The organism is Pseudomethylobacillus aquaticus (assembly GCF_003730115.1).
GTDB classification, from domain to species: domain Bacteria; phylum Pseudomonadota; class Gammaproteobacteria; order Burkholderiales; family Methylophilaceae; genus Pseudomethylobacillus; species Pseudomethylobacillus aquaticus.
In genome coordinates this window covers 57,672-115,342 of record NZ_RJVP01000006.1, presented here as the reverse complement: position 1 = coordinate 115,342, position 57,671 = coordinate 57,672, and the positions used below count along the sequence as shown (strand labels likewise).

The 57,671-nt window shown below is 58.1% G+C and carries 51 protein-coding genes (1 of these 51 only partly in view); 25 read left to right on the top strand and 26 right to left on the bottom strand.

Annotation, left to right across the window (positions count from 1 at the left end):
* The 3 genes in view from pabB to ED236_RS10845 are tightly spaced (each overlapping or abutting the next) and all read left to right on the top strand, a layout consistent with a single transcriptional unit that may run on beyond the window.
* Positions 1-1,116, top strand: partial view of an aminodeoxychorismate synthase component I gene (gene pabB, locus ED236_RS10855; RefSeq protein WP_193726099.1) — the 3' portion only. It extends 336 nt beyond the left edge of the window; only the last 1,116 of its 1,452 coding nucleotides appear in the window; the start codon falls outside the window, past its left edge; it ends in the stop codon at positions 1,114-1,116.
* Positions 1,107-1,772 (top strand): amino acid kinase family protein, encoded by a 666-nt coding sequence (locus ED236_RS10850; protein ID WP_123237997.1) that lies wholly within the window; start codon positions 1,107-1,109, stop codon positions 1,770-1,772. The genes pabB and ED236_RS10850 overlap by 10 nt, the downstream gene beginning before the upstream one ends.
* Positions 1,769-2,137 carry a 4a-hydroxytetrahydrobiopterin dehydratase gene (locus ED236_RS10845; protein ID WP_123237996.1) on the top strand — a complete coding sequence of 123 codons (369 nt, stop codon included), beginning with the start codon at positions 1,769-1,771 and terminating at the stop codon, positions 2,135-2,137. Before ED236_RS10850 ends, ED236_RS10845 begins: the two co-directional genes overlap by 4 nt.
* A gap of 100 nt (positions 2,138-2,237) precedes the next feature.
* Here the strand turns inward: ED236_RS10845 and ED236_RS10840 are convergent, their stop codons facing one another.
* Positions 2,238-2,609, bottom strand: coding sequence for an Mth938-like domain-containing protein (locus ED236_RS10840; RefSeq protein WP_123237995.1), 372 nt, complete (start codon positions 2,607-2,609; stop codon positions 2,238-2,240).
* A gap of 97 nt (positions 2,610-2,706) precedes the next feature.
* Here ED236_RS10840 and ED236_RS10835 point away from each other — a divergent pair, with 97 nt between their 5' ends.
* From ED236_RS10835 to ED236_RS10755, 17 genes are all read left to right on the top strand, one after another.
* Positions 2,707-3,939 carry a pyridoxal phosphate-dependent aminotransferase gene (locus tag ED236_RS10835; RefSeq protein WP_123238035.1) on the top strand — a complete coding sequence of 411 codons (1,233 nt, stop codon included), beginning with the start codon at positions 2,707-2,709 and terminating at the stop codon, positions 3,937-3,939.
* 130 nt (positions 3,940-4,069) lie between these two features.
* Positions 4,070-5,383, top strand: a complete 1,314-nt coding sequence (locus tag ED236_RS10830) for a homoserine dehydrogenase (protein WP_123237994.1) — start codon at positions 4,070-4,072, stop codon at positions 5,381-5,383.
* A gap of 125 nt (positions 5,384-5,508) precedes the next feature.
* Complete coding sequence (locus ED236_RS10825) at positions 5,509-5,796, top strand: GIY-YIG nuclease family protein (RefSeq protein WP_123237993.1); 288 nt, start codon at positions 5,509-5,511, stop codon at positions 5,794-5,796.
* Between the two features lie 37 nt (positions 5,797-5,833).
* Positions 5,834-7,261 (top strand): threonine synthase, encoded by a 1,428-nt coding sequence (gene thrC, locus ED236_RS10820; RefSeq protein ID WP_123237992.1) that lies wholly within the window; start codon positions 5,834-5,836, stop codon positions 7,259-7,261.
* Between the two features lie 50 nt (positions 7,262-7,311).
* The gene (locus ED236_RS10815; protein ID WP_123237991.1) at positions 7,312-8,106 is read left to right on the top strand and encodes a thymidylate synthase; all 795 of its coding nucleotides are present in this window, start codon (positions 7,312-7,314) and stop codon (positions 8,104-8,106) included.
* Between the two features lie 500 nt (positions 8,107-8,606).
* Positions 8,607-10,868, top strand: coding sequence for a pilus assembly protein N-terminal domain-containing protein (locus ED236_RS10810; RefSeq protein ID WP_162299617.1), 2,262 nt, complete (start codon positions 8,607-8,609; stop codon positions 10,866-10,868).
* On the top strand, positions 10,855-11,499 hold the full coding sequence (locus tag ED236_RS10805; RefSeq protein ID WP_123237989.1) for a tetratricopeptide repeat protein: 645 nt from the start codon (positions 10,855-10,857) through the stop codon (positions 11,497-11,499). Before ED236_RS10810 ends, ED236_RS10805 begins: the two co-directional genes overlap by 14 nt.
* Positions 11,500-11,501: 2 nt before the next feature.
* Entirely contained in the window at positions 11,502-12,701 is a 1,200-nt protein-coding gene (locus ED236_RS10800) for a CpaE/TadZ family protein (RefSeq protein ID WP_123237988.1), read from the top strand.
* Positions 12,701-14,095 carry a TadA family conjugal transfer-associated ATPase gene (locus ED236_RS10795; protein WP_123237987.1) on the top strand — a complete coding sequence of 465 codons (1,395 nt, stop codon included), beginning with the start codon at positions 12,701-12,703 and terminating at the stop codon, positions 14,093-14,095. The genes ED236_RS10800 and ED236_RS10795 overlap by 1 nt, the downstream gene beginning before the upstream one ends.
* A 2-nt stretch (positions 14,096-14,097) precedes the next feature.
* Positions 14,098-15,042 (top strand): type II secretion system F family protein, encoded by a 945-nt coding sequence (locus ED236_RS10790; RefSeq protein WP_123237986.1) that lies wholly within the window; start codon positions 14,098-14,100, stop codon positions 15,040-15,042.
* 3 nt (positions 15,043-15,045) lie between these two features.
* Entirely contained in the window at positions 15,046-15,894 is an 849-nt protein-coding gene (locus ED236_RS10785) for a type II secretion system F family protein (protein ID WP_123237985.1), read from the top strand.
* Between the two features lie 3 nt (positions 15,895-15,897).
* Positions 15,898-16,257 (top strand): DUF192 domain-containing protein, encoded by a 360-nt coding sequence (locus ED236_RS10780; RefSeq protein WP_123237984.1) that lies wholly within the window; start codon positions 15,898-15,900, stop codon positions 16,255-16,257.
* Entirely contained in the window at positions 16,254-17,102 is an 849-nt protein-coding gene (locus ED236_RS10775) for an ABC transporter ATP-binding protein (protein ID WP_123237983.1), read from the top strand. The genes ED236_RS10780 and ED236_RS10775 overlap by 4 nt, the downstream gene beginning before the upstream one ends.
* A complete protein-coding gene (locus ED236_RS10770) occupies positions 17,099-18,238 on the top strand; it encodes an ABC transporter permease (protein WP_123237982.1) in 1,140 nt (379 codons plus the stop codon). Before ED236_RS10775 ends, ED236_RS10770 begins: the two co-directional genes overlap by 4 nt.
* On the top strand, positions 18,235-19,668 hold the full coding sequence (locus ED236_RS10765) for an alpha/beta fold hydrolase (protein WP_162299616.1): 1,434 nt from the start codon (positions 18,235-18,237) through the stop codon (positions 19,666-19,668). The genes ED236_RS10770 and ED236_RS10765 overlap by 4 nt, the downstream gene beginning before the upstream one ends.
* A complete protein-coding gene (locus ED236_RS10760) occupies positions 19,665-20,468 on the top strand; it encodes an ABC transporter ATP-binding protein (protein ID WP_205125679.1) in 804 nt (267 codons plus the stop codon). The genes ED236_RS10765 and ED236_RS10760 overlap by 4 nt, the downstream gene beginning before the upstream one ends.
* Positions 20,468-21,628 (top strand): ABC transporter permease, encoded by a 1,161-nt coding sequence (locus ED236_RS10755; RefSeq protein WP_123237980.1) that lies wholly within the window; start codon positions 20,468-20,470, stop codon positions 21,626-21,628. Before ED236_RS10760 ends, ED236_RS10755 begins: the two co-directional genes overlap by 1 nt.
* A 159-nt stretch (positions 21,629-21,787) precedes the next feature.
* Here the strand turns inward: ED236_RS10755 and ED236_RS10750 are convergent, their stop codons facing one another.
* From ED236_RS10750 to ED236_RS10690, 13 genes are all read right to left on the bottom strand, one after another.
* A complete protein-coding gene (locus ED236_RS10750; RefSeq protein WP_123237979.1) occupies positions 21,788-22,756 on the bottom strand; it encodes an SAF domain-containing protein in 969 nt (322 codons plus the stop codon).
* Between the two features lie 3 nt (positions 22,757-22,759).
* Complete coding sequence (locus ED236_RS10745) at positions 22,760-24,142, bottom strand: TadE/TadG family type IV pilus assembly protein (protein WP_123237978.1); 1,383 nt, start codon at positions 24,140-24,142, stop codon at positions 22,760-22,762.
* Between the two features lie 10 nt (positions 24,143-24,152).
* A complete protein-coding gene (locus tag ED236_RS10740; RefSeq protein WP_123237977.1) occupies positions 24,153-24,848 on the bottom strand; it encodes a glycosyltransferase family protein in 696 nt (231 codons plus the stop codon).
* A 181-nt stretch (positions 24,849-25,029) separates the two neighbouring features.
* The gene (gene rffA / locus ED236_RS10735) at positions 25,030-26,211 is read right to left on the bottom strand and encodes a dTDP-4-amino-4,6-dideoxygalactose transaminase (protein ID WP_123237976.1); all 1,182 of its coding nucleotides are present in this window, start codon (positions 26,209-26,211) and stop codon (positions 25,030-25,032) included.
* A complete protein-coding gene (locus ED236_RS10730) occupies positions 26,208-26,819 on the bottom strand; it encodes a class I SAM-dependent methyltransferase (RefSeq protein WP_123237975.1) in 612 nt (203 codons plus the stop codon). The genes rffA and ED236_RS10730 overlap by 4 nt, the downstream gene beginning before the upstream one ends.
* A gap of 12 nt (positions 26,820-26,831) precedes the next feature.
* Entirely contained in the window at positions 26,832-27,701 is an 870-nt protein-coding gene (locus ED236_RS10725; RefSeq protein ID WP_205125678.1) for a class I SAM-dependent methyltransferase, read from the bottom strand.
* A 74-nt stretch (positions 27,702-27,775) separates the two neighbouring features.
* Positions 27,776-28,144: a DMT family transporter gene (locus ED236_RS10720; protein ID WP_123237974.1), complete on the bottom strand. Its 369-nt coding sequence runs from the start codon at positions 28,142-28,144 to the stop codon at positions 27,776-27,778.
* A gap of 1 nt (position 28,145) precedes the next feature.
* The gene (locus tag ED236_RS10715) at positions 28,146-28,814 is read right to left on the bottom strand and encodes a GNAT family N-acetyltransferase (protein WP_123237973.1); all 669 of its coding nucleotides are present in this window, start codon (positions 28,812-28,814) and stop codon (positions 28,146-28,148) included.
* Positions 28,798-29,778: a glycosyltransferase family 2 protein gene (locus ED236_RS10710; RefSeq protein ID WP_123237972.1), complete on the bottom strand. Its 981-nt coding sequence runs from the start codon at positions 29,776-29,778 to the stop codon at positions 28,798-28,800. The genes ED236_RS10715 and ED236_RS10710 overlap by 17 nt, the downstream gene beginning before the upstream one ends.
* Positions 29,762-31,327 (bottom strand): hypothetical protein, encoded by a 1,566-nt coding sequence (locus ED236_RS10705; RefSeq protein ID WP_148042291.1) that lies wholly within the window; start codon positions 31,325-31,327, stop codon positions 29,762-29,764. The genes ED236_RS10710 and ED236_RS10705 overlap by 17 nt, the downstream gene beginning before the upstream one ends.
* Positions 31,328-31,337: 10 nt before the next feature.
* The gene (locus ED236_RS10700; RefSeq protein WP_148042290.1) at positions 31,338-35,810 is read right to left on the bottom strand and encodes a tetratricopeptide repeat protein; all 4,473 of its coding nucleotides are present in this window, start codon (positions 35,808-35,810) and stop codon (positions 31,338-31,340) included.
* A 10-nt stretch (positions 35,811-35,820) separates the two neighbouring features.
* Complete coding sequence (locus ED236_RS10695; protein ID WP_162299614.1) at positions 35,821-36,414, bottom strand: A24 family peptidase; 594 nt, start codon at positions 36,412-36,414, stop codon at positions 35,821-35,823.
* Positions 36,415-36,514: 100 nt separating this feature from the next.
* On the bottom strand, positions 36,515-36,853 hold the full coding sequence (locus ED236_RS10690; RefSeq protein WP_123237968.1) for a Flp family type IVb pilin: 339 nt from the start codon (positions 36,851-36,853) through the stop codon (positions 36,515-36,517).
* A 614-nt stretch (positions 36,854-37,467) separates the two neighbouring features.
* Here ED236_RS10690 and ED236_RS10685 point away from each other — a divergent pair.
* Positions 37,468-38,004, top strand: coding sequence for a PepSY domain-containing protein (locus tag ED236_RS10685; RefSeq protein WP_240032130.1), 537 nt, complete (start codon positions 37,468-37,470; stop codon positions 38,002-38,004).
* A 541-nt stretch (positions 38,005-38,545) separates the two neighbouring features.
* Positions 38,546-40,750, top strand: coding sequence for a TonB-dependent receptor family protein (locus ED236_RS10680; protein ID WP_123237967.1), 2,205 nt, complete (start codon positions 38,546-38,548; stop codon positions 40,748-40,750).
* 102 nt (positions 40,751-40,852) lie between these two features.
* On the opposite strand, the gene ED236_RS10675 is transcribed toward ED236_RS10680, so the two are convergent.
* The 7 genes from ED236_RS10675 to ED236_RS10645 form a co-directional block, all read right to left on the bottom strand.
* Positions 40,853-41,812 carry a calcium-binding protein gene (locus ED236_RS10675; RefSeq protein WP_123237966.1) on the bottom strand — a complete coding sequence of 320 codons (960 nt, stop codon included), beginning with the start codon at positions 41,810-41,812 and terminating at the stop codon, positions 40,853-40,855.
* Between the two features lie 143 nt (positions 41,813-41,955).
* Positions 41,956-42,516 carry a glycine zipper 2TM domain-containing protein gene (locus ED236_RS10670; RefSeq protein ID WP_162299613.1) on the bottom strand — a complete coding sequence of 187 codons (561 nt, stop codon included), beginning with the start codon at positions 42,514-42,516 and terminating at the stop codon, positions 41,956-41,958.
* A 26-nt stretch (positions 42,517-42,542) separates the two neighbouring features.
* Positions 42,543-42,938 carry a hypothetical protein gene (locus ED236_RS10665; RefSeq protein ID WP_148042288.1) on the bottom strand — a complete coding sequence of 132 codons (396 nt, stop codon included), beginning with the start codon at positions 42,936-42,938 and terminating at the stop codon, positions 42,543-42,545.
* Positions 42,939-42,943: 5 nt separating this feature from the next.
* Positions 42,944-43,489 carry a BON domain-containing protein gene (locus tag ED236_RS10660; RefSeq protein WP_123237963.1) on the bottom strand — a complete coding sequence of 182 codons (546 nt, stop codon included), beginning with the start codon at positions 43,487-43,489 and terminating at the stop codon, positions 42,944-42,946.
* 223 nt (positions 43,490-43,712) lie between these two features.
* Positions 43,713-45,086: a sigma 54-interacting transcriptional regulator gene (locus ED236_RS10655; protein ID WP_123237962.1), complete on the bottom strand. Its 1,374-nt coding sequence runs from the start codon at positions 45,084-45,086 to the stop codon at positions 43,713-43,715.
* 13 nt (positions 45,087-45,099) lie between these two features.
* Positions 45,100-45,570, bottom strand: a complete 471-nt coding sequence (locus ED236_RS10650; protein WP_148042287.1) for a hypothetical protein — start codon at positions 45,568-45,570, stop codon at positions 45,100-45,102.
* Positions 45,567-47,009: a HAMP domain-containing sensor histidine kinase gene (locus ED236_RS10645; protein WP_123237960.1), complete on the bottom strand. Its 1,443-nt coding sequence runs from the start codon at positions 47,007-47,009 to the stop codon at positions 45,567-45,569. Before ED236_RS10645 ends, ED236_RS10650 begins: the two co-directional genes overlap by 4 nt.
* Positions 47,010-47,056: 47 nt before the next feature.
* Here ED236_RS10645 and ED236_RS10640 point away from each other — a divergent pair, with 47 nt between their 5' ends.
* Positions 47,057-47,539 carry a dihydrofolate reductase gene (locus ED236_RS10640; RefSeq protein WP_123237959.1) on the top strand — a complete coding sequence of 161 codons (483 nt, stop codon included), beginning with the start codon at positions 47,057-47,059 and terminating at the stop codon, positions 47,537-47,539.
* 82 nt (positions 47,540-47,621) lie between these two features.
* Here the strand turns inward: ED236_RS10640 and ED236_RS10635 are convergent, their stop codons facing one another.
* The 4 genes from ED236_RS10635 to gnd form a co-directional block, all read right to left on the bottom strand.
* Entirely contained in the window at positions 47,622-49,862 is a 2,241-nt protein-coding gene (locus tag ED236_RS10635) for an arginine/lysine/ornithine decarboxylase (protein ID WP_123237958.1), read from the bottom strand.
* Between the two features lie 166 nt (positions 49,863-50,028).
* Complete coding sequence (dcd, locus tag ED236_RS10630) at positions 50,029-50,604, bottom strand: dCTP deaminase (protein WP_123237957.1); 576 nt, start codon at positions 50,602-50,604, stop codon at positions 50,029-50,031.
* Between the two features lie 104 nt (positions 50,605-50,708).
* Complete coding sequence (gene zwf, locus ED236_RS10625) at positions 50,709-52,190, bottom strand: glucose-6-phosphate dehydrogenase (protein WP_123237956.1); 1,482 nt, start codon at positions 52,188-52,190, stop codon at positions 50,709-50,711.
* A 91-nt stretch (positions 52,191-52,281) separates the two neighbouring features.
* A complete protein-coding gene (gene gnd / locus ED236_RS10620) occupies positions 52,282-53,202 on the bottom strand; it encodes a phosphogluconate dehydrogenase (NAD(+)-dependent, decarboxylating) (protein WP_123237955.1) in 921 nt (306 codons plus the stop codon).
* A gap of 121 nt (positions 53,203-53,323) precedes the next feature.
* On the opposite strand from gnd, the gene pgl reads away from it, so the two are divergent.
* The gene (gene pgl / locus ED236_RS10615) at positions 53,324-54,034 is read left to right on the top strand and encodes a 6-phosphogluconolactonase (protein ID WP_123237954.1); all 711 of its coding nucleotides are present in this window, start codon (positions 53,324-53,326) and stop codon (positions 54,032-54,034) included.
* A 272-nt stretch (positions 54,035-54,306) separates the two neighbouring features.
* Here the strand turns inward: pgl and apbC are convergent, their stop codons facing one another.
* Entirely contained in the window at positions 54,307-55,395 is a 1,089-nt protein-coding gene (gene apbC / locus ED236_RS10610; RefSeq protein ID WP_123237953.1) for an iron-sulfur cluster carrier protein ApbC, read from the bottom strand.
* Between the two features lie 176 nt (positions 55,396-55,571).
* Between apbC and metG the strand changes: the two genes are divergently transcribed.
* Positions 55,572-57,638: a methionine--tRNA ligase gene (gene metG, locus ED236_RS10605; RefSeq protein WP_123237952.1), complete on the top strand. Its 2,067-nt coding sequence runs from the start codon at positions 55,572-55,574 to the stop codon at positions 57,636-57,638.
* The last annotated feature ends 33 nt before the right edge of the window (positions 57,639-57,671 follow it).

Here is a 57,671-nt window from a genome sequence, read left to right as displayed (position 1 = left end):
CAACTGCCAGAACTGGCCGTGGATGGGGAACACATCCCGCAGATGATGGTGGGCGTTTACGACTGGGCGCTGGTGGTGGATCACCGGCTCAAGCAGTGCTGGCTGGTCTCGCATCAGCTCCATCCCGCTACAGCGCAGCGCTGGCCAGCTTTGTGTGCCATGTTCGAAGCGGCCGCTGCCCAGCCAGCACCGCCGCCAGCACCGTTCCAGCTCACCACGCCGGTGCAGTCCAACCTGGATGCAGCTGCCTATGCAGTGGCTTTCGAACGTATCCAGCGTTACATCCATGACGGTGATTGTTATCAGGTCAATCTGGCGCAGCGTTTCAGTGCGCAGGCGCAAGGTGATCCCTGGGCGGCCTATCTGCATCTACGTCAGATCAGCCCGGCGCCGTTCATGGCGTATATGCACCTGCCGGGCTTACAGGTGTTGTCTGCGTCTCCCGAGCGTTTCCTGCAGGTGCGCGGCCGCCATGTGGAGACACGCCCCATCAAGGGTACCCGCCCACGCGCTGCCGACCATTTGCAGGACCAGCGCAACGCCGACGAGCTGTCGGCCAGCCTCAAGGACCGTGCCGAGAACGTCATGATCGTGGATCTGCTGCGTAACGACATCGGCAAGACCTGCGCGCTGGGCTCGGTGCGCGCCGAGCGTCTGTTCGCGCTGGAAAGCTTTGCCAATGTGCATCATCTGGTCAGCACGGTGACCGGTACCTTGTCCGAGGGGATGACGGCACTGGAGCTGTTACGTGGCTGTTTTCCGGGCGGCTCCATTACCGGGGCGCCCAAGCTGCGCTCCATGGAGATCATCGAAGAACTGGAGCCGCACCGGCGCGGCCTGTACTGCGGGGCCATCGCTTACATCGGCTTCGATGGCAATATGGACAGCAATATCGCCATCCGCACTGCCGTGTATTCGCATGGCGAGATACGCTTCTGGGCGGGCGGCGGCATCGTCGCCGACTCCGAGATGCAGCGTGAATACAGCGAAACCTGGGATAAAGCGGCGGCCATGTTGCAATTGATGCGTCATTTCAGCCCTGATCCCGATATGCCCGGTAAAGATCACCTGCAGGCTGCTTATCCCGTCGGCCAGGACGCTAGCCCATGTGGGTGATCAAGCTGGGCGGCAGCTTGCTCGCAAGCGCTGAGGGCAGGCAGGCTTTGCGTGCCTGGTTGGCGCTGATCGTGGAGCAGGCCGATGGTCAGGTGATCATCGTGCCAGGTGGCGGCCTGTTCGCTGATGCCGTGCGCACTGCCCAGCAACAGAGTGGCTGTGACGATGTCACGGCGCATCGCCTGGCCTTGCTGGCCATGGACCAGTACGGCATGTTGCTGGCTGGCCTGGCACCGGGGCTGGTGACGGCACAGAGTGAGTTGGAGATCGCTGAACGCAGTTGGCAGCACCGGCCCATGGTGTGGCTGCCCAGCCGCATGTTGCTGGCAGACCGGCACATCGCCGCCAGCTGGGATGTCACCTCGGACAGTCTGGCGGCCTGGCTGGCCGCCAAGCTCGGCGCCAGCCATTTGTTACTGGTGAAATCGGTGCGTCCTGCAGGCGCACGCATGTGCGTCGAGGCGCTGGTCAGCAGCGGGCTGGTGGATGCCAGCTTTGCCGACTATATCCAGCAACCGGCTTCTGCGTCTTTCTTTTCCACCTGGCTGCTGGGGCCGCAGGATCATCTGCTGTTCAGTAGCGGGTTCGTCGCAGCGCATCTGCAACAGGGTGCACTAGCAGTCGAAGCATCCACCAACGTACCGGAGGCGATATGAGTGAACGTGTTTACAGTGAGCAGGAAGTCAACCAGTACCTGGCCGCCAGTCTGCCGCACTGGGCGCTGGAGAACGGCTGGATACGCCGCAAGTACAAGACCAGTGGCTGGAAAGCCACCTTGATGGTGGTGAACACGGTGGGGCATCTGGCCGAAGCGGCCTGGCATCACCCGGACCTCACCGTCAGTTACGCCTTTGTCATCGTCAAGCTATGCACGCACAGCGCCAAAGGCATCACCGACAAGGATTTCGAGCTGGCGGCCAAGATCGAGACCGTGATCCAGTGGCAGCCGGGAACTGAGGGTGGGGCGCTGGAAGGCACGCCGAACGAGGATGCGCGCTTCAAATACATCAAGTACGACTGAAACCGGCTTGAATGCCGGGCTGGTGTCGTGGCATCTGGCTGACTCGGTGCTTGTTTGAGCGGGTGTCTGGCTGTGCAGATGCCTAACCGAGCAGATGTGCCTAGCTGAGTAATAGCGCTGCGATGACGTCGCGGCCTTCGGCCATGAGGATGTTGTAGGTGCGGCAGGCCGCTGGTGTGGCCATGCATTCCACGCTGATACCGGCGGCAGTGAGACTCTGCGTCAGTTTGGGGTGGATGAAGCGGTGCTGTGCGCCTGTGCCCAGCAATACCAGTTCCGGCTTGAGTGCCGCGATACGTTCAAAGTCGGCTGCGCTGAGGCTGTTGAAGTCCCTGGTCTGCCAGTCTTCATGCACTTGCACGGGCTGTACCAGCAGGCTGTGCGTAAACCGGATGCGGTTGACTTCGATCCAGTCAGCGCCATAGCCGGTGATGAGTTGCTGGCCTGCGGCCTGAGTCAGATGTAGTTTCATTGCGATAGGCCGGCAGACCGGCATTCATTGCTTGAGAGGGCGATGAAATGTAAGATAACACACTTTTTTGCAGGCTTACGCTGCCGCGATCGTGACCATGGAACCCATACGCAAATCCTCCAAACTCAGTAACGTGTGCTACGACATTCGTGGTCCGGTACTGGCGCGCGCGCGACAGATGGAGGAAGAAGGCCAGCGCATCATCAAGCTGAACATCGGCAACCCGGCGCCGTTCGGTTTTGCTGCGCCCGAGGAGATCCTGCAGGACGTGATCCGCAATATGGATCAGGCCTCCGGCTATACCGATTCCAAAGGGTTGTTCGCCGCGCGCAAAGCCATCATGCACTACACGCAGCAGAAGAACATCGCTGATGTGACCATCGATGACATCATCATCGGCAACGGCGTGTCCGAGCTGATCGTGATGGCCATGCAGGCGCTGCTCAACAATGGCGACCAGATCCTGGTGCCCATGCCTGATTATCCGCTGTGGACCGCCGCCGTGACCCTGGCGGGTGGCACGCCGCGTCACTATGTGTGTGACGAGCAGTCCGGCTGGCTGCCTGACCTCAAGGACATCGAAGCCAAGATCACCGCCAATACACGCGGCATCGTCATCATCAACCCGAACAACCCGACCGGCGCGCTGTATCCGCGCGAGACGCTGGAAGGCATCATCGAGATCGCCCGTCACCACAAGCTGGTGGTGTTCGCTGACGAGATCTATGACAAGGTGCTGTACGACGGCAACACCCATACCTCCATCGCCTCGCTGGCCGATGACGTGCTGTTCGTGACCTTCAATGGCTTGTCCAAGAACTACCGCACCTGCGGCTACCGTGCGGGCTGGCTGGTGGTGTCGGGCGAGAAGAAACACGCCACTGACTACATCGAAGGCCTCAACATGCTGGCCTCGATGCGTTTGTGCGCCAACGTGCCGGGGCAGTTGGCCATCCAGACCGCGCTGGGTGGCTATCAAAGCATCAACGATCTGGTGGCACCTTCTGGCCGTCTGTGCAAGCAACGTGACCTGGCTTACAAGCTGCTCACCGAGATCCCGGGTGTGAGCTGTACCAAACCGGCCGCAGCGATGTACCTGTTCCCCAAGCTGGACCCTGCCATCTATCCTATCCGGGACGATCAGCAATTTATCCTGGATCTGTTGCTGGAGGAGAAGGTGTTGCTGGTGCAGGGCACGGGCTTCAACTGGAAGACGCCGGATCATTTCCGTGTGGTGTTCCTGCCCAATGTGGATGACCTCACCGAGGCCATAGGCCGTATCGCCAGATTCCTCGAAAACTATCGAAAACGACATGGAGCAAAGGCGTGAAACGTGAATAATGCTGTGAAAGGTGAAACATGAAAAGTGAAACGTAGACCCGCACATCTGGGTTTTACATTTCACTTTTCATGTTTCACTTTTCACGGATTTTCTTCACATTTCACGTTTCACAGCATTTATGAAGCAAATCAATGTAGGCCTGTTAGGCATAGGCACCGTCGGTGGTGGCACATTCAATGTGCTGATGCGCAATCAGCAGGAGATCGCGGGTCGTGCCGGCCACCCCATCGTCATCACCAGGGTGGCGGACCGCAATCTGGAGCTGGCGCGTCAGGTGACAGCAGGTCAGGTGACATTGACGGACGATGCGTTCAGCGTGGTCAACGACCCGGACATCGACGTGGTGGTGGAGTTGATCGGTGGCTACGGCATCGCCAAGGAGCTGGTGCTGACGGCGATCCGTAACGGCAAGCATGTGGTCACCGCCAACAAGGCGCTGATCGCCCTGCATGGCAACGAGATCTTCGCTGCGGCACGCGAGCAGGGTGTGATCGTGGCATTCGAAGCCGCTGTTGCAGGCGGCATCCCCATCATCAAGGCCTTGCGTGAAGGCCTGGCGGCCAACCGTATCGAGTGGATCGCGGGCATCATCAACGGCACCACCAACTTCATCCTGACCGAGATGCGCGAAAAAGGCCTGGCTTTTGCCGATGTGCTGGGTGAGGCCCAGCGGCTGGGTTATGCGGAAGCTGACCCGACCTTCGACGTGGAAGGCATCGATGCGGCGCACAAACTGATGATCCTGGCGGCCATCGGCTTTGGCATGCCGATGAAATTCGATCAGGCCTACACCGAAGGCATCACCAGGCTGGAAAGCAAGGACATCCGTTATGCCGAGGAGCTGGGCTATCGCGTCAAGCTGCTGGGCATCACCAAACGCTGCGAAGCCGGTGTGGAACTGCGCGTGCACCCCACCCTGATCCCGGAGAAGCGTCTGGTCGCCAACGTCAACGGTGCCATGAACGCCGTGCTGGTCAAGGGTGACGCCGTCGGCCCCACCCTGTATTACGGTGCCGGTGCCGGTGCCGAACCTACCGCCAGCGCCGTCATCGCCGACCTCGTGGATGTGGCGCGCATGATGACGACCGAGGTGGCAGCGCGTGTGCCTTACCTCGGCTTCCAGTCCGGCCAGATCGTGGATTTGGCTGTCCTGTCCATCAGCGAGATCAGCAGCGCCTACTACCTGCGTCTGCGCGTCTCCGACAAGCCGGGCGTGCTGGCCGAAGTGACGCGCATCCTGGGGGATCGTGCCATCTCCATCGATGCCATGATGCAGAAAGAGCCGGCCGAGGGCGAAGATCAGGCAGACATCGTCATCCTGACCCACACCACGGTCGAAAAGAACATGGACATGGCGATTGCGGCCATCGAAGCCTTGTCTGCCATCGAGGGCAAGGTGACACGTATCCGCATGGAAGAACTGGGTCGCTAAGCGCTACGTTCTCATCCGGCTGGTCGTTTGCAAACCCCTAAGTCGTGCGGATGACCCGTTTGGGGCATGGAGGATAAACCTCAGGCGTCATTCCGGCGCAAGCCGGAATCCATCACCATGACGGCATGAAACAACCATGCGTCTATATACTCGCAAGCAAGTTGAATGGCACACTCTACGTTGGTGTGACTTCGGATCTGATGCGGCGCATATGGGCACACAAACACGATTTAATTGACGGTTTCAGCAAGAAATATGCAGTACACGATCTGGTATGGTATGAGCAGCACCAAGAAATGCGGACTGCCATCCAGCGTGAGAAGCACATCAAGTCCTGGAAGCGTGCCTGGAAAATCGAGCTTATCGAGCAGCTCAATCCAGCATGGTCCGACCTATATAACGACCTGCTATGAATGGATTCCAGCTTGCGCTGGAATGACGGCTTAAAGTATGAAATATATCAGCACACGTGGTAATTCACCGGCACTGAGTTTCACCGAGATCCTGCTCGGCGGCCTGGCCCCGGATGGCGGCTTGTATCTGCCTGAGCACTATCCGCAGTTCAGCGATGCTGATCTGAACGCCATGCGCGCCATGTCCTACGCTGACCTGGCGTACACCATCCTGTCGCGCCTGATCGACGATATCCCGGCTGGCGACCTGCGTGCCATCGTCGACAAGACCTACACCGCCGAGGTATATCGTCATGTACGTGCCGGTCAGAACGCCGACGACATCACGCCTGTGCTCAAGCTGGAGGAGGATTTCTACCTGCTGTCGCTCTCCAATGGCCCTACGCTGGCATTCAAGGACATGGCGATGCAGTTGCTCGGCAACCTGTTCGAATACGTGCTGGCCAAAAAAGGCCAGACCACCAATATCCTTGGTGCCACCTCGGGCGACACCGGTTCGGCGGCGGAATATGCCATGCGCGGCAAGCAGGGTATCCGGGTGTTCATGTTGTCACCACATCAGAAGATGAGCCGTTTCCAGACCGCGCAGATGTTCTCGCTGCAGGATGCCAATATCCACAACATCGCCGTCAAAGGCGTGTTCGATGACGCACAGGACATGGTCAAGGCGGTCTCCAATGACCATCATTTCAAGGCCAGACACAAGATCGGTGCCGTCAATTCGATCAACTGGGCGCGCGTCGCCGCGCAGATCGTCTATTACTTCAAGGGCTATTTCGCAGTCACGCATGACAACCGCCAGCAGGTCAGTTTTGCCGTGCCCTCCGGTAACTTCGGTAATGTGTGCGCCGGTCATGTGGCCCGCATGATGGGGCTGCCCGTCGCCAAGCTGGTGGTGGCCACCAACGAGAACGATGTGCTGGATGAATTCTTCCGCACCGGCGTGTACCGCCCGCGTGGCTCTGCCAACACCTACCATACCTCCAGTCCGTCCATGGACATCAGCAAGGCTTCCAACTTCGAGCGCTTCGTGTTCGACCTGCTGGACCGTGACGGCGCCAAGCTGCGTAGTCTATGGGCCAGTGTGGATGCTGGTGGCGCCTTCGATCTCAATCAGGACGGTCATTTTGCCAAGGTACCGGCGTTTGGCTTCGTGTCCGGCTCCAGCAATCACGCGCAGCGCATGACCACCATCCGTCAGGTGCATGCAGATTATGGCGTCACCATCGACACGCATACCGCAGACGGAGTGAAGGTCGCACAGCAATACCGCGAACCCGGTGTGCCCATGGTGGTGCTGGAAACAGCGCTGGCGGCCAAGTTCGAGGACGCCATCGTGGAAGCATTGGGCAGCGCGCCTGAGCGTCCGGCCGATCTGGTCGGGCTGGAGTCACTGCCACAACGCTTCGTGGTGATGGAGCCGGATGTGGATGGCATCAAGCAATTCATCAGCGAGCATATTTAAACTAGCTATTTAAACTTTAGACGGCATCGCTAAACGGGATAATCAACACCATGCAAACCTATCTCGATCTGGTGCGCCATGTGCTGGCGCATGGCCATAAGAAGGAAGACCGTACCGGCACGGGTACCCTGTCGGTGTTCGGCTACCAGATGCGCTATGACCTGGCGCAGGGTTTTCCGCTGCTCACCACCAAGAAAGTGCACCTCAAATCCATCATCCATGAGCTGTTGTGGTTCCTGCAAGGCAGCACCAACATCGCTTACCTGAAGCAGCATGGCGTGCGTATCTGGGATGAGTGGGCGGACGAGCAGGGCAATCTGGGCCCGGTGTATGGCTATCAATGGCGCAACTGGCCCAAGCCAGACGGCACGCACATCGACCAGATCAGCCAGGTGGTGCAGCAGATCAAGCGCAACCCGGATTCACGGCGCCTCATCGTATCGGCCTGGAACGTGGCCGATGTGGATCAGATGAAGCTACCGCCTTGTCATGCCTTCTTCCAGTTCTACGTGGCGGATGGCAAGTTATCCTGCCAGCTCTACCAGCGTAGCGCGGATATCTTCCTGGGCGTGCCATTCAACATCGCCTCCTACGCCTTGCTGACCATGATGATCGCGCAGGTGTGCGGCCTCAAGCTGGGTGATTTTGTGCACACGCTGGGCGATGCCCACATCTACCTGAATCACCTGGAGCAGGTCAACGAGCAACTGACACGCACCCCCCGCGCATTGCCGGTCATGCACATCAACCCCGCAGTCACCAGCATCTTCGATTTCAAGTTCGAGGATTTCACGCTGGAACAGTACGACCCATACCCCGCCATCAAGGGCGCTGTCGCCGTTTGATACTTTTGGGGTGTGGTGGTTGTAATTAACCATATTTGTTGCTGACAGCCAGGGCTCATTCGGCCGTCACTTCGTCTGCATGTCCATACAGGCTTGATTTTTAATCGATAACGGCTGAATCCGTCTGTTTGGTACGCAGCTTGCTAGCCACATAGGCAGAAGACCCGATCGTCTCCCATGCTATCAACGTTCTCCCCAGATCAAGGCGGCTCCAGCTGCCTTTCTGATAGCCAGGAAACCATCGGGTTTTCACTTATGGTTGTTTATAACCACCATTTTGGTTTTTAACAGCCACTTCATGCGACGGCTAGCCCGGTCCTCAGTTTCCCAGCAAGCTTAATTCACTGATTAACATAGTGAAAAAATCCCCCATTCGGGTAGTAACCACCTAGCACGACTTTTGCAGTTGTCAGGCCCTAACTCAGAGGTTAATAAAAATGACGGGGATTGGGCGGAGTATTCTTGGATTATCACGTGTTGGACTGGTCGTACTGGTGTTGATGTTGATCGGCGTTCCTGCCACCGCCATGTCGGCAGGAACGGACGGCGGCCGTATCGAGATCACGCGCGGTCACAACAAGCTGCTGGAGATCGAAGAGGGTATTGCCACGGTCGCGATAGGCAGTCCCGGTATCGCTACTTCCCTGGTGGTACGTCCCAACACCCTGATGCTGAACGGAGTGGGGGTAGGCACAACCTCGCTCACTTTGTTTACTACCAGCGGCAAGGTGCGTCATTACATGCTCACCGTGGGCCCGGATCTGGTTTCCCTGCGCATGCATCTGCAGCGCCTGGACCCGCGCATCACCGTGGCGACAGACCCTAACGGGGACGCCATCGTGCTGGGCGGCACAGCACGTTCAGTGGAGTTGGTCGATCTCGCCGTGGAGGCGGCCACCAAGTTCGTTGGTTCGATCACGATTGCCACCAGCAAAACCAGCAATACGCCCCAACCGATTGCCGGTGCTGGTACGGCAGCTTCGCCTACGCCTACGCCAGTGGTAACAGAAACCGTGGCATCACCGGCTGAGCTAAAAGTGGTGAATCTGATCCTGGTGCAAGACAGCCTGCTTAGCATGGACCAGCGCCTGGAGCGCCTGCTGAAAGAGATCGATACCCGTATCGAAGTGGAGAAGCTGAACAGTGCCTTTTTGTTGAAAGGCAAGGTGAGGAATCCCAGCGCGCTGGCGCGCGCGATTGCCGTGGCGGACCGCTTTGTGAATGGCGGTGCTGACCCCGATGTTTCGGTCATCACTGACAAAGGCGGCGTGCTGACGGGTAATACCGATGAGGTGCAACGTCAGGCACTGGGCCCCGCCAATCTCTTGAATAACCGTGCGCAGGGCGGAAATGCGCCGGGCTCTGCCCCGGTGGTTCGTGATAACTCCGAGCCACGTACCTTCGGTCGCGGTGGTGCTGGTGGACAAGGTGCCAATGGCGGCCAGCAAGGCTTTCGTCAGCCATTCAATCTGTCGTTGCCGCTGATGCAGGAGAACGGCAACATCGCGCGTAACATCGGCCGTGGTGATGTCGTCACCGCGGCAAACGGCAAGGTGGTCAGTCTGCTGAAAGTGGACGCACTGGCGCGCGTGGAAGTGCAGATGCGCATCGTGACGGTGGACAGGGGCAAGACCCGTGACCTGGGCATAGACTGGAGTCTCAATGGCGGACGCGTCCAGCTCAATACCGGTGCAGCTGCGGCCAACAACGAAGTGATCCAGTCCTTGGCAGCCAGCTCAGCCACAGGCTCCATCAGTTCCTTGTCGATCACCTCCTTCCTGCGTGCTGCAGAAGACCTGGGCGCGGCAGAGACCTTGTATGAGCCGCTGGTGTCTGCGGTCAGTGGCGAAACGGCCAGCTTCCTGCTGGGTGGGACGGTGCCACTCTATACCGAAGAGTTCGAGGCCGTTGGTGGTGTGATCGGTGGTATCGGTACCCGTACCCGCACGCTGGAATATGCCGAATTCGGCCTGCGTTATTTTGTGCGCCCCACCGTGCTGGAAGACGGGCGCATCTCCACTGTGCTGGATCAATCCATCTCTGCGCCGGATTACAACATCGCAGGCGGTACCTTCAGGGACAGTCTGGGTAACCCCATCCCGGCATTCACGCGCCGCGCAGTCAGCACGCTGACCGAATCCAAAGATGGCGAGACCTGGGCCATTGCCGGGCTGGTGGATCAGCGCGATGTACGTAACCTGTCCAAGGTACCGTTCCTGTCCACCATCCCCATCATCGGCCGTCTGTTTCAGCGTCAGGTGGATGACAGGTCACGTTCTGAACTGTTCATCATGGTCACGGCGCGCACGGTGCAATCCAACGAGGTGCAGGATGAAGCGGTGCCGGTCATCGCGCCTGAGCTTAAGCCCGTGGAGATACTGCCGATACGGCGTGATGCGTTCGACATCAACGAGGACGAGACCGAGCCCAGAGATGAGCCGGGTGATGAATACAGCGATGAGCCCAGGCAAGAGCCCAGAGTAGCGCCAGCCCCAGCGGCGATCCCGCGTATACAAGCTCCGCCTGAGTATCCGCGCTCACCTGCACGGCCCGTGCCGGTAACGCCAGTACCTGCAAACCCCAGGCCCATCGAGCTGAATGCCATCGAACCCCGGCCAGAGCCAGACAGGCCATTCAAACAGATCGCCCCTGACAATCTGGCCATGCTGCTGGCAGCGGCATCCACACAGGATTCCAGCCGACCGATGATGAAGACAACACCAAATTCAAGGCTGAAAGGCAAGTATTATGGCCATCCGTAAAAAACTGGTGTTGTTGATCGTCGCGGTATCGGTCCCCGTGTTCTTCCTGGCTACCTTCATGCAGAACTGGGGTGCCAGTGTGGCCGAAAAGAATCTGCAGGATGCCTCTACACAAGTGCGTATCGTCAAAAAACAATATGCCAGCGCGCAAGCCCATTGCCCCGCCATCATCAGGAAACTGCAGACCGGTCTGCCGGAATTGCAGCAGAAGAAATCCACGCCCAGTGTGATGCGTTCTTACTGGCTGATGGCCGATTGCCAAACGGCGATGCGTCGCCACAGCGATGCCGCCAACAGCTATGCGCAGCTGGTCATGCTGGAGCCACAGGCGGCTCGTTGGCACGGGCAGCGGGCCGAGTCCTTGCTGAATGCCGGCCGTCTCAGCGAAGCGGCTCGTGCCAGCCGTTTGTCAGTGCAGCTCAAGCCGGATGATTTCCGCTGGCGCCTGCAGGAAGCCCGCATCCTCAGCAAAATCGGTCGCTTTGACGCTGCTGTACATGCTTATGAAGTGGCGCTGAAGCTGGCCCCGCTGGAGCAGGTCAATGGTGTGGCAGATGAGTTCAATCAGCTGCAAAAAATGCTCGGTAATGCGGAGTACGATCTGCATGCACAGCAGTACGGCAGGATCTGATCATGCGCATCCTGATCATCAGTTCACAAAGTGATTTCCGTCAGCAGATGCAGGCGGCCTGTCTACGCTACACCAAAACGCTGGTCAGTCTGCGTACTGCAGAGTCTGTCGGGCAGGGGCTGGAGCTTGCGCATCAGTTCGAAGCGCAGGTGGTCTATATCGACCTCACCCGCAATATCGAGGCGGGTATCCTGGCCATCCAGCAGCTGAGTGGCGTGCCCAACCGCATGGTGGTGGTCAGCATAGACAAGCTGACCACCGAGTTCGTCACCCGCACCATCCGTGCTGGCGCGCGCGAAGTGCTGGTGCAGCCGGTCCAGGACGAGGATGTGCACCAGATCCTGGACAAGTTCGCCGCCATCAACAGCAATACGGTGGACGTGCAGCCGGCCAGAAACGGCAAGGTGGTGATCTGCTTCTCCAGCAAAGGCGGGGTAGGCAAGACCACCATGGCCTGCAACCTCGCGGTGATGCTGCAACAGCGTTTCGGCGGCAACCGCGTGGCACTCATCGATGCCAACACGCAAGCCCCCAACATCGCCCCCATGCTGGACTTGCGACCTACACGCTGGTTGCGCGATGCGGTGATGGAGTACCGCCGTCTCGATAACGAGATGCTGAATGAGTTGATGACAGTACACGAGGCTTCCGGCCTGCATGTGCTGGCACACAGTACCGATAATCCGCTGGGGCTGGATTTCTCCGAGGATCAGCTTTCCAAGATCCTGCTGGTGTCCAAAGGCAGTTATGACTGGACCGTGGTGGACACCTTCCCGCTGCTGTCCACGCTCAATCTTTCCATGATGGATCTGTCTGACCAGATCCTGCTGGTCACCGAGCCGGTGGTGCCCTCCTTGCGCAGCGCGCGCTACAACCTGGAGATGCTGCAAAAAGCCGGCTACGGCAAAGACCGTATCAAGGTCATCCTCAATCGCTTCAGTAATTTCCGGGGCAATGTATCACCGGAACTGGTGGCCGAGACACTGAACTGGCCGGTGAGCCATGTGGTGCCGTATGACGTGCATTCCACCATTGCGGCCAATAGCGGCCAGGCGCTGGTGAATATGTTCCCGGACAGCAATGTCACCTCTGCCGTGAGCCGCATGGTCGATGGTGTGACCGGCGTGCCTACGCCGCCCCCGCCACCAGAGGGCGTCGTCGAGAAGGCCTTGCGCCAATTCCGTAACTGGCTGGATCTTTGATGCAGGAAGATAACCCGGATTTCCGCTCCAGCCTGCGTTCGCAGGAGACGGCGCACCGCAATCTGCTGACCGAGCGCGTCATCGCGCTGAACCAATCCCTGGCGGTGGGCTCCGGCCTGGCCGCCAACCAGCAGGAAACGCAGCAATCTTCCGCCTCCACTTACGCGCAGATCCGCCACCGGCTGCATCGTGGCCTGCTGGAACTGCTGAACCCGCAGGCCGTGGGGGCGGCTTCCCTGCAGCAGATCCAGGCCGCAGTGGAAGAATATGTACTCAAAGCGCTGGAAGAAGAATCGCTGCCGCTTTCCCGGCCTGAGCGTAACCGTCTGGTGGAAGACCTCATGTACGAGGTGCTGGGGCTGGGGCCATTGTCACCGCTCATGACCGACGCCACGGTATCGGACATCCTGGTCAACGGCCCGCATCAGGTCTATGTGGAACGGCACGGTTTGCTGGAACCCACCGAGATCCACTTTCACGACAACGACCACTTGATGCTGACCATAGAACGCATCCTGTCGCGCGTGGGGCGGCGTGTGGACGAATCCTCGCCCATGGCCGATGCGCGTCTGGCGGATGGCAGCCGTGTGAACGTGATCATCCCGCCCCTGGCCGTCAAAGGCCCGACCATGTCGATCCGGCGCTTCATGCGCAACATCCTGGACATGCGCGAGCTGGTCGGCAGCGGGGCCATGACCGCCGAAGCGGCCGAGTTCCTCAAAGCCGCCGTATACGGGCAACTGAACATCATCATCTCGGGCGGTACCGGCTCGGGCAAGACTACCATGCTCAACTGCCTGTCGCAGCATGTGGGCGAGGGCGAGCGCGTGGTCACCATTGAAGATACGGCCGAACTGCAGCTTAACCACAAGCATCTGGTGCAGCTGGAAGCGCGGCCTTCCAATACCGAGGGGCGTGGTGCGGTCTCCATCCGTGATCTGGTGCGCAACAGCCTGCGTATGCGCCCGGACCGCATCATCGTCGGTGAAGTGCGCGGCGCCGAGGCCCTGGACATGCTGCAGGCCATGAATACCGGCCATGACGGCTCGTTGGCGACCTTGCACTCCAACAGCCCGCGTGACACCTTGTCGCGGCTGGAGACCATGATGCTGATGGCCGAGCTGGATCTGCCGCAACGCGTGCTGCGCGAGCAGATCGGTTCTGCGGTGCAGCTGATCGTGCATGTGAACCGCTACTCTACGGGTGAGCGCAAGGTGTCGCACATCTCCGAGATCGTGGGTACCGATAACGGCGTGATCCTGATGCAGGATATCTTCACCACGCGCCGTGAAGGCGAGCGCATGATGATGCGCGCCTGCGGCATCATCCCCAACGCATCCAATCTGCTCGCCGAGCGTGGCATCGAGCTGGATTCCACGCTGTTCAAGACCTGACCATGCTGCTGATCTTCTTTGCAGTGCTGGGCCTGCTGGCGAGCTATCTGATCTATGACTATCTGGTCACGGCGCGTACTGACGCACTGCGTGACCGATTGCTGGCCGGGCAGGAACTGGGGCCGGATGACAGCGGCAGCCTGTGGTCAGATGCGGCCGATCTGCTGCACCTGGCTGAAGTACGCGAGATGCTGTATCGCAGTTATCTGCTGCGACAGATCGATATCCGTCTCAAGCGTGCTGACCTGCCATTGTCATTGCCTGGTTATGTGGGCTTGTTGTTACTGTTCACCCTGCTCGCCTCTGTGGTGGCCTGGTTCTACATGGCCCAGCTATGGATGATCGCCCTGGCGGCCGTGCTGACTCCCTTGCTGGGCTGGTTGATCCTGATGCAGCTGGCTGCCCGCCGCCAGAAACGCCATGACGACCAGTTGCCCGCCATGATCTCCAGCTTCATCACCACATTGCGTTCTGGCGGCACCCCCATGACAGCGCTGCAATCCGTGGCCAAACACGGCCGCGACCCGATCGCCGGTTCCATGTTGTCGGTGGCGGATGCCTTGCAACTGGGTCGCCCGCCCAATCAGGCCTGGCAGGAGTGGGCAGAATACTGGGACACACGCGCCACACGTTTGCTGGCGCGCGGGGTGCGCATCAAATGGGAGGCAGGCGGCCAGATGACCAGCATGCTGCAACATATCCTGGACACGCTGGAGTTCCGCAAGCGCATGGAGTTGCGCGTCAGTGCATTGACGGCACAAGCCAAACTATCCGCCTGGGTACTGTCAGCCTTGCCGATATTGCTGGCGTTGTTGGGGTATCACTTCCGTCCGGATCTGATGGAGGCCATGGTCAACGACAGTTTTGGTCAGAAGCTGCTGTTTGCTGCTGCCGGGCTGAATGTGGTCGGCTTCTTCTGGCTGCGTCGTATTGCCAAGTTGCGCTAAACCATGATGATCCTGCTTGCGCTGACCCTTGTTCTGCTCGCCATGGTCTACATAGGCTTGCAATCCTATCGTCAGCTGGCTGCACGCAGCCGGCAACGTGAACGCATCCTGTTTGGCTTTAGCGTGCCTGAGCAGGAGGAAGAGGCTGACCTGTCCGCTGGTGATTACGGCCTGGAGGGGTCGGCGCGGTTTTATTTTCATCTGCGTAAATTCATTGCCACCACGCAGGGGCGTGTCAGCTTGCTGTTGCTAGGTGGCCTTCTGGGAGCCACCGCCAGTGTGCTCCTAGGCAAGCAGGACAGCATGGCCACCTATGCAGTGCTTTCCGGCGGTGTGCTGCTGCTTTTGTGTATGTTCTGGTTGCTCAAATACCAGAAGAATCACGACAGCATGGTGAAGGAGGAGCTGCCCAATCTGCTGGAGACGGTGGCCGCCATCATGGAAAGCGGCGTGGCCTTCGAGTCTGCACTGAATTTTGTGCTGCAGGAATCAGACCCGCGTCATCCACTTTATTTCGAACTCAACATCATGAACGAGGCCATGCTGCGTGGTCGCCGCCGCAACGAAGCCTTGCGCTTGTGGGCGGGGCGCAGCCGCGTCGAAGCAGTTGGCGATGTCGCTTCCGGCATGATACAGGCCGACCAGACCGGTGCCTCTTTGGGGGCGGTGATGCGTCACCATGCGCAGGCATTGCTACGCGAGAACGAAGCCGAAACTCAGCGCAAAGCAGAACGCCTGCCCATCCGCATGCTGCTCCCTATGGCCAGCATGATCCTGCCTGCGGTGTTCATCCTTGCCGCTGGCCCCAGCATCATCCGGGTTTTCCAGATCATCGACGAGATTATTTCCTGACCCATGCCTCTTCTGCAGCAGATACAGCATCAAGCCAGCGGACGCCTGCTGGTGGCACGTTTGAGACGTGCGGATAATTTCTTCACGCGCCTCGCCGGCTTGTTGGGGCGCAAACCCTTGCAGCCAGGCGATGGGCTGCTCATCACGCCATGCCAGCAGGTGCATACCCATTTCATGGGCTATGCCATCGACGTGGTGTTTCTGGACGCCAGCTTGCAGGTGCTTGCGATTGATCGCGCGATGCGGCCCTGGCGTATCAGTGCCTATGTTCGCAAGGCCGCCCATGTGCTGGAGTTACCTGCACACGCGGCCAGTGAGGTGCAGATCGGTGACCAGCTGGTGCTGGCAGGAGGCAAGGCATGATACGTCTGGAACAGCTCACCATACGCTTCGGCCAGTTCAATGCGGTCGATGGGCTCAGTCTCGCGGTCGAGGCGGGCGAGTTATTCGGTTTTCTTGGCCCGAACGGGGCAGGCAAGACCACCACCATACGTGCGCTTACCGGGGCACTCAAACCCAGCGCTGGTAGCGTCAGCATCAACGGACATGCCTTGCCCTGGCAACTGGACACCGTCAAACCCATCATGGGCTATGTGCCGGATACCGAGAACCATTTTGATGATTTTACCGGCCGCGAAAACCTGCAACTGTATGCGCGCCTGTATGGGGTGGACAGTGCCAGCGTGGAAGACTGGCTGGCTCGTTTGCAGCTTAGCGAAGCGGGCGATCTCAAAGTGCGCAACTATTCCAAGGGCATGAAAAAAAAGCTGCTGATCGCGCGCGAACTGCTGCACAGCCCCAGGCTGGTGTTCTTCGATGAGCCCACCGCCAATCTGGACGCGCATTCCATCCAGCTGGTGCGCAGCTTGCTGCGCGAGCTGGCAGCGTCGGGCACCACGGTGTTCCTAACCACGCATGATATGGACGAGGTGGAGCAGATCTGTGACCGCGTGGCCATCATCGCCAAAGGACGCCTGCTCGAATGCGACACGCCCACTGCCTTCATCACACGGCATGCCGAGCGCTATTGCGATGTGCAATATGACAGGGACGGTAAATCCATGCGCGAAACCTTGCATCTGGATGTGCCCGAAGATAAAGCCAGGCTGTCCCGTATCGTCACGGAAGAGCACTGTGTCCGTGTGCATTCACGCGAATTCCGCTTCGAGGATGTGTTCCGTAAACTGACTGGACAGGCTTACACATGATGAAACGCTTGAACCGGCTATGGGTGCTTTACAGCAAGGAATGGTTGCGGCTGCGCCGTAATCCGGCAGCGCTGATGGCGGTGGGGCTGTTGATCCTGATGGCCTTGCTGGTCAGTATCGAGAGCAAAGCCAGTGCCCAGGCCAAGCGCGCGTCGCAAGGCCCGTGCCTGGTGGTATACCCGGCTGAAGATGACTTCATACGCCACCTCAAAGCCAATCAGCATCCGCGTCTGCCAGTGCGCTTCCAGGCCTTGCCCAGGGCATTCGAGCCGGGCGTGCGCATGGACTATCCAGCCAGGGTCAGTTGTGTGGCCGAGATCGGTATGCGCAACACGGACAGCGCCGCTGACACTGACAGCGCGCGCGCAGAGCGCCGTGTGCTGTTCCGCTACGCCGGTACCGATCTCAAGCAGATCAACGGCCTGTCGCGCTGGGTGCTGGCCGGGCTGGCCGCCTACCACAGTGGCGACAACATACAGCAGGGCTTGCGCCCACTGCCTGCAAAAGCCGCCGCCACCGCGTCGTCCACCTTCGACCTGGGCAGCAGCAAGTCCAAAGCGGTGGTCGGCGCCATGCTCATGTTCTCCACACAGTTCTTTGTGTGCTGCGCCTTGTTCATCTCGCTGACGGCACACGAGCGCGAGCGTGGCATCACCCAGGCACTGGCCATGACCACGGCGGGTCCGGGCGAGCAATGGCTGGCCAAATTCCTGTTCCACCTTACCTTGTCCTTGCTGGCCAGCGCCGCGATCTTGCAGATCCTGATGCCTGTCATGCTGCAAGCCGCGTTGAGCTGGTTGCTTATCGTATGCAGCAGCATAGGCTTGATCTCCATCGCCACGCTATTGACCAGCCTGAGCCGCAGCCAGACCTCTGCCAGTTTGATGGGCTTCTGTTATCTGATGCTGGTGGGGGTCGTGTTCGCACTGGCACAGAATTTCCCGGCCTTTGATGTGCTGCGTGGTTTCATGTTCGAGTTCCACAGCATCAGCCTGCAGACCCTGCTGCTCGACAGGCCTGACAAGGATTTTGTCGTTAAAGGGCTGATACACACCGCCAATCTGATGATCATGCCGCTGCTGCTGATGGGCCTCGCCATCTGGGTATGGAAACGACGCGGCTGGCGTCAGCCATGATCTGGCGATGCGTGCTGGCGGCCTTGCTGCTGTGCAGCAGCAGTGCGCTGTCGGCAGCGCAAGAGGCCCGACCCTGTCGCATCACTGGCTATAGCTACGAGATTCTGTGCGGTGAGCTGCTGGTGCCTGCCGACCCGCAACAGCCACAACTCGGCACCATCAAAGTGGCCTGGCGCAAGATCGCGGCACGGGCACGCTACCCCAGGCCAGACCCATTGATATGGATACCGGATGGTATTGGTGGCGATGCTTCCGAATACGCTCCCGGCCTGAGTGCCACACTCACCCGTGTGCTCAATACCCGTGACCTGATCTGGCTGGACACACGCGGTAGCGGCGCCTCCACCCCTTTGCAGTGCGCACCGCCTGGCCCGGCCTCCATCAGCAAACGACTGGAACGGTTCAGTGATGCGCGCACGCTGGCCGCCTGCCAGCAAGCCATCCTCGCCGCGGGTGGCCTCGCTGTGTACACCCCGCAACGCATGGCCGCCGATCACGAACAGTTGCGGCAACAACTGGGCCTCAAGCAGGTGAACGTGCTGGCAGAAGGCACAGGCGTAGAGGTGGCGAAAGCCTGGCTGCGTATACAGCCCAACGCCATCAACAAGATGGTATGGGAAAGCCCTTTGCCTGCTGACGATCCACTGGCATTCCAGGCCAGCTACAGTGCCGATGCCCTGGCCCAGTTGCTGATCCGCTGTGAGCAGAACCTGCGCTGCATGGCCGCCTACCCAAATCTGAACAGCAGGCTGGAACAGCTACTGCGCCAGTTGCCAGTGAGCTTGACACTGCCACACCCGCAGACTGGCCATCTGGACAACTTTATTCTGGATGAGCGCATGTTGGCCAGCCTGCTGACCTCCATACTGCGCAGCACCAGCTTGAGTTCTGCACTGCCTGCCGCGCTGGAACAGGCGGCCAATGGGCACTGGCTGGCGCTGCTTGGTTTGTCGTCTTCGCTCTGGTCGCGCGATGACACGCGTTTCAATCACGGCCTGTGGCTGGCACGCCAATGCCAGTGGCTGACACAACGTCAGGGTGCGCCCAGTTCCGTATGGGGGCAGTGGTTCCATCAGCATAAGGTCTCCAGCCTGCAAACCTACTGCGCGGACTTGCCGCCTTTGCCCAGCAGTGACCTCGCTGCCGTTGATCTTGATGATATCCCCACGCTGGTGCTGGCTGCCCGCTACAGTGACGCTACGCTCGCCGATCGCGCCATGCGGCATGTGATCAAGGTGCCAGGCGTGGCACAACATGTGTTGTCCCATGGCTGCGCGCGTGATGTGATCTACCGTTTTATGGCGGCAGATGGCATGCCGGAAAAAGGCAGTCTGGAGGCGGAATGCCTGTTGCGCATCAAAGCACCGGCACCAGGGCAGGTGTCCGCGCCGCTGCAAGCGCTGCCTGCTGCTCAGGAGGTCGGGCCATGAGTCATGCCGCTATGCTGGTCGGCAATTCAAGCAATGGCCCAGCCGATAGCCCAGGCGGCAGCCCGGCCAGCATCGATGTGCAGCATGTGCATAAAGGCTATGGGCGTGGCGCAAGGCGGGTGCAGGCCTTGTCTGATGTGAGTTTTCAGGCCATGCCCGGGCAGATCACGGCGCTGCTTGGGCCGAATGGGGCAGGCAAGACCACGTTACTGCGCCTGCTGGCAGGGCTGCAGCTGCCGGATGCCGGTCAGCTCAGTCTGGCCGGTTTGCCAGTGCAGCAGGCGCGCCACCTGCTCGGTTTTTACAGCGAAGGCTGCGGCCTGTATCCGCGCCTGACCGCACGCGAGAACATGCGCTATTTTGGCCGCCTGCATGGCATGACGGACACGCAGATCGCAGCGCGTATCCAGCAGTTGAGCGAACCGCTGGACCTGTTGCGCCTGCTGGACCGCCCCATAGGCCCGTGCAGTCTGGGTGAACGCATGCGCGTAGCCTTGGCACGCGCACTAATCCATGACCCCGCCATCATCATCCTGGATGAGCCCACCAATGGCCTGGACCTGGCTTCGGTCAGGCGACTGCGCCGTTATCTGCGCTATCTGGTGAGCGGTGAAGGCGGCAACAAGTGCCTGCTGTTTTCCAGCCATGTGATGCATGAAGTGGCCAAGCTGGCCGATGAGGTGGTGCTGATCGCCCAGGGGCGTGTGGCGGATAGCGGCAGCGTGCCGGAGTTGTGTGCACGCGCCCATGCGCCTGATCTGGAAGAGGCTTTCGTGACACTGACAGGACAACCGGGCTGATGCAAGGTATCCGTACCGTGTGTGCCAAAGAGCTGCTCGACACCCTGCGAGACTGGCGCTCCTTGTTGCTGGTGATCCTGGTGACCGTGCTCTCCGGCCCGCTGCTGCTGATCATGATCACCAACAGCCTGGCCAGTTTCGAGGCGCGTGCCGAGCGCCGTATCGTGCTGGTGCAAGGCATAGACCATGCGCCCTCGCTCGCGGACTACCTGACACGTGAAACGGTGACGCTGGAGGAGGCACCAGCCGATTTCCGCGCACAACTGGCCTCAGGCAAGCTGGCCGACCCGGTGCTGCTCGTGCCACCGGGCTTCGAGGTGGCCTGGCAGCAGGATCAGCCGCTGACGCTGGAGCTGGTCAGTCATTCCGGCAATGGGCGCGCCAATGCCGGCGTCAGCCGCCTGAAGCGCTGGCTGCGTGGCTATGCCAGTGAGCGCGCGCAACTCAAGCTGCTGTTGCGCGGCGTGCATGCAGGCAGCTATGACACGCTCAAGATCGAAGAGATCGATCTGGCCAGTGCGCGTGCCGATGTGTCACGCGTGTTCGGTATGCTGCCGTTCTTTCTGATCCTGGCGGCGCTGTATGGCCTGTGGTCAGCCGCCATCGACGCCACTGCTGGCGAGCGTGAGCGCGGCACATTGGCACCGGTGCGGGTCACACCGGTCAGCACGCTGCAGCTGGTGCTGGGCAAATGGTTTGCGATCGTGCTGGTAGGGGCGCTGGTGAGTGGTTTGGCCGTGTTCAGCTTTTTGCCCGCACAGGCCATGATGCACAGCGAAACGCTGCGCGCCATGCTGGCCTTTGGTCAACGTGAAGCCTGGCGATGCTATGCCGCTGTTGTGCCGCTGGTACTGCTGTATGGGGCCGTGCTGATGTGGATAGGCATGGTGTCGCGCAGCGTACGTCAAGCGCAACTGGGCGCCACCGGCGTGGTGCTGCTGTCTTCGGTATTGCCGCTGATGGTGCAATTCGACGCGGCAGGACAGGCGGGCTGGCATGCCTGGCTGCCGGTCGTGTCACAGAACCAGATGATACTGGCCGTGCTGGCGGGCACTCCGGTCAGCCTGATGCAAGGACTGCAAGCCAGCGCTGCCTGCATCGCATTGTCAGCGCTGATGCTTTACTGCACTGCCCGGCGCATGCAGCACACGCTGGATTAGAAAACCAGCCGAGTTGATCGGACTGCTGGATGCTTCCGGCATTGATAGCCATCGCCGATCACCACCTGCAACATCACTTCGATAACGGCTACTCGCAATGAACCAGTCCCGGCATGACATCGCCGGGGCTGGTTTCTTTAGGCTTGGGGAGTTTCGGTTTTAGCGGCTGTAGACTTCGGGATGCATGAAGGCGCTTTGTGCCTGTGCTTCGGTGCCGTAGATCATCATGACAGTGTTGGGGTCAGCCTTGGCTCTAGGCATGCGCGTGGTAGGTTCCAGCGGCTTACTTTCGGTCAGGCGCATTTCATCGTTGAAGGGGCGAAATACATAGCGCATATTGGCGCCAGTGGCTGCCGCCAAGGTGGTGACATGAGCGTCCTGAGGCAGCATCTGCAACACGATGAACTCGGTATCCAGCGCGGTGTTCCGGTTGCGGCCCCGGCGCTGATTGGGGATGGGGATCGCCATCACCTCGGCATTCTCGGCAACCAGGGTGGCGCTGGTGGCATCTGCAGCCAGCCCGCGACCAGCACCTGCAGCTTGCATGGCACGCTGCCGTTCAGCACGGCCTGCGCCGGGTTGCGTGCCAGCTACACTAGGCGGTAGTGCAGGTGGCAGATTGGCTGCATTGCCTGCACCGGTCGGGCGACCGATAGAAAGCAGATCGATGCGATCGCCTACTTTCAGCGAGAAAATGGAGCCAGGGAACATCGCCGCACTTAGCACCACCACACGGTAGCCGGTTTTTGCCAGGCCGGAATAGGTACCCGGCGCACCAGAAACTGCCACATCGGATTCACGCAGATAATCACCCGCAGGGATGGAACGTGTCACATAACGGCCTATGTACTGGTCTGGCGCGATCAGGGCATCGCTGGGCACCCGCTCTGGCGGCACGAAGGAGATACGGATCAGATTGCTGGAAATGCGGCCACCAATGGCGATGTCACGCGTGACCTTGGGGATGGCGATGTAGCCAGCCGGGCGCTGCGCCTGTACTGGCGCGGGCTTTTTCTGCATGCCCATGAAGGCATAAGCGCCACCTCCCATCAGCAGTAGCATAATGAGGACCAGGATCAGTTGCTGGCGCTTTTTCTGACGGATGCGTGCGGTGTTCTGTTGTGCCATGGTTTAGTTGCAAGCGCTTATCTGGTTGGTGGATAGGTCAACTTCGTGGCAGCCACGGAAGTCGCGGAAAGGTTTGATCGTGGGCAGGCCGGTGTCACCTACCGGGCCAAGCTCGCTGCCCGCAGCGCCGACCAGGTTGTTGGAGCCACTTTTCCCCATGCGACCGGGGTTGTAGTAATACGGGATCAGCGATTCATCGTTCATCTCTGCTGCACCGAAGGGAACAAAGGAGTCGAACACATAGCGGTAGCGGGTGTGGATGCGCAGGCTGAACAGGGGGCCAACCAGACAACTTTCCGTCATCACCAAATCACTGGTAAAGCCTTCATTGTTACATTCGATCTGGAACGTTGGTCTGAAGGTAGCAGCCAGTTCAGGCGTGGTGTCACCACCAAAAAAATAGTAACCCGTGATTGGCCGGTCTGCATCGTTATAACTGTCGGGGCAGCCTTCTGAATCAGCATCATCTGACAAGCACAGCTTACCAGGTGGCTTTAACAGCAGCATGCCATTTGAACATGCCTGATCCAATGCGTAGTCGTTACCTTCCAAACATACTTTGACGTATTGCGAATACATGGCCTGATTCAGTTTAGGCAGGCCGGGCACATTTAAATCTGGATTATCGCGATCATAATAGCCACCCACCAAGATGCTGATTCTACTCAAGCCATCACGTGCATCATCTACGCCCATGCAACTTTCAATATCAATTGGGAGCGGATTGAACAGATAAATCAGTGTGCTCTCGCCTTCAATGTAGCGTTCAAGATAGCGGTTCGGGTCTACAAACCGATTGCCTAGCCCATCATCGTAATCATCGCCGACGCATTGAGGTGAGCTGATCAGATTACTGGTTGCCGGGTCATGATCCGCTAGTTCGATAGGGTTGGCAGCAAGTAGCAGAGCCGCTTTTTTGGTCTTGAGTAATTCTACTTTCAGGTTATAGATGTTGCTGGGTAGCAGTGGCAGCAGGTCTTCGTGCAATCCGTTCAACAGATCGTCAATAATCTCAACAGTTAACGGACCGAGTTCCGCTTCCAGCACAGTGAGATAGCGTTCCAGTTCATCATTCGTACCATTACCGTCCAGATCTTGAGGTGTGTCATCTTCTAGTTGGTCAAGTGAGCCGCCGCTCCTGTCGATATCCTCGATCTTTTGATTGAGTTTGCTTAAGGAGCCACCAAAGACATTCAGTAGACCAACGTATTCGACTGCTCCCGCTTTCGCACCTTCCGAGGTCTTGTAGGAATTGAACCCCGCCGAAGTGAGTTCAGCTGCGCCAAACATGAACAGAAACGCCACCACCAGCAGAATGGCGTATTCCACCATGGCCTGGCCATGCTGAGACCTGCGCTTGCAATGGTTGATATGAGCCGTGATCATGGGTGTGGTTTCAGGCCGCTGCGGATTTTGCCGCGCGTTGCACCACGGTCAGCATCTGTTCGCGGGTATCGCGCCAGGTGTCACTGTGTTCACACTGGGCGTATTCATTGAAGTAGGGGCCACCCGAGGTGAAGTGCACCAGCGCGGCATCCGGGTCTGGCGGGGTGTAGCCCACCAGATGGTTCCAGCGTTGCGGCAGGGCACCGATCTCGGCGTCGTCTGCCAGCCACTTGAACTGGTGCAGTTCCAGGCCGCTGGCCGTGTTGACGTAATCCGGGGTGAGTTGCTTGCAGCGCGCGTTGTTGAACAGCATCACGCTGGACCAGTTCTTCTTCTGGTATCTGGTTTGGACTGCGCCCAGGAACTTGGTGTCTTCACGCGGTTTGTGGTCGTGTTGCACACATTGCACCGCATAGCGCTCATCACGCATCGCCCACAGTTGCGCGATGTCATCCTGCATCAGCATGTCGCAGTCCATGAAGATGCTCCAGCCTTCATAAGCGGACAGGTAAGGCACCAGAAAGCGCGAGAACGAGAATTCGGTGGATTGCAGCGGGTTCAACTCGCGTCGGTAGATGCCTTTCAACTGCGACAGCATCACCGGTGCGATGCACACGGGCTCGCTGGCACGCTGATGGATGCTGTGGGACAGCACCGCAAAGGCGGCGGTTTCGCGCGGGTCAAAGCCGATGAAGACACGGATCATGCTGGTTCTGCTCAAGATAAGCTAACAGGCATTTGGTGCAATAAATATGCCGTGGCATTAAAGCATTGCAAGCGCTTGTTTTGCATGGCGATATGTCGCGACACAAGCGCTAATGGCAAAACGGATGGTTGTAGTGAACCGGATATCTGGTTATTTATAGCCACCGCTGCCATCTTTGTGCCTAATGTTGCGCATGGATTAACCCGTTTGGGTTGTTTTTAACAGCCAATGTTGTGCCAGCGACGTTGAGGCTGACCGCGTCGATCACGCGTTCCAGTTCGGCGTGCATGCCCACCCACATCGGCAGGCGTACCAGACGTTCCGAGAGTTGTTCGGTATACGTCAGCTGGCCATGACAGCGCGCATATTGTTTGCCTGCTGGCGCATTGTGTAGCGGCACGTAATGGAACACCGGGTGGATATGCAAGGCCTTGAGCTGATCGATCAGCTGTGTACGCTGCTCCAGCGAGTTGAGCAGCAGGTAATACATGTGCCCATTTTGCTTGCAGTGAGCAGGAATGATGGGACGGCGCAGCAGGCCAGCCTGTTCCAGTGGCGACAAGGCGTAGTGGTAATGCTGCCACTGTTCCATGCGTGTCTTGGTGATGGCTTCGGCGTTCTCCAGTTGCGCCCATAAAAAAGCGGCGATGAGTTCGCCCGGCAGGTAGGAGGAGCCGATATCCACCCAGCTGTATTTATCCACTTCGCCACGGAAGAACTGGCTGCGATTGGTGCCTTTTTCGCGGATGATCTCGGCGCGCTCGATAAAACGGCGGTCGTTGATCAACAGTGCGCCGCCTTCGCCGGAGATCACGTTCTTGGTCTCGTGAAAGGAATAGGTGCCCATGTGGCCTATGCTGCCCAGTGGCCTGCCTTTGTAGCTGGCCATCACGCCTTGCGCGGCGTCCTCGATCACCAGCAGCCCGTGACGGTTGGCGATGTCCATGATGGTGTCCATCTCGCAGCCCACGCCAGCGTAATGCACAGGCACGATGGCGCGGGTCCTGGGCGTGATGGCGGCTTCGATCAGGCGCTCGTCGATGTTGAGCGTATCCGGGCGTATGTCCACAAACACCGGCACACCGCCACGCAGCACGAAGGCATTGGCGGTGGAGACAAAGGTGTATGAGGGCATGATGACTTCGTCACCCGGCTGGATGTCGGCCAGGATGGCGGCCATTTCCAGTGCGGCGGTACAGGAGTGGGTCAGCAAGGCTTTCTTGCTGCCCGTGCGTGCTTCCAGCCATTGGTGGCAGCGCTTGGTGTAAGGCCCATCCCCCGCCAGCATGCCGTTGAAGTGTGCTTCGGCGATATAGAACAGCTCTTTGCCTGTCATGTACGGTTTGTTGAACGGGATCTTCATCGCTGGCACTCCATCATCCAGTGGGTATAGGGGATCCAGCGCCGGTGTTTGAGTTCACCGCGCTGTTGGCGGAACACGCTATTGGCGATGGATTGATAAGCAGCCGATGTGCGTACGTTCTGGCCGCGGTCACGGCGGATCAGATAGCGCGCCACGGGATGCTGGCCATGGGCATAGCAAGGGTCTATGGTGATCAGGCGGCCACCAGGCTTGAGTGCCGTGTAGGCGAGCTGCATCAGCTGGTGTGCTTGTGCATCGTCCAGGTGATGTAGCACACCAAACGCCAGCACCAGGTCGAACTGCTCGATATCAGCCAGCGTCGCCTGTTCTACCATGGCGCAAGAGAACCGGCCCTGCGCAGGGTAGCGACGACGCGCTTCGGCGATATAAGGCGGGCTGGGGTCAAAGCCGTGGTAGTCGATATCGGGCAGGAAATCGAGGATGCGTGCGGTACCGCAGCCTATGTCCAGCATGCGATGGCCAGCGGCAGGGCGCAGATACCGTGTGACCAGGTCACGGCGTATGCTGCGCGCGCCCATCAGGTCCTGAAAGGCGTCATACAGGCGCGGGTGGCTGAGCAGGCGACGAAATCCGGTGGTGATCTGCATGAGAGTTGTACGCTAGTTTGGTGGAGTGATACGGGTGATCCGGCAATCCATCACCGGTTGCAAAGTAGCCGGGATGAACGCAGCCAGCCTATGCAGCTGCAAAAAGTGTAGCCCACGCAGCAGGGCGACCAGCCAGGTGGAACGTCGTGCAGAGAATTGCGCGTCACTGGCAGCGCGTGCCAGCATGCGTACGAGCAGCGAACGCTGGAAACGCACCCGCAGCGCTGGGTCGCGTCGCACGGTGCGCCTGACTTGCGTGACCGTGATCCAGTTCAGCGAGCGCCACAGACCGGCCGGGTCGTCCAGCGCTGGATGGGTGCTGATACGCCGCGAGAACAGCCGTTCGGTCCAAGCCTTGCAGAACAGGGTGGGGATGTTGAAATGGGGCTCATAGGGGAACAGATAGTTAGGGCAGGTGAAGTGGTAGCTGGCTCCAGGCTTCAAGCTGCCTGTCACGCGCTCGATCACACGCTCCACCGCACTGACATGCTCCATCACATTGATGGAGAAACAGAGATCGAAGCCTAGGCGACTATCCAACTGTTCTGCTTCTATCTCCAGCAACACCGGGCAGCAAGCCTGTGCCTTGCTGTATTCCAGCACCCTGCCACGCAGCCGTGCAAAATGGCCGAAGCCATGGCCCGTGGGTTCCAGTGCCGTGACGGCATAACCCTCCCTTACCAGCTGAGTGCTGAGCAGCAGGGCGCCTGCACCCACTTCAAGTATGGCGCTGCCGACACGCAGCGCACGCAGATCCTCCTCAATGAAGTGGCGTCCGAAACGCGCTTCCGCCGCATACAGATCAAACATCGCCAGCAGGGCAGGCTCGCTAGACAGGATATGTAGCCGCAGCGCTGCCAGCCAGTGGGCTATGTCGTTCACAGCCTTGCTCCCGGCACGGTTGTCTGCACTGTTTTTGGCAAGCTGCCGCGCCCTAGCTTCTATCGCCGGTGCGCTCATTGCTGCTGACTCATGATGACGATGCCCACCAGGATCAAGCCAGCTGCCAGCAGTTTGGCCAGGTTCAACTGTTCACCCAGGATAAGCACGCTGCCGGCCATGACCAGCAGAAAAGCGCTGCCTATATAGACAGGGAAACCGACTGACAGCGGGATGCGTGTCACGACCACCAGCCAGAGCAGGGCACTGAACAGTGCCGCTGCATAAGCGGAGACGATGAACGGGTCGGAAAAATAACCCAGCAGCCGTTCTGGCCAATCCTGGCCGGTCGATGGCATCACGATCTGGCTTGAGCGCCATTTCACCATCAGCTGGCTATAGGCCACCAACAGGGCAACCGGCAGGATGTAGAGCAGTAATCGCATCTTATGTGCTCAAGCGGTGGTAGATATCAACGGCGTCATCGAACTGGAAACCCAGCGAGCGGTACAGGTTGACCACAGCAAGATTGCTGGCCGAGACCGAGCTGCTGATCTCATGTGCCCCGTCGGCAAACAGCTGCTCACAGCACAGGCTCCACCAGTATTTGGCACGCCCACGCCCACGCTGCTGCTCAGCCAGCGCATGCAGTACCAGTTGTGTGTCTTGAACGGCAATGAAGCCCGCCAGCTGCTGTTGCCAGTAAAGGCCGTAGACGTTTCCTGCTGTGTGCAGCTGCTTTAACCAGTTGTCGTAGCGCAGGTCAGCCGCAGCGCGATCGATATGGAAGTCGCGATGGAACCTGCCGTGCGTGAACGCGCCATGGCAGATGTCCAGCACCTCATCCAGCGGTGGCGCGAGCGCGATGTGTGCGTCCGCATGCTGTGCGCTGCGCAGCTGTTGCGGCTTGCAACGTGGTGTGAGCAGCGTGTCGCAGTAATAAAAGCCATAGTCATACAACCAGTGCTTGTCACACAGCGGATCCACCTTGATGGAGTACAGGCCGGGCGTGGTCACGGCTTCAGCCAGCGCTGCCTCGCTGTATTCGAGCAGCTCGCCGCATGGCATGCCGAATGCCAGCGTATCCCAGGGAGTGGGCTTAATCCTGCTGGTCATCGCTGAAGGTGGCCTGGTGGATGATGTAGAGCGGACGGTCTTTCATCTGGTCAAAGGCTTTGCCCAGATAGATGCCCAGCATGCCGAGGATGCCGATGATGATGCCACCCAGAAAGTAGATGGACACGATCAGACTGCTCCAGCCTTCTACGGTTGTGCCATGCCAGTAGGCATGCGCGAAGATGGTCATGCCGTAGATGAAAGCAAAGGCGGACATCAGAAAGCCGAAGCGGATGGCAAGACGCAGCGGTTTGTCGGAAAAGGCGATGATGGTTTCGGAGGCCAGTTTCCATAATTTCAGGAAGGTGTAGCTGGACTTACCCTCGAAACGCTCGCTGTGCTCCACTTCTATGCTGGCAGTAGGGAAGCCCATCCATTGCACCAGGCCGCCGAAAAAGCGCAGCTGCTCGCGCATGCGCCGGAAGTTGCGGACCACTTTGCGTGACATGATGCGGAAATTGCCATGGCTACCGTCATAGTCCATGTCGGCGAGGTAGCTGAACACGCGGTAGAACAGCATCGACGTGCTGCGTTTCAGGAACGGGTCCTGGCGCAGGCCGCGCTTGGCCAGCACGATGTCATAGCCTTGCTGCGCTTTGGCATACAGACGCGGGATCTCTTCCGGCCTGTCCTGCAAGTCACAATCCATCACCACCACCCAGTCGCCACGACAATAGTCCAGACCTGCCGTGATGCCATAATGCTGCCCAAAATTGCGACTGAACTGCAGGCCGCGTACCCGTGCATCGGCCGCCGCCAGGCGCTGTATGCCCTGCCAGGAACGGTCGCCACCGCAATCCTCCACCAGGATCAGCTCGAAATCCGTGGAAATGGTCTCCAGGGCTGCACGCAAGCGGCGATACAGTTCATCCAGACAGGACTCAGCGCGGTAGACCGGGATCACCACCGAGATCAATGGGCTGCCGTTTCCGGTCTTGGGAAGGTGTTCACTCGGGTTTGGCATCAAAGCTCCTGCAACACAATTGGCCGGTTTCAGCCGTGCTGGCGCATGAGGCCACCCAGCCTTGCATGTTCATATCCGCCAGCACGCTGCTAATCGGCAGACCGGATTTTCTGCTTTGAAAGCCCAGGTACTCCAGCGGATATAGATGTGGCACATGCTTGAGACGCTCATAAGCAATGGCATCGACCAGCAAGCGGCCCTGCGTCAGGTCCAGGCCGCAGCGCTTGTTGATGGTGGGTAGCTGCGGTTTTTGTAGTAACGCCAGCTTGGCACCGTAGCTTGTGTCCGTGCTCTTAAAGGCGGGCACTATGTTGCTGTAATTGAACAAGGTGGAAGCCAGATAGACCGGTAATGTCAGCGCCAGCATCAGATAGGCGGGCGTGGATGCCGTTTGCTGGCGACGTGTGAAATACCAGGTGAGCCCCGCGGTGATCAGCAGATGGATGAAAAAACAACGGTAGAAATGCTGGCCGGTGTTGATGAGCCACAAGCCCAGCGCTGGCGTTATCAGTAGCAGTACCACGACAGCGTTGCAGCGCTTGAATGAGGGGCTGGCAGTCTTGCTCACCAGTTGGCGCACACTGAATACGCTGACCATCACCCCCATCAGCAAGGTCATGAGCACGGTGAGCAGGATGGCTGCGTTCAATATCAATACCGGCTTGCTGACGGTGATGGGCGGCAGGTAATCGACGGCATGCTGTTTCTTGTAAACGAACTGACCAAGATAATGGCTGGTTTTATCCAGCAGCCGGGTGCTGAAGATAACTGCTGGTAGCGCTGTCAATGGATGCTGGTAGCTGGCTAGCTCCTGCGCAAGCGCTGCGTTGTTATCACAAGCCAGCTCGGCCTGTTTGTATTGAACGCCAGTAGCGCTGATTGCCAGCAAGCTCAGGCCTGCTGTGATTAGCCAGAGACGGTGCGGGCGCAACAGCCGATACAGTGCATACAGATTCAGTGGCAGGAACAGCACGCCCTGCAAATGTGAGTACAGGGATAACAGGAACGACAACAGGATCAGCGCAGCAAGGCATGAGCGGACTAGCCATATACAGGAGCCTTGTTCTGCAACACTGACGCGCAGGGCGATCAGGCAGATGGCGATGTTCAGCAAATGCAGATATTCAGGACGGGTCAGCAGCATGGACGATCCAGCCAGGCCGACCAGGCTGCCTAGCAGTAGAAAGCTGGCTGGCCGTATGCACAGCCCGGAGACCGATACGAAAAACAGCAATACAAGGGCAAACACCGCTGCGCGAGCGGTCATCGGGTCAGCCTGCAGATACCACCATGAGCTTAGCCAGGCTGGTAGATGAAACAGGGGCGGAATGTGGGTATGCCAAGCTTCGCATAATGAGAACAGGCCCATGTGCAGCGGGCCGTCCTGAATGAAACGTGCGTTCAAGATGCGGTAGACGAACTCGTCCTGGTAGTAATCCATAGGCCACCAGGCAAGCAGGGCTGTCGTCAGCAGTGTCAGTAACAGCAATAGTTTCCAGCCTGTCGCCTCAAACAGGCCGATCTTGCTTTGACATGGAGGCCGCAACATGGCGTGTGCGTCAGTAACGGAACTGGCTGAAGTTCTCCAGCCACCAATACGAGGTTTCTATGTCGTTATGCCAGAACTTGGCTGCTTTCGCTTTGCAAGCCTCAAACGTGGCAGCACTTTCCATGATCTCGGCGAACAGCGCCCTGGTTTGATCCGAGTGGTAGCTGTCCACAATGAGATGCTTGCGATAAACAAAACTGGCACCGATCAAGGCCAGCCACAGGGCTTGCTTGTCACTTGCACGTGCATGGCGGGCGATGCCTTGCAGAATGGAAAGATGCAGGATGCCCTTCTTGATGTTCTTGTTATCACGGTCTGGTTGCAGCGATTTAAGTGCCTTGTGCACGCCATAGCGGAAATACTGATAGTCATCCGGGTCTGGCATGTGGTCTATCCAGTGCTGGTCGGTGACCACGGCAGATTTGCCTGCTAGCTTGGGCGGATAATCCACATTCAGCTGCTCGTCGCTACCCAGCCAGCGTGTCGAGGAAGCGAACATCTGGATGCCGGGGATGTTGATCTGACTGGGGCAGTCGTAGACCCAGGCAAACAGGTGGGCCAGCGTGTGCTTCTGGCAGAATTCCAGCATCTCGGCAAAGCTGTGCTGGGTGTCGAACAGCATGTCGGCATCCAGCTTTAGGAAATAATCACATTCGGCTGCATGCTGCATGAAGCTGGCATACAGCGTGTCGTGCGCCAGCTTGTTCGGCAGGTGCTCGATGACGAAATGCTGATGATTTTCAAACGTTTGCGCGGCCAGCATGGCCAGGCAAGCGGCATACTCATGCTCCCCTGAATACAGGATGCCCACCAGTACACGCGGCTGGTCAGCGTGCTTGAACTGGAGCTTCAGCGCAGGTGCTGTGATCGCGGCGCTGCTGGTACTGGCGCTGCTACTAGCGCCGGTCTGGCTGGAATGGGGCCGTTGGGTGGTGGGCGCTTGTTGCACCTGCAATAGCGCCTGCTCCCACTGCTCAAGCAACTGGTTTGACACCAGTTTGCCGGGTTCAGCTGGCAGGTCAGCGGTGATGCACACCGGGCTGCTCGTTACTGCGCTAAAGCTGGCTTGAAGTGCCGGGCTTGCTACGGTGACCAGATCGGCCAGTATGGCCAGCTGCTTTTGCAAGGGGCCGCGCTGCGGATGCTGAAGAAAGTCGTTACAGAAATCCGTCACCAGCCATGCGCCGCGCTGCTTGGCGTCTTGTGCCAGCTTGAGCGCGTGTTCACCAAACACCTTGGAGACCACGACGACATCGCCTGCCATGGGCGTGGACGAACCCCAGCCGCCCATGGCCTGGGATAATTCCTCGTTGACGACCTCGCTGGACCAGCCACGCTGCTGAAGTGCCGTCAATGGCGCGATCACGCGTTGCTGGGTGCTGCTGAGTGCAGATCGCATCACACCCTCTAGCTGCGTGATGGCACCAGCAGTGATCCAGATGATACGTTTGTTTTTAATGCTGCCTGCCTGTGCGGTGCTGCCTGGCAAACGGCTAGCCAAGTTGCTGGCGAAGCTGCTAGCCCGGTGCGCAGCACCTGCTGGCCAGGCTTGCTGCAACTCGCTTTGCAAGGCCGCGAGTGCGCTGCTCCAAGTGCATGTGTTGGCGGCCACCTGGTGTTTGCCGGCTTCCCGGTAGACTTTATCGTTGGGGAACCAGGGTGAACTGGCGCCTTCATGGCCCCAGCGCCAGTCGCCCGGGAACTGAACCAGTACGCGTGAAGGCCTGCCCGTGCCGGCACGCAGATGCATATTGGTGCTGGAAACGCCAACATGCTCATCCAGCAGCGTGAGCAGGGCCAGCAGTTCTTCCAGGTCGTCCGTGAGTGCTGCGGCATCGCACAGCCTGGCGCCCAGATGCTGCTCGAACTGACGTAGTTCAGTGATGGTGCAATTGCGCTGCAGCGCGACCCAGGTGGCCTGCACAGGCTGCAGTGCAGCGGCGAGCGCCTCGACCGGGATATGTTTGGACAGCTTGCCATGCAGCAGGCTGACATCGCTGGCATTCAGGCCGGCACGCCAGGTGACGCCGATATAAGGGCCAGGACCTTGCTGCTGCAACCAGTGCTGCCATTTTTCCAGCAGCGCTGCTTGGGCTTGCAAAGGCAGAGGCGGTGCGATGGCAGGTGCCTCCAGTTGCTCGACGGCAAGCGGCAGGTCGTTGACGATAAAGCTCAAATCGTAATCTTCGCGCGGCGGGCAGGACTCGTCATCCGCGAACACCTCATGCAGATAAGCATGGCGCTTGAGCATGGGTGCCAGCTTCTTGCCTGACCAGTAATCCACCTTGTAGCCCGCTGCAGTCAGCCAGGGCAGGTAGCGTAAATAGGTCAGTTCATCCCCCAGCCCCATATCGCGTTTGATCAGCAGGCGCGCCGTTTGGCCAGCCTGCAGGCGCGGCGAGCACCAGTCATTGAGCATATCCTGGCGTTGCGGAGACTTTCTGGCACTCAGGTCACGGAAGCCCAGGCGCGCATCACCGAGCTTGAGCCTGGCCATGCCGCAATATTCCTGCGTGCTGAGTTGCCCGGGGGCCAAGCGCAGGCTGTGCTCGAAATCATGAATGGCTTCTGGCAGGCGGTTCAGTTGCTGGAACAGGCCGGCACGGCTGCGATAGACGTTTGCCGCGTGCTGCAGTGCTGGCTGAGCGAGTGCTTGCGCGGCCATCTGCTCGGCCTGCTCGAACTGTTCAGTGGCGATCAATGCCCGCAACAGGTCGGCGACGATGCGGCCGTCTTGAGGTGCCAGACTGGCGGCGCGCGCCAGCACCTTGCTGGCGATGTCCGGTTTCATGTCGCGCATGGCAGCCCAGCCCAGCAAGTGCAAGGCTGCAGGGTGGTCGGGCTGCTGTTGCAGGATGCGCTGCGCCGTCTGGATGGCTTCGCTGATCTTGTGCTGGGCTATGGCTTGCCAGCCTGCTCTGATTTCACTTGCTGTGAGTTCAGCTGCCCTGAGTTCGCTTGCATTGAGATCGCTTGCCTTGAGATCGCTTGCATTGAGATCGCTTGCCTTGAGATCGCTTGCGCTGCGATCAGAACTGAAGTCACTTTGTGCATGGCTGCTTTCGGCTAACACAGCGGCAGTTTCTGTGACTTCAGGCCTGGGCTGTACGGCGCGAGGCTGTCCTGGTCGCGGTAAGGCGTTACTCAAGCTGGAAAGTGCAGCAGCCCAACTCAAGTCTGCGCTCTGACGATGGATGCGCATATTGGGGTACCAGGGGCTGCTGTCGCCTTGTGCCAGCCAGCGCCAATCCTGCACCGGGTAATTGATCAGTATCTGCGCAGACAAGCCCAGTCCAGCGCGCAGGTGCACATTGGTGTTGGGCACGGCAACATACTCGTCCACCAGGCTAAGCAGGGCCAGCATGTCTTCCAGCTTGTCATTGAAGCTGGAAAGATCGGCAAGTTGGCCACCTAGCGCGGTGCGCAGGCCCTCGAACTCGCTGGCATCAGGAACGCGCTGCACGCTGATGAAGGTGGCTTTGACACTGGCGAGTTGTGCCCCTAGTGTTTGAGGGGCTATATGCTTGTCGAACATGCGCTGACCAGCGCGTATCTTGCTGCCACGCGGGCCTGCTCGCCAGGTGACCGCAACATAAGGGGCAGGCCCCAGCGCTGCGAGTTGCGCTCGTATCCTGGCGATTCGCTTGGGGTCCGCTTTGAGCATGAGCGGGGCCTGTACTTCGTCCGCACCAAGCTGGATGGCGGCGAGTGGCAAGTCCCCCATCTTTAACCAGAAACCGTTGTGAGGGATGGCGAGTTCGTCTTTGACACTGGCAAACTCGGCAAGCTGACGCAGCAATGGTTTGGTTTTTTTGTCACACTGGATATGCAGTTTCCAGCCTTGCAGGGACAGGGCGCTTGCATGGCGCAAGTAGAACAGGGTGTCGCCCGGACCTTGCTCATTTTTAAGCCATAGCTCCCCTGACACGCCGGGACGCAAAGCCGGGCTGCGGCTGCCTGAGAGATGGTTTTCGGAGCGGCCGGTCTGGTGTTCAAACCCGATGCGCCACTTTTGTTGTATCAATTCACAAAAAGCCAGGCTGCCTAACCAGGCTGCCGGGTTGCGGCTCAGTGCAATAGCGGCGTTGGCTGCCTGCTCTCCGGCTTGGAACTGGCCTAGCGCGATATGGATGGCAGCAAGCAGGCCCTGATTCGCACTCGAGATTCCGTAACGCTGGATAGCGTCCTGCAATGGGGTCAGTGCCGCAGATGGGTGACCGGCAGCCAGCAGGGCTTGGGCGATATCACGCAGACGCTTTTCGGTGACCTCGATGTCCAGCGCTTTTTGTAACAGGGGAAGGGCAAGGTCGTAACGGCCATCCCGGTAGGCAAGCAGGCCGAGCAAGTGGGCCACTTCGGCAGAGTCAGGTGCGATGGTGGAGGCTTGTTTTGCATGGGGCATCGCAGCGTCGGTGTTGCCTTGATCGAACTGTAGCCATGCACTATCCAGTGATTCGCGTAGTAGTTGATCGACCTGACCCATGTCAGCACTTTCAGGCATCAACGCCGAACAAGCGGCCTAGGTGCAAGTTCAGCTGCCACACACAGACCATGATCGCGCCCGCTGCCAGCGCGACGCCATACGGCATGGCGATGGCACCTTCCGAGCGTAGATCCCAGCCCATGTCCTTCCCACCTGACAGCCAGACCGTGCGTGCCATGAATTTCATGTTGTAGAACATGTGCTTGAGTCCACCTATGCGCCATGCCAGCGCAAGTGCCCAGATGCCGCCTACGATGGCACCGTTGAGCAAAGCGAGAATCACGCCTTTAGGGCCTAGTAACAGGCCGTAGACCATCATCAGTTTGACATCGCCAGCCCCGACTTGCCGGTACTGGTAAGGTAAATACAGAAATGCACCGCCCAGCACCATGCCCAGCAATGCAAACAGGAAACCTTTAAAGACGCTAGCGATGGGTAACAAAAACGCCATGGCGATGAAGATCGCCAGAAAATACAGGATGCCCCATTTGAGCAGTCGGTTTGGAATGCGGCGCGTGCGTATGTCGTGCCAGGCAGCAAACAGGGATAAAACGATCGCGCCAACCAACAGCGCAACGATGAAATGCTCGGAAGAAAGTGCCAAGATAGTGGTCTTGATTCTCGTTATAAAAGCGATGCCACCATGTAGGTGGCATCGCATCAGCAAAGGCTAGCGTTAGCTTACCTTTAAGCTACCCGGTTGATTATGGCTCAACTTGATTCAGGATAGCGTCGGAACCAGCCAGGGTGTCACCCATGTCTTGTTGCAGCATTTCGTCATTGTCGAATACCAGGCCGGTAGCGGTGTCGCTCAGGGAAACCAGGCCATCTTCAACGAAACGAACCAGGTTGTCGGTACCAACTTCATCAGCTTCGCCACCTGGCAAGTGGTTGGCCATCCAGGCGTACAGGTCAGCAGTACGATCACCCAAAGAAACTACAGCGATGTAGGAAACTGCAGCGATGGCACCCAGGGTGACACCGTATTCAACCATGGATTGGCCTTCTTCGTCCTGGATGAAGCTCTTTACGTTTGCAATCATTTCAAACTCCTAAATTAATTTTTATAACCCCAGTTGAAACGACTGATCTGGCGGGGTAAGTATCCGGATCGGCCGTGCATTAAAAACGCCTGAAACAGCAGCTTGTGGCTGCTTGTGTTGCGGGGGGGATCAAGCGCTCCCGACACACGACCGGCCTAGGCTCCGGTACTCACCCCATGTGTGCAGACCAACTATTGCAAGCGCTATGCCAGTGACTTAGTTTTCTGCCGTTATGATTTATAACGTAATGAAAACAATGGATAAATTATTTTATGGTTGATGAATCGTGGATAAGCCTGACGAAGTTGAGGAGTATTGGCGGTGGTTGTAGAGCAACGGGTTGGTGGTTGTATACACGCACACGGGTGTTAATGAAATGTCGAATCGTGTAAATAAAATGTAAATGGCTACACAAAAGTAGGGTGTTTTGTCATGAGAGTGTTAAAGAATTGTTAACTGCCTATGATTGTATCGAAAATGCCATCACCAATTGGCTGTATACAGCCAATTCATCAATAAAATTAGTAACTTAGTGCTTGATAATTGAGGCTGTCGTTTATAATAGCAACAGGTATGCCTAGTACCGCCTCTTTATCCCGATTGAAAGGAACACCATGAATAACAAACTGATCCTCGCGCTGAGCGTGACCTCTGCGCTGGCGCTTTCTGCGTGCAGTAACGGCACTTCTGACACGGCTACCGACAAGCACGCTGGTAAGTTCGAAACTTGCATGCAGGCTGCGTTGGCCGAGCGTCCAGGCAATGTGCTGACTGTGGAAGCGGAGATCGAGAACGGCAAGCCGATCTACGAGTTCGATATCGCAGCTGCGGATGGCAAGGAATGGGAAGTGGAATGCGATGCAGCTTCTGGCAAGGTGGTTGAGCTGGAAGAAGAAGTGGCCATCGATGACCCACGTTTCGTCGAAAAGGCCAAGGTTTCCCTGGATGATGCCAAGGCAGCCGCACTGGCTGTGCATGCTGGCGAGATCATCGAGACCGAATATGCCATCGAGGCTGACGGCGGCGCTTCCTACGAGTTCGACATCAAGCTGGCTGATGGCAGCGAGATGGAAGTCGAGATCGATGCTGAAACCGGCAAGCTGGAAGAAGAACCTGAACTTGAGGTTTATCAGATCGGCGAAGAGAAGTAATCTGCAGTTTGATCGCTGCTGGCGACATCTTGTCGTTGGCAAGCTAAAGCATAAAAGGACCTGGTGACAGGTCCTTTTTTATTTTGGCTTCACTAGACCTGAGATTAATTGCTGTTGGTTTGGCTTGAATGTGCATTGTTGCCGTGCAAAAAAGCTTGTCTATGGCTAGTCAGCGCGTCGTCAGTCTTGAATCTTGATTTTTTGGTAGCGAACATGGTTGTCAGTAACCATATCGGTTGTTAGTAGCCACCACTTGTATTGCTTGATGTGAGTGTTGTTCAAATAATTAACGCTCTATAAAGCGTTGTATCAAGATAATTCATGAAAATAATATTTGTGGAATATAACTTGCAAGCTACCCATTCGCAGATTGGTGGGTAGTGGTTCCATTCGTATAACTCTCCCCAGGTTGATCGCCAGCGAATTGACTGGTGGTAATGGAGCGTATGCTCGCCAAGCTGCGCCCCTGACGGGTGTGTTGGTGTTTGCAGTTACTGCAGACACCAAGGCACCTATCCATAGAGCTTGAGGAGTCGCCATCGTGTCAAGAAATTCATTCATCCGCGCAGCGCTTGCTGCTTCATTCATGCCTGCCATGGCGATGCCTACGCTGGCATTCGGGGAAGAGGAGTCCAAAAAGAAAGCCGCCACGGACAAGCAGAAGATCGCACCGGTCACCGTGACCGGGATACTTCCTGACAATCTGGAAGCCGTGCCTGGTTCATTCAATGTCATCGACGAAAAAGCCCTGGAAGAACGTCGTCCGTTTTCCATTCAGGAGGCATTGAATAGCACCCCCGGCATCCATATCGTGGGTGAGAACAGCTTTGGTCTGGGCGTGAATATCGGCTTGCGTGGCCTGGACCCACGCCGCACATCACGCACCTTGCTGCTCGAAGATGGCATGCCGCTGTTCCTGGCACCCTATGCTGACCCCTCTGCGCATTACACCACGCCTATCGACCGCATCCAGCGTATCGAAGTGGTCAAGGGTTCCGGGCAAGTACTGTATGGCCCGCAAACCGTGGGTGGCATGATCAATTTTGTGACCAAACCGGTGCCGCGTGATGGCTTTGCCGGCAACGTCACTGCCACCGTGGGCAATAATGATTTCCAGGGCTTCCATGCCAATGCCGGTTTTGGTGGCGAGTGGGGCGGCGTCATGGTGGATGCTTTGCAAAAAAAGGGCGATGGTATCCGCAAGAACCACGACTTTGATATTCGTGAGCTGACGGTCAAAGGTCAGTTCAATCTGACCGAACGGCAGACCCTGATCGCCAAGGTGGGCTACTACGAAGAAGATTCACACATCTCTGAAACCGGTCTGGGCTCGGTGGAATATGCGGAAGACAAATTCCAGGCACCTTCCGGCAATAACGACAAGTTTGAATACGACCGTAAATCGCTGCAACTGCAGCATATCTTTCAGATGAACGACAATATCAAGCTGAGTACGCAGGCTTACTATGTGGATTCTTTCCGTACTTCATTCCGCCAGATCAACGACCCAGGCACGCTGGGTGGACGTTCAGCGCTGGAGCGTTGCCCCGGCGGCAACGGGGTGGTACCGGCGACCGAAGCCAATGCCGAACTGTGCGGCGGCCGTCATCGCCCGCGCAGCTATGATTACTTCGGTTTCGAGCCCCGTCTTGATATCAAGCACAGCACATTTGGTATCGAGAGTGATGCGGTGATCGGCTTCCGTTACCACGAAGAGCAAAGCCGTCGTCGTCAGTTCCGTGGCGGGACCGCCGCATTCCAGGACCTGTCCTTCGCCCAGGCCAACTCGCTTGCACGTGAAGACATTGCAATTGATGTGGTCGCCAAGTCCTACTATGCTCAAAACACCTTCTATCTGGGTAACTGGTCGCTGACGCCAGGGATACGCGTCGAGGATGTGCGCTTCAAGACCGATGTGGCGCGCGCCGATGGTGAAGTGCAGAACAACCCCGGTTCCAACTCCACTAACAACCAGACCAAAGTGCTGCCCGGTTTTGGCGTGGCGTGGAATGGCATTGCCAATACCACCATCTTCAGTGGGGTACACAAGGGCTTTGCACCGCCACGTCCGGATCGTGATCTGGAAGCAAGCGGTCCCAATTCGGTGGTGTTATCCAATACCAAACCTGAAGAAAGCACCAACTGGGAATTGGGCATGCGTTCACGCTACTTCACCGGTGTGAGCGTGGAAAGCACCCTGTTCTACACTGATTTTGACCAGATCGTGGTGGGTGATGGTGGCGGCCGCTTCATCAATGGCGGCAAGTCGGTGCAGTCTGGTATCGAGTTCGCCGGGCGTGTCGATTTCGGCAAGATCTACAACACCCCGCACAACGTCTATGTGCAAGGCTCGTACACCAATCTGTTCGAGGCCAAGTTCAAGAAAGACACGGCAGACACCACCGCAGGTAACCGCCTGCCTTACGCGCCGCGTGACATTGCCTCCATCAACGTTGGCTATCAGCATCCTGTAGGCCTGGACGCGCGCATAGGCGTGGATTACGTCAGCAAGCAGTTCGTCGATGCGGATAACACCCGTACCGAGAGCCTGGATGGGCAGGAAGGCACTATCCCTTCTTACACGCTGCTGAATGCATCGGTGAATTTCCGGCCTGTGGGGTCCAAGGTCAGCTATTTCCTGAGTGGCTACAACCTGGCCGACAAGGAATATCTGGCCAGCCGCGTAGATGGCATGGCGGTTGGTCGCGCACGTCAGGTATTTGGCGGGGTACGCTTCGATTTCTAGTCTTTAATTGCATCCAGACATATTGCAATATGTCCGTTTTTTTAAACAAAAAGCCTGCGCCGATGTGCAGGCTTTTTGCTAATCCAGTTTGGCTATAGAGGATTAAACAACAGCAAAATCAGCAGCTGTCAGTGAAGCATCTACACCGACGATGGCAATAGCGACCGCATCTGTGCCCCCAGCCCCATCGGCATCATATAGAACGCTGCCTGAGGCCTGGTCGAACAAGATACGCTGTTCTGAAGTAGTCGCACTGGAGCCAAATCCGAATGCACTTTCATCCAGCGTGCCGGCTTCGTTACTGGTCAGGCCGGTGAACACCAGGGTGTCGATACTGATCATGTCCTCGCCAGCAGTGAAATCCTCGAACTCGTCCACACCAGACAGGCTGTTAAGAACAAAAATATCGGCACCGTTGCCTCCGTCCAGCTCATCGGAGCCTGCACCGCCAATCAGGACATCGTTGCCATTGCCGCCGGAGAGTTCATCATCTGCAACACCACCAATGATCTGATTGTCCAGCTGATTGCCAGTACCGGAGAATTTATTGCTGCCAGTGTATTCCAGGTTCTCGACATTGTTATCCAGGGTGTATTTTTTGATGCTAGTGAGCACTGTGTCGATTCCGCTGTTGCCTGCCTCGCTGACACGGTCCGGCTTGTTACTGACGATATACACGTCATTTCCATCGCCACCCCGCATGTCATCTCCGCCTAGGCCACCATCTAGTAGGTCATCACCTAGACCACCCAGCAGAAGGTCCTTGCCATTGCCGCCTTGCAACTCATCGTTACCGTCGCCACCGTCAAGCTCGTCCTTACCGTTGTCGCCTGCCAGCAGATCGTCGCCCAATCCGCCGAGAAGTACGTCTTTGCCGTTGCCGCCATTGACCACATCGTTACCGTCACCGCCATCCAGGGTGTCATTGCCGTTATTGCCGTTGATGGCATCATTGCCAAGGCCACCAAATAGGATCTCGCCACTGTTGCCGCCGTTCAATTGATCATCTGCGTCAGTACCGCTAATGGTCTCTACAGGTTTACCTTTTTTCATCTGTGACATGATGACTCCTCTGTGAAATGAACAAACACTTGGTTATAAAAAAAAGGCGGGCCTTCCGGGGTTGGAATAAGGCCCGCCAGGGGGGAGGAACTCAGGAGATGCCTCGAAACTGGTTTGGCTATAAGCCCCTTTAACAGGGCCGCTTATGCACTGGTGATCTTTCCGCTCTGCAGCTTGACGGCATCGCCGACGGATAACCCAGCTGCAGAATACTGGGTGACGGTGCGTTGGCTGCCGTCCTGCATGCGCAGGTCGATCTGATAGACCGTGGTGGAATTCATTTTCTTTTCAATGGTGTGGCCTGCATACGCGCCACCACCCAGACCCAGCACGGTCATGATCTTTTTGCCGCTACCGCCGCCGATCTGGTTGCCGATGACACCACCGGCAACGCCGCCTGCGATGGCACCCAGGCCACTGCCATCACCTTCTTGCTGCACGGTGCGGATCGCGGTGATGGTGCCGCAGCTAGGGCAGACATCAGCGGCGGGCTGACTTTCGGCGACAGGCACGGCAGCGCTGTTGCGCGTATCGTGGGTATTTTCCATATTCTGGTCAGCGTTCTCATTTAGTGCCTGTTCCGCGCTGTCTGAATGCGCGAACGGGATCAGGCCAGAGATCGCTGCGCTACCCAGCAGACTGAAGATGGTGAGCGCAACGGCGGCTACCAGCACCATGGGGTGGGTTTTACGTAAGCTGTTCATGCTCATGATGAAGACTCCTGGTCTTTCTAGCGGTAATGACGATGATGGTGGTCATGGTGATGGTGCTTATGTGGCTTGCCATGACCGCGCCAGCCCGGATGACGATAGCCCGGATGACGATAGCGTGGCGCTTCGTAGTAGTAATAATGGCTGCTGCGGTACACAGGACCATAGCCAGGCCCGTAATGGATGCGGCTAGGGCCGGTGATGGCCACGCCAGTGGCAGCACCGATGGCACCACCGATGATGGCGCCATCACGACCACCTACGGCAGAGCCGATGGCAGCACCAGCACCACCGCCGATGGCGCCACCGACCACTGCATCACCACCGTAGTAGCGATCGTGGGCGGCGGCCTGCACACTCATTCCCATCCACAATGCAGCCAGTGCCATGCTGCAGATCGATTTGAGAGGCAGCATGATGATTAACCCTTCACGACCAGTGCGTTCTTGACCGAGGTCACACCGGCGACACTGGCGGCGATCTCACCAGCACGTTTGGCCTGGTCACCGCTCTTGACGAAACCACTCAGGATCACCTGACCCTTGAAGGTCTCCACGCTGATGTTCAGACCTTGCATGCCATTGGCGCGCAGCAGTTCGGTCTTGACCTTGGCGGTCACCGTGCTGTCATCCAGATAGAGTTCGACGCGTTTTTGCTGTACGGCACTCTTGTAGGTGGTGTATTCCTCGGCGATCAGCACGCCATCCTTGTTGCTATCAGCCTGGTCGAATTGACCAAGCAGATCCTTGTCCTTGGCAGACTCTTGACGGGAGAGCTTTTCGTTTTGATCACTATCCAGCTTGTTGAACTCGCTGATCAGTGGGGCCTGGTTCATATCGTCTTCGGTACCTACGGCGTGAGCCTGCAGGCTGCTGAACGAAAAGGCCAGCAAGGCGGCAGCGCCAACCATGCGGTAGTTGAAAGGCTTTTTGCTGGTATTCAGTTGCGTAGCATTGAACGTTTGCATGTGTTTCTCCTTGGTGAGTATTGCACTAGGAGTATTGCAAGCGCTGTGCCAACTTAAATTTATTTAATTAAATCAATAATTTAGAATAATAATTGAGTTTTTGGTACTGACAATACTGTCGCTGATTGACGACAGTATTTGGGAGGTGATATTTAAGCTACTGATTTTAATGATTAAATATTGTCGCTGTGCGGCGACACTGGGCTGGAAGGCAGGCCAGGCTTCACTCAGGCAGCTCGTCCTGCTTGAATAAAGCCGGGTTCAGCGCATGGCGCTGCAGCAGTTTGTAGAACTCGGTGCGGTTACGCTGTGCCAGGCGCGCGGCCTGACTGACATTGCCAGCTGTGGCTTTCAGCAGCTTGACCAGGTAATCACGTTCGAAATGTTTGCGCGCCGTTTCAAACGGCATGATGGCGCCTATGTCCTCGCGCAAGGCCTTCTGGACCAGCGTGGCGGGCAAGACGGCGGTGGTGGACAGTACCACGGTCTGTTCCACGATGTTCTGTAGCTGGCGCACATTGCCGGGCCAGGGCGCAGCCAGCAGCAGTTCCATGGCTTCCGGCGCGAATGCCTGCACCTTCTTGCCGTATTTTTCGCTCAGGCCCTGCAGGAAGGTGCTGGCCAGCAGCGGGATGTCTTCGCGGCGCTCCGCCAGCGCTGGCAGGCCCAGGCCCACCACGTTGAGGCGATAGTAGAGATCCTCGCGGAAATTGCCCTGTTTCATCTCGGCAGTGAGGTTGCGGTGCGTGGCCGAGATGACGCGTACGTTGATGGGGATGCTGTCGCGGGCGCCTACCGGCCGTATCATGCGGTCCTGCAGGGCGCGCAGCAGTTTCACCTGCAGGGGCAGAGGCATGTCGCCGATCTCGTCCAGGAACAGCGTGCCGCCATCGGCATTCAGGAACAGGCCGTCGTGGTCACGCAGCGCGCCGGTGAACGCGCCTTTGCTGTGACCGAACAGTTCGGATTCAAGCAAGGCCTCTGGAATGGCGCCGCAATTGATGGCCACAAACGGTTGCAGGTGACGTGTACTGGCCTGGTGGATGGCGCGGGCCAACAGTTCTTTGCCGGTGCCGCTCTCGCCCTGGATCAGCACGCTGGCATCCGACATGGCCACCAGCTGCGCTTGCGCCAGCAGGTTCTCCATCATCGGGCTGCGGGTGATGATGGCACTGCGCCAGGCGGTATCGCCCGTCATGGTGCTGTTGGGTGTTGAGGAGGTGCGCAGCGCCAGTTCGACCTGCTCCAGCAGCACTTTGCTCTCGAACGGTTTGGTCAGAAAGCCGAACACGCCGCGCTGGGTGGCATCGACCGCTTCCGGGATGGAGCCATGCGCAGTGAGTATGATCACCGGCAGCGCAGGGTCGTCCTGATGGATGGCGTCGAACAAGGCCATGCCGTCCATGCCCGGCATGCGCAAGTCACTGATGACCAGCGCAGGGCGCGTGATGGCCAGTTGCGTCAGCGCGGCTTCGCCACTGTCTGCGGTATCCACGATATAGCCTGCGGCGCGCAGGCGGATCGCCAGCAATTTGAGGATGTCCGGGTCGTCATCTATCGCCAGGATGCGTTTTGCAGTCAGATTGCCGCTGGTCATGTTGGTTTACCCGTTACTTGCTGCGGTCGCGTTTGATCATGGTGTTGTCGATCTCGCGCAGTTCATTGAGTTTTTGTTGCAGGCCATCCGCACGCGTGAGCAGACGCTCGCGCTCGGCCAGATGGTCGCGCAGCAGGCTGAGCAAGGTGCGAGGTGCGATATGCAGATTGCGCCCCAGCAGTTCGTTGATCATGGGCGCGGCTTTGGCCGGGTCGCGCAGCGCACTGTTGGGCATGCCGTAGATCAGGGCGATCTTGATGCTGCTGCGGATGTCACCCTTGTGGGTTTGCAGTTCAGCCAGCTCACGCTTTTGTGCTTCGGCGCCTTGACGGCCCACGTTGTCTGCATAAGCCAGCCAGTAGCGGTCCACATTGTCACGGAATAAGGCTTCGGTGATGCCATCAGCACGATGGCCGCCATTCGGCATGGAGGCGCAGGCGCTGACCAGCATGGACAACAGGCAGATGCAGGCGAATCGAATCAAGACAGGCTCGCTTTCAAAGGGAGTGTGATTTGGAAATGGGCGCCGTGTGCGCTATCCAGCAAACCGATGCTACCACCATGCGCAGTGACGTATTCCTTGGCGATGGAAAGCCCGAGACCTGTGCCGCTGATGATGGTTTGTTCCGGGCCTTTGCCACGATAAAAGGGATCGAACAGGTGTGGCCGGTCCGCTTCCGTGACGCCGGGGCCGCTATCGATCACATCAATGCACATCTGCTCATCTTGCTGCTGTATGCGTACTTCGACGGTGCCCTCTGCTGGGGTGAATTTGATCGCATTCGACAGCAGGTTGTCGAGTGCGCTGCGTAATTGTTCGGCGTCGCCTTCCAGCACATGCGCTGCGCTGGCAGCAGGGTGCTGTACCGTGATGTGTTTGTGCTGCAGGGTGAGGGCGTAGTCCGGCAGGATGTCTGCGACCAGTTGCGCCAGATTCACCGGGCTGAACTGCATCTGCGGTTTGTGGAACTGCACGGCGGTGAAGCGCAGCAGGCTCTCTATCATGCGCTGCAGGCGCAGGCTGTTGTCACGCAGTATCTCGGCGATCTCGCGTTGTTGCGGGGTCAGGCTGCCCGCGACTTCTTCACTGAGCAGCTCGCTACCTTCACGGATCGCGGTGAGCGGCGTCTTCAGCTCGTGCGAGACATGACGCAGAAAACGCTGCTTCTGCGCTTCCAGCGACTGCAGTTGTTCGCGTAACCAGTCCAGACGCTCACCCAGAGTGCGCAGATCGCCCGGCCCGTCGATACTGATGGGCTGATGGTATTGCCCCTCGCCCAGGCGGCGTATTGCCGCGTCCATGCGGCGTATCGGCTGGGCGACCAGAAAGGTGATGGTCAATGCCACCAGGATGGCGACCGGCAACAAGGTCAGGCTCTGCCATAACATCATGCGCTGGGTCTCGGCCGCCGTTTCTGCCAGCCTGGCTGCCGCGCGGTCGGTGAGCAGGCTGTTACCCTGCAGTATGCGTTGTGCATGATCGGCCATGCTGACAAAGTCGGCGATGATGGCCGGGTCCGGCTCCCCCTCCTGGTGAGGCACACGGATGCGCTGCTGCATCGTGCTTTCCAGCTTGCGCAGCGCCGCGAGTGTGGTGCGTTGCTGTTGATCCAGCGGTAGCGCTTCCAGCTCCTGCCCGGCCGCGAGGAATTTATCGCGGGATTCCTGATAATGATCGAGCAGGCTACGGTCATGCAGCACGAAATATTGCCGTGCGCTGCGTTCCATCTGGTTGAGTTGCTCCACCAGCAGGCGGCTGGCGCGTGTGGCTTGCACCGCCTGTGCCACGGTGTTGCGGCTTTGCTCGGCAAGGCGATCCAGGTACAGGCTGGCGTTGGCGAATGCCAGCAGCAAGGGCAGCATGGCCAGTGCAAAGCCCAGCAACAGCAGGCGTAGAAATGAGCGTGGGTAATGTATCTTCAAACTAGAGCACCCTGATGAGGTGGGTATTCACAAGTATAATCAGGCGTATGTCCAAACGCTCTCTTATTGTCGCCATGGCGCGAAATCGTGTGATCGGGGTGGAAAACCGTCTGCCCTGGCACCTTCCTGAAGATCTCAAGCGCTTCCGGGCGCTGACCACGGGCCATCATATCATTATGGGTCGCAAAACCTACGAGTCGCTGAACCGGCTGCTGCCGGACCGCATCACGGTGATCGTGACGCGTAATCCGGATTACCAGGTGCCGGGTGCGCTGGTGGTGGGCTCGCTGGCAGAGGCACTGGCGGTCAGTGCCGCCGATGCCGAGGCCTTCGTGATCGGCGGTGCGCAGCTCTATGCAGAAGCGCTGGAAAACGTGGATCGTATCTATCTGACCGAGCTGGAAGCCGACTATGCGGGTGATACCTTCCTGCCCGAATTCGATGCTGACTGCTGGCAGGAAACGCAGCGCGAAGCACATGTCAGTGCGCAGGGCATCCGGTTCAGCTATGTGACGCTGGAGCGGCGTTAAGCACGCCTTCTAGCCTGGTTCTCGATATAAAAAAACGCAGCGTTTTGGCGCTGCGTTTTTCTTCGAGGACTAGAGGGCGGATTTACTGAGCCACGCAGTCCACAAAATAACAGGACTTGCCATCTATCACCTGTTTCACCAGGCCGTGCACATCGGTTTCGAAGCCGGGGAACTGCTCGTTGAATGAGCGCGCGAATTTCAGATAGTCGACGATGATGCGATTAAAACGCTCACCCGGGATCAGCAGCGGGATGCCTGGCGGGTAGGGCGTCAGCAGCACGGCGGTGATGCGGCCTTCCAGTTCCTCGATCTGTACGCGGTCGATCTTGCGGTGCGCCATGCGTGCGAACGCATCGGTAGGCTTCATCGCCGGGATCATGTCCGACAGGTACATCTCGGTGGTCAGGCGTGCCACGTCATTGGCCTTATAGACCTGATGGATCTGCGTACACAGGTCCTTGAGGCCCATACGCTCATAGCGGGTATGCTTGGCGACGAATTCCGGCAGCACTTTCCAGAGCGGCTGGTTCTTGTCGTAGTCATCCTTGAACTGCTGCAAGGCGGCCACCATGGTGTTCCAGCGGCCCTTGGTGATGCCGATGGTGAACATGATGAAGAAGGAATACAGGCCGGTCTTCTCGACGATGACGCCGTGCTCGGCCAGGTATTTGGTGACGATGGCGGCCGGAATGCCGCAGTCGTCCGAGAAATCACCGCCTACATCCAGGCCGGGCGTAATGATGGTGGCCTTGATCGGGTCCAGCATATTGAAGCCGGGCGCCAGATTGCCGAAACCATGCCAGCGTTCGCCAGCCTTCAGCATCCAGGCTTCGCGCTCTTCGATGCCTTCTTCGGACAGGTCGTCCGGACCCCACACCTTGAACCACCAGTCAGTGCCCCATTCCTCGTCCACCTTGCGCATGGCGCGGCGGAAATCCAGCGCTTCCATCAGTGACTCTTCCACCAATGCGGTACCGCCCGGCGCTTCCATCATGGCCGCGGCCACATCGCACGAAGCGATGATGGAGTATTGCGGGCTGGTGGAGGTGTGCATCAGATAAGCTTCGTTGAACACGTCGCGGTCCAGCTGGATGTCCTGTGCGTCCTGCACCAGGATCTGCGAGGCCTGGCTCAGGCCAGCCAGCAGTTTGTGCGTGGATTGCGTGGAGAACACCATGGATTCCTTGCAGCGCGGACGGTCAGCACCGATGGCATGGTAGTCGCCGTAGAAGTCGTGGAAGGTAGCGTGCGGCAGCCAGGCTTCATCGAAATGCAGGGTGTCGATCTTGCCATCCAGCATCTCCTTGATCTCTTCCACGTTGTACAGCACGCCATCGTAGGTGGATTGGGTGATGGTCAGCACGCGCGGCTTGGCGTTCTTGTCTTCCGCGAACGGGTTGCGGGCGATCTTTTTCTGGATGTTCTCCCAGGCGAACTCCTCTTTTGGAATAGGCCCGATGATGCCGAAGTGGTTGCGGGTCGGCATCAGGAATACCGGCACGGCGCCGGTCATGATGATGGAGTGCAGTACCGACTTGTGGCAGTTGCGGTCCACCACCACGATATCACCAGGCGCGACGGTGGAGTTCCACACGATCTTGTTCGAGGTGGAGGTGCCATTGGTGACAAAGAACAAATGATCGCAATTGAAGATGCGTGCGGCATTGCGCTCGGAAGCGGCGACCGGGCCGGTATGGTCCAGCAACTGACCCAGCTCGTCCACGGCATTACACACGTCGGCACGCAGCATATTCTCGCCGAAGAACTGGTGGAACATCTGCCCGACTGGCGATTTCAGAAAGGCCACGCCGCCTGAATGGCCGGGGCAGTGCCAGGAATAGGAGCCATCCGCCGCATAATGGGTCAGTGCCTTGAAGAACGGCGGCGGCAGACTGTCCAGATAGGTCTTGGCTTCACGGATGATGTAGCGCGCCACGAATTCCGGCGTGTCTTCATGCATGTGGATGAAACCGTTCAGCTCGCGCAGGATCTCGTTGGGGATATGGCGTGAAGTACGCGTCTCGCCGTGCAGGAAGATCGGGATCTCCTCGTTGCGGTAGCGGATCTCGTCCACGAACTTGCGCAGATTCTCCAGCGCTTCCGGTTTTTCCTCGACGATCTCTTCATCGTCGATGGACAGGATGAAGGCTGAGGCGCGGCTTTGCTGTTGCGCGAAGGAAGTCAGGTCGCCATAGCTGGTGACGCCCAGCACTTCATAACCCTCGACTTCGAGCGCCTTGGCCAGCACGCGTATGCCCAGACCGGACGAGTTCTCGGAACGGAAATCTTCGTCGATGATGACGACAGGGAAACGGAATTTCATCGTGGCTTCCTAAGTGACCTGCTTGCAGCCGCCTGAACATGGCGAGCTGGTTGACTGAAAGGGCCGAAATATAGCATGTTTTGATGACCGGACCGTGATTTGACACAACCCGGTCACAAAGTCGGGGATGCGACGTGCAGTGTGGTCTGCAAGCGCTTCATCCAGCTCAGATTTTTGGCAGCGTGACACCCACTTGACCCTGATATTTACCACCACGATCCTTGTAGGAAGTCTCGCATATATCATCGGCATCGGCTTCGAAGAACAGCACTTGCGCGCAGCCTTCGTTAGCGTAGATCTTGGCAGGTAGCGGGGTGGTGTTGCTGAACTCCAGCGTCACATAGCCTTCCCATTCCGGTTCGAACGGGGTGACATTGACGATGATGCCGCAACGCGCGTAGGTGGATTTGCCTAGACACACGGTCAGCACATTGCGAGGGATGCGGAAATATTCCACCGTACGCGCCAGTGCGAAGGAGTTGGGCGGGATGATGCAGTAATCCGCATTCACTTCCACGAAGGAATTCGGATCGAAATTCTTGGGGTCCACGATGGTGCTGTTGAGGTTGGTGAACAGCTTGAATTCGCTGGAACAACGGATATCGTAGCCGTAGCTGGAGGTGCCATACGACACCAGGCGTTCACCCGCCGCATTGACTTTGACCTGACCTGGCTCGAACGGCGAAATCATGTCGTACTCTTCGGCCATGCGGCGTATCCATTTGTCGGATTTGATGCTCATCGTATTCCCTCGCTAATAACGGTGTGTCGCGTCGGCGTTATCCTACATAAAAAACAGCCGCGTTCCTAACTGAAACGCGGCTGCATGGGCTTGCTGATACAGATTTAGTGTGCGTCGCCGCCCAGTTCTATGCTGTAGCGCCAGAACTGGTCTTCGTGTTCGAAGATCACCTTGGACGCTTCTGGGTCACGGCTACCAGCCGGGTACTGATGTACCGGCTGGCGATCCTTGGCCCAGGCTTCGATGACCGGGTCGACCAGACGCCATTGCGCTTCCACTTCACTGATGTGCAGGTACAGCGAGTTATCGCCTTCCATCAGGTTCAGCAGCAGCGCTTCATACGCGTCGATGGATTCATCGCCATCCTGACGGTTGGCCGCATCCAGTTGTATGGTGCGTGTGTTGATATCCAGACCCGGGATCTTGGACTGGATCTCCATCTTGATGCACTCGCGTGGCTGTATGCCCAGCATCAGCCAGTTTTGATCCTGACCGTCGCCGATCTGCAGTGGCGACTTCTTGAAGCGGATGGAGATGCGCGTATCGGCCTCATGCAGGCGCTTGGCGGTGCGGATGTAGAACGGCACGCCTTCCCAGCGAGGATTGTCGATGAACAGCTTCAGTGCGGCATAGGTTTCCACCACGCTGCTGCTGTCGCCCAGCTCTTCCAGATAGCCAGGCACCTGCTCGCCGTTGACTTCACCGGCCGCATATTGGGCGCGGAACGCATGCTTGTCCAGTTGGTCGACCGGGATGGCGCGAATGGCTTCCAGCACCTTGATCTTCTCGGCACGGATGCCTTCCGGCGTCAGCGCGGCAGGCATCTCCATGGCGGTCAGTGCCAGGGTTTGCAGGATGTGGCTCTGTATCATGTCGCGCAGTGCGCCGGTGGCATCGTAGAACTGGGTGCGGTCGCCCACACCCAGCATCTCGGTGTTGGTGATCTGCACATGATCGATGTAATCCTTGTTCCAGATCGGTTCCAGCAGGGTGTTGGCGAAACGTTGCAGCATGATGTTCTGCAGCGCCGACTTGCCCAGATAGTGGTCGATACGGTAGATCTGGCTTTCCTTCAGGTGCTTGGTGATGGACGCCTGCAGCGCCTTGGCGGAAGGCAGGTCGGTACCGAACGGCTTCTCGATCACCACACGACGCCAGTAGTTCTCTTCATTCAACAGGTCGACCGCCGCCAGCTGGTCAACCACAGGCGCGAAATCGGACGGACGTACCGACAGGAAATAAGCCAGATTCTGTGGGAACACCTTGTCGTTGGACAGGGTTTCCTTCATGCGCTGGAAGGCATTTGGATCGGTAGGCGGGTTGGCGTGGTAGAAGTTGCGCTCGATGAAGCGCTCAAACACTTGCTGGTCGTAGCCCTTTTTGAACTTGGCATCCAGCATGCCTTTGATGTCTGCCAGCCAGGCTTCACGGGAGACTTCACCGCGACCCACAGACAGGATCTTCATCTCGGCCGGCAGACGGCCTGCGGCATCCAGACGGAACAGCCCTGGCATCAGTTTGACGCGGGAAAGGTTACCGCTGGCACCAAAAAGGACCAGTGTGCACGGGTCGATTTGTTTTGTCATGACTAAACTTTCAATCAGAAATCAGAAATCAGAAACCTAGAGATCAGAAATGCAGTCGGGAGATGTTGCCATCTCCCGAGGTGCTTGGTGATTACTTGTCGCCAACCGATTTGACGAAGTGGCCACCGAAGCCATTACGCATCATGGACAACAGCTTGTAGCTGTAGCCACTTGCATCCTGGCTTCTGAAGCGGGCTTGCAGTGCCAGGGTCAGCACTGGAGCGGCTACACCTTGTTCAACCGATTCCATTACGGTCCAGCGGCCTTCGCCGGAGTCTGCAACGTAAGGCGCAACAGCGGCCAGTTCCTGGTCGTCCTTCAGTGCGTCAGCGGTCAGATCCAGCAACCAGCTGCGGACGACGGAACCATGACGCCACAGTTCGGTGATCTGGGCCAGGTCGAGGTTGAATTCTTCCTTGCCCTTGATCAGGTCCAGGCCTTCAGCCATCGCCTGCATCATGCCGTATTCGATACCGTTGTGTATCATCTTGGTGAAGTGGCCTGAACCGATCGGGCCTACATGCGCCCAGCCGTTCTCCTTGGAAGGAGCCAGCGCGATCAGCACAGGGGTCAGCGTCTTTGCAACGTCGTCATTGGCACCTACCATCAGGCAGTAGCCGTTCTGCAGGCCCCAGATACCACCGGAGGTACCACAGTCCATGAAGCCCAGGCCTTGTTCAGCCAGCCATGCGCCACGGCGCTGGCTGTCCTTGTAATTCGAGTTACCACCATCAATGATGATGTCGCCCTTGTTCAGCAGCGGAACCAGCGCCTTGATCTGGTTTTCGGTCGGCTCGCCGCTAGGCAGCATCATCCACACGATCTTCTGGCCGTCGCCCAGTTTGGCAACAGCGTCTTCTACGGATTTGGATGGGATCATGCCGCTTTCTTGCGCGATCTGATTCACGGTGTCCTGGTTGAAGTCAAAGCCGACGACTTCAATGCCACCCTTTTGCAGACGGCGTGCCATGTTGCCGCCCATTTTGCCCAAACCCAGCATTGCTAATTTCATTTGTGTTTTCCTTGATGAGGATGATGTGTCATCATCTCTGGTTGAGATTTAAGAAAATTCATATGCGCTTTTTTGAGCTGCATAAGTATTAAATTATACCGCAAAATAGGTGACGTTTTTTATGCAAAATCAGCTTCAAGCCATCATCGTCAGTAAACAAACCAGCCGCTGGCACCGCTTTGACAGTCAACAGGCCATCAATGAAGCGGCGGTACAGCGTATCCTCGCTGCCGCGCAGGAAGCGATTTCCGCACGTGGCCGCTTCAGCATCGTGCTGGCGGGTGGTGGTACGCCCAAATCCGTTTATGGGTTGTTACGCAATGCGCAAGCCGATTGGAGCAAGTGGCATGTGTATCACAATGACGACCGCTGCCTGCCAGTGGATCATGTTGACCGCAACAGCCTGATGGCGCGTGAGGTTTGGCTCAATCATGTGGCCATCCCCGCAAATCAGGTGCATGACATCCCGGCAGAGCTTGGTCCTGTCGAAGGCGCCAAGGCGTATGCCGCGACCGTAGCCGGTATCGACACCTTTGATCTGGTGCTGCTGGGTCTGGGTGAAGATGGCCATACTGCCAGCCTGTTCCCCGGCCATGTCTGGGACGATAGCCTGGATGCTTTTCCAGTATTCAACGCACCCAAGCCGCCCTCTGAGCGCATCTCGCTGAGTGCACGCCGCTTGAGCGACACGCGTGAAGTCATGTTCCTGGTGACGGGTGCAGGCAAGCAGGAAGCGGTCGATAACTGGCGTAACGGGGTCGCGATCCCGGCGACAGTGATCGCGCCTGCAACGGGTGTGGATGTTTATACCTTCGGCGTCGAGCTGAAATAAGCTGTGTCATCTGCCCAGAAAAAGGCCCGCGCAAGCGGGCTTTTTTCTGTCCGCCATGGCGTTTCTGCCCGCCAGGCAGGCTTGTCGTTCGTCATTCCCGCGAAGGCGGGAATCCAGGTCGTGATGGCTAGGTCGCGATGGTAAGGGGTGCGGTAAAAAACGCCGGTCTCACCCGGCAGACGGGTTACTTTCCTTTGCTCGCCCAAAGAAAAATAACCAAAGCCTAACCACCCCAAACCACCTAAAGCGTCGTCAAACAGTAACCATACTTTTTAAGTATTCTGGATCACGATATTCGGGAATTTGCTGGTGTGGTCCAGGCTCAGGTTGGCGATCTTGATCGCGGTCTTGCGGGCGATCTCCTTATAAGTGCTGGCGATCGCGCTGTCCGGCTCTGCCACTACGGTCGGCGTGCCACTGTCAGCCTGTTCGCGGATACGGATGTCCAGCGGTAAGGAGCCCAGCAGTTCCACGTTGTAGTCGGCGCACATGTGCGCCGCACCGCCTGCGCCGAAGATGTGTTCTTCATGGCCGCAATTGGAGCAGATGTGCGTGCTCATGTTCTCCACGATGCCGAGGATAGGGATGCCGACCTTTTCGAACATCTTCAATCCCTTGCGGGCATCAAGCAGGGCGATGTCCTGCGGGGTGGTCACGATGACTGCGCCCGTGACCGGGACTTTCTGGGCTAGCGTGAGCTGAATGTCGCCGGTGCCAGGTGGCAGGTCGATGACCAGATAATCCAGCTCTTTCCAGCGCGTGTCGCGCAGCAGTTGTTCCAGCGCGCCGGTGACCATCGGGCCGCGCCACACCATGGGCGTGTCGGTATCGACCAGAAAGCCGATGGACATGGCCTGCAGACCATGCCCCATCATGGGTTCTATGCTTTTGCCATCTTCGCTGTCAGGACGGCCGGAGATGCCCAGCATCTGCGGTTGCGAGGGGCCGTAGATATCCGCATCCAGGATGCCGACACGCGCGCCTTCGGCCGCCAGTGCCAGTGCCAGATTCACCGAAGTGGTGGATTTGCCTACGCCGCCCTTGCCGGAGGCCACGGCGATCACGTTCTTGACACCGTTCAACAGGCCCACGCCGCGCTGTACGCTGTGTGCAACGATGCGGCTGCCGATATTGACGGTGACGCCGGTCACGTCAGGCAGGCTGCGCAGTTCGGCTGCCACTAGCGCTTGCACGGATGCCATCACCGAATTGGCCGGATAGCCGAGCACGATGTCCACGGACACGTGACCGTCCTTGATCTGGATGTTCTTGGCCGATTTGCTGCTGACGAAATCACGTCCGGTGTTGGGGTCGATGAGCGCTTTGAGCGCGTTTTGGATCTGCGATTCGCTGATGGCCATGCTGTGTTCCTGACTGGGGATGTTGCGGTGAATGGGGCAAAATACGATTTTAGCGCATGTGACCTGCTGCTGCATGAGCGGTTCCAAACCAGCGCTGCGCGCAAGATAGCCATCAACAAGCGGGCTGCATTTGCTAAAATGTGTGCTTTCCCTTGAAAAATAAGCCTTCAGGCATCATGACCCGCAAACTCCTTGTTACCTCCGCCTTGCCTTATGCCAATGGCAGCATCCACCTTGGTCACCTGGTCGAGTATATCCAGACCGATATCTGGGTGCGCTTCCAGAAGATGCAGGGCCACAGCGTGCATTATGTGTGTGCTGACGATACGCACGGCACGCCCATCATGCTGCGCGCCGAGAAGGAAGGCATCACCCCGGAGGCCCTGATCGCCAAGGTGCATGCCGAGCACAGCGCCGATTTTGCCGAATTCCTGGTTGAGTTCGATAACTATCACTCGACCAACGCGCCAGAGAACAAACAGCTGTCGCAGCACATCTACCGCGCATTGCGCAGCAATGGCAAGATCGCCACCAAGACCATCGAGCAGTTCTACGACCCGGTCAAGCAGATGTTCCTGCCTGACCGCTTCATCAAGGGCGAGTGCCCCAAGTGCCACGCCAAAGACCAGTACGGTGATTCCTGTGAAGTGTGCGGTGCCACCTACAACCCGACCGAGCTGATCAATCCGTTCTCTGCGGTGTCGGGCGCCACGCCGGTACGCAAGGAGACCGAGCATTACTTCTTCAAGCTGTCCGAGTGCGAAGACTTCCTCAAGCGCTGGACGCGCTCTGGCACCTTGCAGGCGGAAGCCGCCAACAAGATGGGTGAATGGTTCGCTTCCGGTTTGTCGGATTGGGACATCTCGCGTGATGCGCCATACTTCGGTTTCGAGATCCCGGATGCGCCCGGCAAGTATTTCTATGTGTGGCTGGACGCGCCTATCGGCTACATGGCCAGCTTCAAGAACCTGTGTGACAAGCGTCAGCAATCAGCTGACGGCGATCAACAGGCGGGGCTGGATTTCGATGAGTATTGGAAGCAGGATTCCACCACCGAGCTGTATCACTTCATCGGCAAAGACATACTGTATTTTCATGCGCTGTTCTGGCCGGCTACGCTGGAGTATTCCGGCCACCGCAAGCCCACACAGGTATTCGCGCACGGTTTTCTGACCGTGAATGGCGAGAAGATGTCCAAATCGCGCGGTACTTTCATCACGGCACGCAGCTATCTGGAGCATGTGAAGAACCCGGAATACCTGCGCTATTACTACGCCGCCAAATTGAACGGCAGCATGGAAGACATCGACCTCAATCTTGAGGACTTCGTTGCGCGCGTGAACTCCGACCTGGTCGGCAAATACATCAACATCGCCAGTCGTTGTGCCGGTTTCATCAGCAAGCGTTTTGATGGCAAGCTCGCTGCAGCAAGCGACAACGCTGTGATCGCCGACCTGCGTGCGGCGGCCGCCAGCGTCGCGGACAGTTATGTGAACCGTGACTTTGGTCGTGCCCTGCGCGAGATCATGGCGCTGGCCGATAAAGCCAATGGCTATGTAGCCGAACATGCGCCCTGGGAAATGGCCAAGCAGCCTGGCCGCGAAGCCGAGCTGCATCGCGTCTGCTCGGACGCGCTGGAGATGTTCCGCTTACTGACGATCTACCTGAAACCGGTGCTGCCCAAGCTGGCTGTTTCCATCGAGCAGTTCCTGAATATTGCGCCTTTGAGCTGGGCCGATGTGGCAGCTGGCTTGCCAGCTGACCATGGCATTCAGACCTATCAGCATTTGATCACCCGTATCGACCCTAAACAGATTGAAGCCATGACCGAAGCCAATAAAGAGAATCTGCAACCGCAAAACGCATCTGCACAAGTGGCCGCGCCTGTTGCTGCAACGCCCGCCACTGACGAGCACCATATCTCCATCGACGATTTTGCCAAGGTGGATCTGCGTATCGCGCGTATCGTCGCTGCCAATCACGTGGAAGGGGCTGAAAAACTGCTGCAGCTGACGCTGGACATAGGCGAGGCAAACACGCGCAATGTGTTTGCAGGTATCAAATCCGCTTATGACCCGGCAACGTTGCAGGGCAGGCTGACCGTCATGGTGGCCAATCTGGCGCCGCGCAAGATGAAGTTCGGGCTCTCTGAAGGCATGGTGCTGGCCGCCAGTGATGAGCGTGGTGGCCCCTTCATTCTGTCCCCGGACAGCGGCGCGCAGCCTGGCATGCGCGTCAAGTAAACAGGATTGTTCACGGCTGGGATAACGATCAGC

Coding starts and splice junctions, on each gene's coding strand:
- zwf (WP_123237956.1), bottom strand. CDS start 52,190: ATGACAAAACAAATCGACCCGTGCACACTGGTCCTTTTTGGTGCCAGC.
- dcd (WP_123237957.1), bottom strand. CDS start 50,604: ATGAGCATCAAATCCGACAAATGGATACGCCGCATGGCCGAAGAGTAC.
- ED236_RS10760 (WP_205125679.1), top strand. CDS start 19,665: ATGAGTCATGCCGCTATGCTGGTCGGCAATTCAAGCAATGGCCCAGCC.
- pgl (WP_123237954.1), top strand. CDS start 53,324: ATGCAAAATCAGCTTCAAGCCATCATCGTCAGTAAACAAACCAGCCGC.
- ED236_RS10705 (WP_148042291.1), bottom strand. CDS start 31,327: ATGTTGCGGCCTCCATGTCAAAGCAAGATCGGCCTGTTTGAGGCGACA.
- ED236_RS10785 (WP_123237985.1), top strand. CDS start 15,046: ATGATGATCCTGCTTGCGCTGACCCTTGTTCTGCTCGCCATGGTCTAC.
- ED236_RS10830 (WP_123237994.1), top strand. CDS start 4,070: ATGAAGCAAATCAATGTAGGCCTGTTAGGCATAGGCACCGTCGGTGGT.
- ED236_RS10840 (WP_123237995.1), bottom strand. CDS start 2,609: ATGAAACTACATCTGACTCAGGCCGCAGGCCAGCAACTCATCACCGGC.
- ED236_RS10730 (WP_123237975.1), bottom strand. CDS start 26,819: ATGCAGATCACCACCGGATTTCGTCGCCTGCTCAGCCACCCGCGCCTG.
- ED236_RS10835 (WP_123238035.1), top strand. CDS start 2,707: ATGGAACCCATACGCAAATCCTCCAAACTCAGTAACGTGTGCTACGAC.
- ED236_RS10635 (WP_123237958.1), bottom strand. CDS start 49,862: ATGAAATTCCGTTTCCCTGTCGTCATCATCGACGAAGATTTCCGTTCC.
- ED236_RS10805 (WP_123237989.1), top strand. CDS start 10,855: ATGGCCATCCGTAAAAAACTGGTGTTGTTGATCGTCGCGGTATCGGTC.
- ED236_RS10815 (WP_123237991.1), top strand. CDS start 7,312: ATGCAAACCTATCTCGATCTGGTGCGCCATGTGCTGGCGCATGGCCAT.
- gnd (WP_123237955.1), bottom strand. CDS start 53,202: ATGAAATTAGCAATGCTGGGTTTGGGCAAAATGGGCGGCAACATGGCA.
- ED236_RS10655 (WP_123237962.1), bottom strand. CDS start 45,086: ATGACCAGCGGCAATCTGACTGCAAAACGCATCCTGGCGATAGATGAC.
- thrC (WP_123237992.1), top strand. CDS start 5,834: ATGAAATATATCAGCACACGTGGTAATTCACCGGCACTGAGTTTCACC.
- ED236_RS10845 (WP_123237996.1), top strand. CDS start 1,769: ATGAGTGAACGTGTTTACAGTGAGCAGGAAGTCAACCAGTACCTGGCC.
- ED236_RS10720 (WP_123237974.1), bottom strand. CDS start 28,144: ATGCGATTACTGCTCTACATCCTGCCGGTTGCCCTGTTGGTGGCCTAT.
- ED236_RS10750 (WP_123237979.1), bottom strand. CDS start 22,756: ATGGCACAACAGAACACCGCACGCATCCGTCAGAAAAAGCGCCAGCAA.
- ED236_RS10745 (WP_123237978.1), bottom strand. CDS start 24,142: ATGATCACGGCTCATATCAACCATTGCAAGCGCAGGTCTCAGCATGGC.
- ED236_RS10685 (WP_240032130.1), top strand. CDS start 37,468: ATGAATAACAAACTGATCCTCGCGCTGAGCGTGACCTCTGCGCTGGCG.
- ED236_RS10850 (WP_123237997.1), top strand. CDS start 1,107: ATGTGGGTGATCAAGCTGGGCGGCAGCTTGCTCGCAAGCGCTGAGGGC.
- ED236_RS10765 (WP_162299616.1), top strand. CDS start 18,235: ATGATCTGGCGATGCGTGCTGGCGGCCTTGCTGCTGTGCAGCAGCAGT.
- ED236_RS10710 (WP_123237972.1), bottom strand. CDS start 29,778: ATGCCAAACCCGAGTGAACACCTTCCCAAGACCGGAAACGGCAGCCCA.
- ED236_RS10810 (WP_162299617.1), top strand. CDS start 8,607: ATGTTGATCGGCGTTCCTGCCACCGCCATGTCGGCAGGAACGGACGGC.
- ED236_RS10800 (WP_123237988.1), top strand. CDS start 11,502: ATGCGCATCCTGATCATCAGTTCACAAAGTGATTTCCGTCAGCAGATG.
- ED236_RS10770 (WP_123237982.1), top strand. CDS start 17,099: ATGATGAAACGCTTGAACCGGCTATGGGTGCTTTACAGCAAGGAATGG.
- ED236_RS10660 (WP_123237963.1), bottom strand. CDS start 43,489: ATGCAAACGTTCAATGCTACGCAACTGAATACCAGCAAAAAGCCTTTC.
- ED236_RS10740 (WP_123237977.1), bottom strand. CDS start 24,848: ATGATCCGTGTCTTCATCGGCTTTGACCCGCGCGAAACCGCCGCCTTT.
- ED236_RS10715 (WP_123237973.1), bottom strand. CDS start 28,814: ATGACCAGCAGGATTAAGCCCACTCCCTGGGATACGCTGGCATTCGGC.
- ED236_RS10775 (WP_123237983.1), top strand. CDS start 16,254: ATGATACGTCTGGAACAGCTCACCATACGCTTCGGCCAGTTCAATGCG.
- ED236_RS10825 (WP_123237993.1), top strand. CDS start 5,509: ATGAAACAACCATGCGTCTATATACTCGCAAGCAAGTTGAATGGCACA.
- ED236_RS10755 (WP_123237980.1), top strand. CDS start 20,468: ATGCAAGGTATCCGTACCGTGTGTGCCAAAGAGCTGCTCGACACCCTG.
- ED236_RS10665 (WP_148042288.1), bottom strand. CDS start 42,938: ATGCTGCCTCTCAAATCGATCTGCAGCATGGCACTGGCTGCATTGTGG.
- ED236_RS10795 (WP_123237987.1), top strand. CDS start 12,701: ATGCAGGAAGATAACCCGGATTTCCGCTCCAGCCTGCGTTCGCAGGAG.
- ED236_RS10675 (WP_123237966.1), bottom strand. CDS start 41,812: ATGTCACAGATGAAAAAAGGTAAACCTGTAGAGACCATTAGCGGTACT.
- apbC (WP_123237953.1), bottom strand. CDS start 55,395: ATGGCCATCAGCGAATCGCAGATCCAAAACGCGCTCAAAGCGCTCATC.
- ED236_RS10690 (WP_123237968.1), bottom strand. CDS start 36,853: ATGATTGCAAACGTAAAGAGCTTCATCCAGGACGAAGAAGGCCAATCC.
- rffA (WP_123237976.1), bottom strand. CDS start 26,211: ATGAAGATCCCGTTCAACAAACCGTACATGACAGGCAAAGAGCTGTTC.
- ED236_RS10700 (WP_148042290.1), bottom strand. CDS start 35,810: ATGGGTCAGGTCGATCAACTACTACGCGAATCACTGGATAGTGCATGG.
- metG (WP_123237952.1), top strand. CDS start 55,572: ATGACCCGCAAACTCCTTGTTACCTCCGCCTTGCCTTATGCCAATGGC.
- ED236_RS10780 (WP_123237984.1), top strand. CDS start 15,898: ATGCCTCTTCTGCAGCAGATACAGCATCAAGCCAGCGGACGCCTGCTG.
- ED236_RS10790 (WP_123237986.1), top strand. CDS start 14,098: ATGCTGCTGATCTTCTTTGCAGTGCTGGGCCTGCTGGCGAGCTATCTG.
- ED236_RS10640 (WP_123237959.1), top strand. CDS start 47,057: ATGTCCAAACGCTCTCTTATTGTCGCCATGGCGCGAAATCGTGTGATC.
- ED236_RS10670 (WP_162299613.1), bottom strand. CDS start 42,516: ATGAACAGCTTACGTAAAACCCACCCCATGGTGCTGGTAGCCGCCGTT.